A 46,662-nucleotide genomic window follows, 5' to 3' on the forward strand; every position below is an offset into this window, starting at 1 on the left:
AAGCTCAAGGTCGCAAATGCCTACGCTGCCGGGCTGGTCAAGGAGCGCGCTTCGGTCATCCAAAGCAAGACCGACAAGCCGGTTCGGTTCGAGATTTCGGAAGCAACTCGCAGTTCGATCTCGCAGTGGATCGCGGATCCCTTGATGAGCGGTTCGGAGTTCCTGTGGCCAGGCCGCTTCCATGAGCGGCTGCATATCTCAACCCGCCAGTATGCGCGCCTGGTCCGAGAATGGGTCCAGTCGATCGGCCTAGACCCCACTTCGTACGGAACGCATTCGATGTGTCGTACCAAGGTTGCGCAAATCTATCGCAAGACTGGTAACCTGAGAGCGGTGCAATTCCTACTGGGATACACGAAGATGGATGGCACTGTCCGTTATCTCGGTGTCGATCTGGAAGATGCGCTCTCAATCGCCGAGCCCTTCGAGCTCTGACGAGTTGGGCCGATCTACCCGATCGGCCGACCATTCCACGACGTTTTCAGAGTCCGCTTAGCCGACCGAGCCGACATCCGAGAGTATTTCTCGGATGTCGGCTCTGAACTTGATTGCCTGAGAGACTCGCACAGGACTCCAGAACGACCATCCTCTGATCGAGCCGTTTCAAGAATGTTGTGCGCATGTGTACGGGTTTACTCGGCTTCAAGCGGCGGACCTGTGAAGACTTGACCATACTCAGCTGAAATCGTGTTGAGCGTCTCGATCTCATCCGGAAGCTTCAGATGTTTCGTTGCGTCAAAGAAGCCCTCGAAACCGCCCGGCGCGACGATGACCATCAGTTTGCCGCCATCTTCCTCAAGTATGCGAAAGGTGTGATCGACCCCTTTCTGTACAAAGGCGATCTCCCCTTCGCCCAAGACGAAGGTGTTGCCGTCGGCAAGGAACTCGGCCGACCCTTCCATCACGTAGAGGGCCTCACCGGCATCTTCATGAACATGGCGCGGCGGCCCACCGGGTCCCGGGAACCGGGTGGTGAAGATGCCCATGTCCCCGCCAGTTTCTTCCCGGTTCAACAAGACCTGAATTTCCGAGCCATTCCAATCGATAGGGTCATGGGCGGCGGCGGCGCTCGCAACGAACATCAACGTCATTGTCAGGGTCTTCTTCATGGAATGTCTCCGTTTTTTCGGGCCTCAAAGTAGATAGAATCTTTCGATCAGATCGCCGTCTGGCCGTTGTCGCGCCGTGTTCATTTGGCGAAATCGACTGGACTGGCATATCCTGAGTGTGAAGTCAGGGAGGGCCAATCTGGCTAACGAAAACCTGTGAAAATTTACGAATTCGAAAGATCTGGCGTCGTTCTCGACGGGTTGGATGGGACGCTCAAGACGGCCTCGGGAGAGCCGGTCGAGCTACGTCCACAGTCCCGCGAAGTGTTGCGCGTGCTTGCGAGCGCGCCGAACCGAACTGTTACGAAGGACGAGTTTTCCCAAGCAATTTGGGAGGGGCGGCAGGTTGGCGACGACAGTCTGGTGCAATGCATCGCCGAAATCCGCGCAGCCATTGGCGACACTCAACGCAGCATCGTTCAGACCGTTCCCCGAAAGGGCTACCGGTTCAATCCGCCAACTGCATCAAAGACCGATCCACCCGTCATGCAGAAGGCGCTCATCGCGCTTCCAGTAATCGGATTGGTTATTGCCTTGTTGGCTTTCCTCTACTGGCAGAACGGAAATAGAGAGAAGAGGCTCCCGGTCGTGGCAGTACTTCCCCTTGATGATCTGAGTGCCGCGCCACATCAGGACTACCTCAACGATGCGTTGAGCGAGGGAATTATCACCGAGCTGGCCCGGTTCCCGCAGTTCCGGGTCGTCGCACGCAATTCGAGCTTTCAGTTCCGCTCGAAGCCCACTGATGTCCGCGATATTGGCGAGATGTTGAGCGCCGACTACGTCCTGGAAGGAAGTCAGCAATTCGATGGCGAGCGCCTGCGCGTGACCGCTCAGCTTGTTGAGACGGATACGGGCGCCCACGTATTCGCGGACAAGTATGAACGTAATATCAGTGACTTGTTCGTGGTTCAAAATGACATTGTTCACCATGTGGCGTCAGAGGTCGGCCAGGCGCTTCTGTCCGATATGCCGGGGCGGTCGGCTCCGAGGGACGTGGATTCCCGCCTTCGTGGTCTCCAGGCGCGAAACATCATGACCCAGTTGACTTACGAGAACTGGCAGAAGGCGATAGCGCTTGAGGAAACCTCGATACGTGAGGAGCCAGATTCGGCATGGGGTTATATTGGCAAATCCTTGATGCTCATCCCGGCGGCGGTACTGGGCTGGATGCAACCGCGCGATGAGGTTCTTGCCGACGCAGTCGAACTGGCGAGAACCGCTCTTCGAATCGATCCCGAAAACTACATGTCGCACTATGCTCTTGCTCGGGTACTGTCGCGTCAGGGGAAACACGCCGAGTCCATCCTGCACTTCGAACGTGCGGCAAAGCTGAACCCCTCTGACTCTATTGTCTATATCGGCATGTCGGTTCCGTTGCTCTACTCTGGAAGGACCGAAGAGGCGTTGGACGCGCTACACAAGGCGGAAAAAGTTGATCCGCTTCACGGCGACTGGCTCCGCTGGCAACTTGGCCTGGCCTATTGGCAGAAGAATGAGTGCGAGAAGGCGTTGCAGGCGATGCAGAGTATGGCGTCGCCACCAATTGCCTCAAACAAGGCCCTCGCCGCGATACTTGTTTGCCTGGAACGGATTGACCAAGCGAAAGCAGCTATGGCGAAGTTTCTGGGGACGCGACCAGGATACACGCTCCAGATTGAGGCCAAGGCTGTTCCCATGGATTGGCAACCGGATGGTATGTATGAACGCTGGCTAAGCAGCATGAAGCAGTCCGGAATGCCTTGAGACCCGAGCGCGATGTGAGCGCATGCGCAACCTTCGGGCTGGCTCCCTAATCAAGAGCGGGCATTCTGTGCTTCAGGAAAATTACCACAATGCGCAGCCATCGAACCTGTCGGCCCGAGCACACAGACACCGAGCGGCCATGTCGCCAGCATGTCGGCTTTGCCGACCTTGCTGCCGTTCATGGCGGCGCCACGGCCCAAGGCGGCTTCATGGGAAATCAGTCCAGACATGCGAGCACCTGACCGCCTAAGGCAACATCATGCCGCGGATCATGAAGAAGAACATCGCGGCCATCCCCCCGGCCACAGGGACCGTGATGACCCAAGCTGCCGCGATACGCAGCAGCAGCGAACGCTTGACCAATTCGATGCGGTGCACTCTGCCAAGGCCGCGACGTTCTCGCTTCGCGAGAAGCTTGGTGCCAGGCGCCTGTTGCTTCATCTCTCGCAGCATCTTGCCCTTGGTCTCGACGTCCGCTGCCTCGAACTTGGCAAGGTAGGCATCGACCGCCTCCTGGTCGTGGTCAGCGTGGTGGTCGCGGATATCCTGCAGCGTGCGGGCATAGCTCGATTTGATGTATTCCCGCAGGAAGCCCACGCCGAACACCCCGCCGACGGCGATATGCGTCGAACTGACGGGCAAACCGAGTTGCGAGGCCACGATGACGGTGATCGCGGCGGCCATCGCAATGCAAAATGCTCGCATCTTGTCGAGTTCGGTGATCTCGCTGCCGACGGTGCGGATCAGCTTTGGGCCATAAAGTGCCAGTCCCAACGAGATGCCGACGGCGCCAATGGCCATGACCCAGATTGGGATCGACGCCTTTTCGGCAACTTCGCCACCGGTGATCGCCTCGCTGATACCCGCAAGCGGACCCACGGCGTTGGCGACATCGTTGGCTCCATGCGCAAAGCTCAACAACGCGGCGGCGAATATCAGGGGAATTGTGAAGAGTTCATTGACACTTGATTTATGGTTCTCAAGGGCCTTGGTCATGTTCGCAATGTACGGGCGCATGATCAGGAATACGACGAGCGCTGCCCCGAAGCCGATCACGACCGCCACCGGAAAATCGACTTTGACGAGCTTCTTCACGCCCTTGAGCATCAGGTAGGTTCCAAAGGCCCATGCCATAAGCGACACCAGGATGGGCACCATCCGGTTGGCTGCACCAAGCACGTCGGTCTTGTAGGTGATTGTCCGCTTGATCAGGTAAAGGAAGCCCGCGGCAATGAAGCCGCCGAGAACTGGCGAGATCACCCAACTCGCAGCAATCATGCCCACTTGGTTCCAGTTGGCGATCCCCCATCCACTGGCGGCGATTCCGGCGCCAAGAACACCGCCGACAATGCTGTGCGTGGTAGATACCGGCGCCCCCACGGCAGTTGCGAAGTTGAGCCACACCGCCGCTGCAAGAAGTGCGGCGATCATCAGCCAGATAAACGTGTCCCGGTCGGCCACCAAATCCGGATCGATAATTCCGTTCTTGATTGTGCCGACCACATCTCCGCCGGCAATGAGCGCACCGCCGGCCTCGAAGCTCGCAGCGATGATGATCGCGCCGGTCAGAGTGATCGCATGGCTGCCGACAGCAGGGCCGACGTTGTTCGCAACATCGTTCGCGCCGATATTCATCGCCATGTAGCCGCCGATCATTGCAGCGATCACCAGCAGTATGCCGTCAACACCGCCGTCTGTTCGGACAATGGTGAACAGCATGATGCCGATGATGAAGATCAACGCTGTCCCAAAACGAAACAGCTCATCTCGGTTGATCTGAATTGCGGATTCAACGCGTTCTGTCCGTAGCAAAGCTCCCCCCCCCGCGAGCCCGCGGCCGATATATTTGAGCACGTTCAGCTTGGTTCGCGGCCCGGCGTCGTTCCATGACGTACATCAATTTCGAGGACTCGCTTCAAACGTCTGGCCTTGGTTCGACCCGAAGTGCTGCGGTCCTGATAGCCTCCCTGCTTTCCCATGAAAGCGGATGCGTGCCGGCGTCGGTCGATATTGCGGGCCTTCGCGGTCCGATCCGGGCTCTCTCGGATCCTTCGCCGCGCCAACCGCGAATTGCAACTTCCGGTTCAGGGGAACAAGCTGCACGAGCGGAACTCTCATACATCGTGACCGGCAGCAACGCGCAGGTTGCGGTCGCCTGGCCCGGTAATCCTTCCCATGGTTAACGGGATGGGATTGTAGGATTTTCTCCTGGTGAGAGCCGAGGAGATTCGAATGAGAAAGAGCCGTTTCATCGAGCCGCAGATCATGGCGGTGCTGCGCCAGGCCGAGCACTGGGTGGCAGTGCCGGAACTGTGCCGCGAGCACGGGATCAGCACCGCCAGTTTTTTTCAAGTGGCGCGCAAAGTATGGCGGCATGGACGCGTCGATGGTCAGCCAGAGTGAGCGGTGAACGCCACTGGTTCGAGAGAACCGCGAACGGCGCTGGAGGACGAGAACCGGAGCCTGAAGCGGATGTTCGCGGACCTCAGCATGCAGGCTGATCTGCTGAAGGAGGCTCTGGGAAAAAAAGTCCCAGCCAGCTCAACGCCACGAGTTGGCCGAGAAGGCGGTGGCGAGAAGAGGGGTCAGCATCGCGCTGGCCTGCCGCGCGTTCGGCGTCAGCGAGGCCTGTTTCCGCTACAGTCCGAGGCGCGATGAAGAGAACGAGCTGATCGCCAACCTGCTGGTCGGGCTGGCCAGGGCGCACAAGACCTGAGGGTTCGGCTTGTGTTTCCTGCACCTGCGGAACGTGAAGGGACATGTCTGGAACCACAAACGCGTGCGCCGGATCTATTGCGAGCTGGAACTGAACCTGCGGAGTGAGCCATTGCGGCGCCATTGGTTCGAGCCCAATGGCGAACGCCGCGACGTCGGCTGATACGCGAAAAGCCCGATGAACTCGCGGTGCCGGATGCGCCCAACATGGTCTGGTCGATGGACTTCATGGCCGACCGCCTGGCCGACGGGAGGCCGTTCCGGCTGTTGAACGTTCTGGACGACTTCAACCGCGAGTGCCTGGGTATCGAGATAGACTTTTCGCCTCCGTCCGAGCGTGTGGTTCGAGCCTTGAACCAGATCATCGCGTGGCGCGGCAAACCTCTGGCAATTCAGACCGATAACGGTCCCGAATACGTCAGTGCTACCCTCATGAATTGGTCTGAGAAGCAGGGCATCGCCCTGACCTACACCCAGCCCGGAAAGCCTCAACAGAACGCCTATGCCGAGCGCCACAACCGGACGGTCCGGCAAGAATGGCTGGGCCTTTACCTAAATGACACCATCGAGGAGGTGCAGCAGATCGCAACCGATTGGCTATGGACCTAAAATAATGAGCGCCCCAACATGGGCATCGGCGGGATCACTCCTGCCATGAAGCTGAAAAGGGCCGCGTGAAATCTACGAAACCATCCCGCTAAATCGGGGAGGATTACCCAGGGTTCTGGCCGAGCGCGAGTTGCCCCCTCGCCTCATCCCGCAAACGCCGGGCATCGGCCAGCGAAAGATCCGGGAACTAGCCCAACGCCAATAGCTTTTCCTTTCCCCCTAGCGGTACTTTTAGCGCCAGAGTTTCGACCCGCCCGGATTGACCAGCAGGAAGCGTCCATCGAAATCTGCCTGTTTGTATGGCTTCTCGCTTGGCTTTGGTGCACGGATTTTGGCGTCGCTCAGCTTTGACGTTGGGGGTATCGTGTCTCCTCTCTCGCGGGGGTACCCCAGATCGTAACCCCAAACGGGATGGATACTGGTAGACCAGCGGGGACGGCTCTGGATAACCATTTGCCCAAAGCCCATGAAAACATGGCTGTTATTGTGCAAAATCGGATGAAGCAGGAGGTGTTTATGGTGCCCGGGGGCGGAATCGAACCACCGACACGAGGATTTTCAATCCAACCGGGACCGGGGCGTTGTCGACGCTGCTCTCGGTGGCGGTGATCTTGATACGGAGCTTGTCGTTTATGTTGCTGCAACATTCTTGCACATGCCGAGTGCCGCTGAACAACGCGGAGCAGCCGTGGGCTTCCGCATCAGCCCTAGACCCAAGGGAAGATTGAACCCCAGCGTCAGTTATAGGAAACAGCATCCTGCCGGAGAACAACTTCGTACCCGGCGCAGATGGAACGGCTGACCGATGACTTCGTCGTCTCCTATAACAATAGGTGCTATCGCGAGTGCGTTGGCAATTCGACGCCCGCCGATGTGTACTAGGCTAGCAACGCAAACATCCTGTTCACGAGATAGGAGGTCAAGAAACAGACCATCCTTAAACGCCGCTAGCACTAGCCGAACGCGGCAGCGAAACTTTCGAACTGAAGTTGAACCGGAACTATTGCTTCGAAATCGCGCTTCCTTTCCCAATGAATCTGACGACAAACAGATTTACCGCTTGGTGGCAGTATTTGGACCCCGTGCGTTCGGCCTACGTACGGCCGCCTTGTCGGTCAGCAGCCATGGGGTAAGACGCGCGGCCAGCAAAGCGAACGCCGCCGCCCAGAAAGTGGCCGCCAAGGCTATGCCGTCAATGCGTCCCAAAAGGGGCTCATAGCCGGCAAGTCGGGCAAGAGATGCGAGCAGGACCAGGACGAAAGATGCGGTCAGCCAGGGGCCTGCGACGAGGTTCCGCCCGGTATGGCCTAGGCTCGCGCGCATCATCACTGCGACGGTCATGCCGCCGATCGCTCCTATTCCGAACAGATGCGACGGGACATCGAGACCAACCAGACCGGCGGCAGCAGCGGCCGCGCCGACAAACCCCAGGGGGATCATCAGGTAGGCGGCGTGCAGCATCAGGAGCAGCGGTGATCTCCAGGTCGCCATCCCTCGCCAGCGGGCAAGGCGCGCCAGGTGGAGACCCGCGGCCACCGCGGACGCGAGACCGGCCATCGGGGTGTCGGGCACGAGGCACCAGGCCACGAGCGCAATGGTGCCGGCGCCGATGCTGAGCGCGTCGAACCGGTTGAATGGCACGGGCATGCGCTGGGCACCCGCCCTGGCCAGCCAGTTCCGGGTGAAGCTTGGCACGATGCGGCCACCGATCAGCATGATGAGAAAGATCAGGAGGGCGGTCCCGGCGCGGCGCGATAGGTCGGAGGTTCCCTCGATCTGCACTTCGGCATGGAATGCCAGGTTGGCGGCCCAGAGAAGCGAAACAGGAACCAGCACCTTAAGATTGCGCCAGTTCTTTCCGGCAATGATCTCGCGGGTGATCATCGCGACCACCGCCAGAAGAAAAGCCTGGTCGATGGCGAGTACGCCGGTCGGCGGTAGCGGCAAGGCCCCTGCCAGCGCCATCCGGCCCGCGATCCACAGCGCCAGCAGCCCGGCGAGGGGCCAGCCGCGGGCCGGCAACCTGCCGGTCCAGTTGGGCACCGCGGTGAACAGGAAGCCGGCGACCACGGCGGCACCGTAGCCAAAGATCATCTCGTGGATGTGCCAGTCGACCGCGGGAAACGGCCCGCCGAGAGCGATCTCACCGCGCCAGGCGAGATACCAGGCAGGAACGACGCCGATTGCGAACAACGTCGCGGCAAGGAAGAACGGGCGGAAGCCTCCGGAAAACAAGGCGGGCCCGCGGTAGTCCGAACGAATGGTCAATCTGGCCTCCGATCTTGAGGGGAGTGTTTTGGTCCCGCGGGCCGGGTTGCGTTCATTCCACCCTTGCCAGAAGGTCCGCCATGCGTTCGCGGGACTTGCCACGCTGCTTCACCGCGGTCGCAGCCTCGAGATTCACGGCATCGCCGACCTGAACAAGGGCGACCATTCCCATGCCGTAATGCGGCGTGCACTTGATGCCGTAGAGACCCTCTGCGGCCACCGTCAGTTCGAAATCCTCGGAGGGTTTGGTCTTGAACGCCTCGACACCCTCGGGAAGCATGCCCTCGATGCTCTCTACGTTATGTCCGGCGTCCACCGAAACGAAGTGGACCACATCGCCCGGCGCAGCCTTCACATAGGCGGGCACGAATACCATGCTGCCGGCCTCGCCCTTGTTAAGCATCTGTACCTCGTGGGTCTCGGCGGCAGCGATCCCTGCGGTGACGGTGATAAGGGTGGCAAGCATCAGCGGTTTCATCATCGGGAGTCCTTTCCATCCAGTCATGGCTTTCCGTTGGTCCGGCTTTTGCGATAGAAGCGGCCGGCGAACTTTGCGTTTGCTCAAACTTCCGGACGGAATCCTTGAAACTCGACACCAGCCTGCTGACCGGGTTGCCGCCCTTTTCCCGGCTCGACCGGGAGCAGATCCGGCAGATCCTCGACGACGCCACGTCCCGGCGATACGAGGAAGGTGCGACCATCTTCCAGGAGGGGCACGATGCGGAGCGGTTCTACTTGCTGCTCGACGGCTACCTGCGCGTGATCCGCACGACGCCGGATGGGGAGCAGATCATCGTGCTGCACATTTCGCCCGGTCAGCTTTTCGGGATCGCGAAGGCGCTTCAACGTTCAACCTATCCGGCGACGGCGGTGGCCGCGGCGGAATCGATTGCGCTCTCCTGGCCCATGCGGCTGTGGGAGAGCTACGTCGCGCAATACGAGGGCTTCGCGACCGAGAGTTACAAGACGCTTGGCCAGCGGCTGGGCGAGATCCAGACGACGCTTACGGAGATGGCGACGCAGGCCGTGGAACAGCGGGTGGCGGCGGTGCTGCTGCGGATGACCAACCAGAGCGGGCAGAAGACGGAGGAGGGCATCGAGATCGGCTTTCCCGTGACCCGTCACAACATCTCGGACATGACCGGCACCACGCTTCACACGGTCTCGCGGCTTCTTTCGGCCTGGGAAAAGGACGGCATCGTGCGGTCCAGCCGCAAGCATATCGTCGTCACCGACCCGCATGCTCTGATGCTGTTGTCACGTCCGAAGGGCTAGTCGCGTGGCAAGGCCCGCATGACGACAGCCCGGACTTCGGCTTCGTCGATCCCGTAGACTTCGCAGGCATCGGTCAACGTGTGAAACGGGGCGATGGGGCATCCCGGGCAGAGCATGTTCCGATCCCAGAACAGCGGCGCCAGGTCCGGCCATTCCGCCAGAAGCACGGACAGCGGCAGGTCGGGGTCATGCGGATCCGGGCGGCTCATGGACGCCTCCTTGGGAAACGGGATGTCTGCCCTCGTCCGGAGGCACGAGGTCACCCCGAGGGCTGCAGGCGCACGCCGAGCGGGCCGAGCAGGGAGAGTTGCCGGTCGTCAAGGACGACTGCCGCGGTCGAGGCGGCATCCGCCACAGCCGCGCTCTCGTGGTACGCTGTGACGGGTCCGTGACGTAGTGTGCGCGTGCCCTGCGACGGGGCAAATATATGGCCTACAGCGCGAGCCGGATCGACGATTGTGCCGAACAGGTCCGACGTGGCCAACGCCCGGTTCTCGAGCCTGCACCGCTGTCCGCCGGGCAGGCGCACCGGCCATCCTCGCGCGCCCTGCTCGGAGCCGACCGCGCGGATCTCTCCGGCATTCACCAAGACATCCCGCAGCCCGGCTCGCTGGAGCAGGTCGGTGAGCCGGTCGGTGGCATAGCCCTGCGCGATCCCGTTCAGGGTCATCGCCATTCCGGGGCGTTCGAAATGGACCGATGTGCCATCGAACCGGACGCGCTCGAAGCTGACGCGGCTGCGAGCGTCGCTCAAGAGTTCCGGATCGACGCTCCGCCCGGCAGCGGCATGTTCGGCATGCAGCGCGAAGAGCGGTTGCACGGTCGGGTCGAAGGCGCCTTCGGTCGCGAAATGCACCGTGCGCGCGAGCGAGAGCAGGTGCAGGAAGTCCGGCTCGGGGCCGGGTAGGACGCCGTTACGGTTGAGGCGCACCAGGGCACTGTCCCCGCGGTAGAGCGAGAAAAGCCGGTCGATGCGGGCAAGCTCGGCTTCGACTTGGGCCAGGATCGGGGCGGCCTCCGCACCGTCCAACCCGGCAATCCGCACCTCTGCAAGCGCTCCGAGGGCCGGCCCGCGCCAGGTTGCGACCGGAGCCTTGGCGCGGACTTGTGTGGCCGTACAGGCTGCCGCGGCCACGGCGAGGAACCGTCGTCTGGAAAAGCGGGGCGCCATCATTGCACCCCCGCGTGCATGCCGCTGGCAGTCATCGTGTCCATGTCCGGGTGAGCATAGGCGGCCGGGATCTCGGAAAAGGCGACGATCCGTCCGCCATTCTCGGCGGCGAAGGCCCGTGCGGCGTCTTCCTCTCCGAAGGGGATCGCCTCGGGCAGTCCCATGCCGCCAAGGCGGCTGCTCTCGATCACAAGGTGCGCCGTGCCGGCCTCCAGCCAGTTTCCGGTGCCGGGGATGGCCCAGCTCTCGGTGCGGCCCATGTCCGAGAGGTAGATCGCCGCGATCTCGCCGTCCCGTTCCGCATCGCTGACATAAGCGACCGCATCGGTGATCTGGCTGAACCAGAGCGGGGCGTCGTAGCCCTTGAGGTGAATCTGCGCCTTGGGGCCCGGGTGGTCGGCAACGAACATCTGGCAATAGTGGCCGAGCGCCTCGTCGGTCATCTCGACGGGAGAGGGAAGCCCGGCGGTCTCCTCCTTGCAGCCGGCAAGTGCAATGGCGAGCGCAAGGGACAGTGCGAGCCGTGTCATGGGACGATCCTTTTCGTGCGGAAGATGCCGAGACCGACCATGGCCCCGAGCCAGAGCGCCAACGCGCCGAGCGCGGCGACCGGCGGGAAGGGCAGGGTGCGGGCCAGCCCGTCGATCCCGGCCACCGGCGCGGTGTCGAGCGAGGCGAGGTTGTAGAGGCGGAAGGCGTCGGCGGGGTTGGCGATCACCAGCCAGGGGAAAACATGCGAGGCGAAGGGGCCTTCGCCGGCAGCCATGATGCCGCCGAGCAGGGCGAGATCGTAGAGCACGACCAGCACGAGCCATGTGCCGATGGCCAGCGCGGCGGCACGGGCGGTGCGCCCGGAGAAGGCCGACAACATGAGCCCGACGGCCACGAAGACGGCCCCGAGCGCCACGGAGGAGCCGATCAGGCGGAGCCAGGCGGCGATCCCTTCCGGCCCCGCGCCGAAAAGCGGCAGGACTGCCAGCCCGGCGATGGAATAGGCCAGAACGATTGAAAGCCCCACCGCCGCACATTGGGCGAGGAACTTCGCGACAAAGACCTCCCACCGGCGGACCGGCGTGGCGAAGGTCAGTGCGAGCGCGCCGCGCTCGATCTCGCCCGCAAAGGAATCGTAGGACATCAGCAACGCGATCAAGGGGATCAGGTAGACCGAAAGCGTCGCGAGGCTGGCAGAGGTGAGGCTGAGCACGTCGGCATCCAGCGCCGCACCCTGGCCCGCTGCGAAAAAGGCGAGCGCGAGGGCGAAGAGCGCCAGGACAACGGTCGCCAGCGCGACCCAGAGGTTGCGGCGGGCGAGGCGCAATTCCTGCGTGAACACGGTGCCGATACGGGTACTCATGCGCTGGCCTCCTCGTCGGGCTGGTTGGAGTGGTGGCGATAGATGTCGTCGAGCCCGGGGACGGCCACGTCGATATCCTGAAGGACGTTGCTGCGGGTGCCGATGCGGGCCAGCAGGGCCAGCTTTGCGTCGGCGGCGCAGTCGATCTCCAGCCGGCAGCCGTTGATCCGCCTGCCGCCGAACTCGGTCTGCAGTTGGTCCGCCTCGCCGGGGCGGGCGGTCACGCGGATCGTCGTCGGCAATGCAGCCTGGCGGGCTAGGTCCTCCAGCGTGCCGACGGCCCTGAGCGCGCCACGCGCGAGGATGGCCACGCGGTCGGTGCGGGTCTGGATCTCTTCCAGCCCGTGTGACGACAGCAGGACCGCCGAGCCCCGCGCAGCCGCCTCGGCGATCACCGCGTAAAACTCGTGCCGGGACACCGGGTCGAGCCCGCTCGTCGGTTCGTCCAGCAATAGCAGGCGCGGCGCGCCGATCAGGGCCTGGGCAAGCCCCAGCCGTTGCCGCATCCCCTTGGAATAGGTGCCCACGGCGCGGTCGGCGGCGTCGCTCAGACCGACGCGCTCCAGCAGATCGGCGATGCCGGTCTTCGGTGCGCTTCGGAGGCCGGAGAAATAGGTAAGCACCTCGCGGCCCGTCAGGCTGCGCGGGAAGGCCACCACTTCGGGCAGGTAGTTGATCGCGATCCGAGCAGCGTCGGTCCCCGGCGCGTGGCCCGCGATCGCGATAGAGCCGGCCTCGGGTGCGAGGAACCCGAGCACCGCCTTGAAGAGCGTGGATTTCCCGGCCCCGTTATGGCCGAGCAGGGCGAGGGTTTCGCCGGCCTGCACCTGCAGGGAGACCCCGTCGAGCGCCCGCAACCGGCCAAAGGACAGAGAGAGATCCCGGATGTCGAGTATGGTGTCGGTCACGGTCTTGCCTCCTGTGCCGGAACGCCCGCGCCGACCGGTGAGACGAGCGGATGACTGTCGATCACGCCGCCGGGCAGAAGCCCGGGAAAGCGGGACTGTGACCAGCGGATGAGTTGCATGGCGGGTGCGCCCATCAGCAGCTTGGCGGCCGGTTGCGACCAGACCAGACGATCGATGCTGTCATTGGGCCGGTAGGGGCTGTCGGCCAGCCCGTCGCCGTTCACGTCGAATGCGACATGGTCGGACCAGTAATTGCCGCGTGCCCCGTCCGACCATTCAAGCCAGCGGGTGCCGACGTATTTCACCTGTGTCCGGCTGCCGACAAAGGCGTTCCGGGTCAGTACGTTGCCCTGGCTCCCAGCTGTGAAGTGTACGCCGATGCCGCAGCCCTCGAAGCGATTGGCCTCGAAAAGGTTGTGGTTGGAATTGTAGATAAACAGGCACTTCTCGCCGCCGTCCCGCACCTCATTGTGGCGCAGGTCGGCCTTGTTGGCGAAGTTCATGAAGAAGCCATGGTTGGCGTCGCCCTCGGAGAGGTTCCGTTCGACCGTCAGCCGGGTGGAGTACATGAAGGCGAAGCCCATGTCGTTGCCGCGGCTGATGTTGTCGGTCACCTCGATCCGGTTGGCGTACATCGAGTGGAAAGCGAAGCGCAGCTCGCTGAACCGGTTGCGGCGATAGACAGCCTCGTTGGAGGTGGTGATGAACACCCCGTCACGGCCCTTGGAGATGACGTTGTCTTCGACCGTCAGGCCCGGCGCGTTCCAGACGTAGATGCCGGGGCCACGCTCGGCGACGCGCAGGTCGTTGCGGCCATCAATGCGGTTGCCGCGGATGGTGACGCCCTTTGCGCCGTGCACGTCGATGCCGATGAGGTTTCCCTCGAGCGAGACATCCTCGATCATCGCGCGGTCCGCGCCCTTGAGCAGGCGGATGCCGCTGTCGAGGTCGCTCAGTTTCGCCCCGGCGCCCGTGATGGTGAGGCCGGAGATCGTGACGTCAGGAGCAGTGACGGTCACGACCGAACCCTCGCCCGGACCTTCGATCCGGGCAAGGAGCCCCGTGAGTGTGACCGGGGTGTCGATGGTGACCGGCCCGGCGTAGCGACCCTCGGAGAGGGCCAGCACGTCGCCGGGCCGGGCGTTGGAGATGGCCCGTGTCAGCGCCTCCGGCCCGGGATGCACGTCGATCCTCTCCGCCGGGCAGGCCAGCGGGATCGTCGACAGGAGCAAGGCAAGAACCGGAAGGCGCATCGTCGGGTCCTCCCTTATGCGACCGGCTTGACCAGCATCCGGCCGCGCATCTCCATGTGGAGCGCGTGGCAGAACCACTGGCAGTAGTACCAATGCACGCCCGGACGGTCGGCGGTGAAGGTGATCGAGGCGGTGGCCTGCGGGCCGACCTCCATCGCGACGCCGTGGTTGCCGAGGGTGAAGCCGTGGGTGAGGTCGTCGACGTCGTCCATGTTGGTGACGTAGATCGTGACCTCGTCGCCCTGGGTGACCTCGAACTGCTCGAGGCTGAAGGCGGGCGCCACGGAGTGCATGTAGACCCGGACCTTGTTACCGTCACGGATCACGTCGGCGCCCCAGTCGAGGTCCACGCCGTCCTTCTCGGCCTGGATGCGGGCCTCCTCCCAGAGCGGGTCGCCCCGATCATAGACCGATGCCGGGTTCACCTTGTCGGCGCGCACGAGGATGCAGTCGTGCGGCTCGGCGAAGGTCGGGCCATCGTGCACGAGCGCCATGCGCTCGCCGGAGATGTCGATCACCTGGTCGTTCTCGGGCTTCAGCGGGCCCACGTTCAGGAACCGGTCCTTCGAGAACTTGTTGAGCGAGATGAGAAACTTGCCGTCGGCTTCCAGCGTCTCGCCCATGGTGGTGTGGTTGTGACCGGGCTGGTAGTGCACGTCGATCTTTTCGACGATCGGGTCCACGTCCTCGCCATTGAAGGCTCGCACGGCGTCTTCGAGGCTCCACTTCACCATCTGGCTGTCGAGGAAGAGCGTGGTAAAGGCGTTGCCCTTGCCGTCAAAAGCGGTGTGGAGCGGGCCGAGGCCCAGTTGCGGTTCGGCTACGACGGCGGAGCGGGGCTCGGCGCCGGCAAAAACCTCCGGCAGCTTCGTCACGTCGACGACGGTGACCGTGGGTGAGAGCTTGCCGTTGATGCACAGGTGCCGCTTGTCGGGCGCCATGTTGCAGCCGTGCGGCGAGTTGGAGACGGGGATGTATTGCGTGTACTTGCCCGCCTTCCGGCCATCGAGCACCTTGACGCCGTTGTATTCCTTGTAGTCGCCTGCAGCGACGCCGGCCTCGATTGCCTTGATGTCGAAGACGACGACCCAGTCCTGCTCGTTGGCGGTCATGTCGGCGAGGGTGACGCCGTTTTCCGAGTTGTAGCAGGTCGAGAAGGCGTAGAGCCCGTCGTAGTCGGCGTCGCAATTGTCGAGGTTGCCGTCCACGATCACCTGCCAGGCAATCTCCATCGTGTTGCCGTCGATAGCGGTGAAGATCGAGACGTACTTGCTCGGATCGTCCAGCACCACGCCGTCGTTGGGCAGCGGCACCCGGTGCTCGCCGTTGGCGAAGACGTAGCCGGTGCGCGGATATTTCTGCGGTCGCAGGCCGTGGATGTCCGACGTGTTGGGGATCTCGATGATCTTGTCGGTCTTCATGATGTCGCAGCGAATGCGTGCGACACGGGTGTTGGCCTTGTCGTTGGCGAACAGGTAGCGCCCGTCATATGTGCCATCGGTGAAGGACATGTGCGGGTGGTGCAAGTCGCCATTGTCGTAGGTGAGCTTGCCGCTCTTGGCGAGGAAGTCCTTCGTTTCGGGCATCAGGCCCTCGGTGAGGATCTTGAGGCTTTCCCGCGTCGAGCCCCATCCGGTGGCGGAGCAGCGGTTGAAAACGGGGATGCGCATCAGCTCCCGCATTGAGGGGACGCCGATGATGCGCACCTCGCCCGATTGGCCGGACGACCAGAAGCCGTAGTAGCTGTCGAGTTCGCCCGGTGCGACCTCGACGGAGCCTGCGGCGGCTGCCGCGCGCGGAGCGCCGACAAGGCCGAGGCTGCCGCCGGTGATCGAGGCCAGCGCCGCGACGCCCGCCGATCCCTTGAAAAGTCCCCGGCGCGTCATGCCGTTCTGCGTGTCACTCATTGGATTTCCCTCCGTCATTTGACTCTTGCAAGCTGGTTGGGGTGGCCGAGGTTCGGCCGTTCGCCATGGGCCGCCAGAGAGGCCGCCGATTCCGCGATCTTTGCGCGCCGCCTGTCGGACTTGATGACGACCGGGCAGCGGGTGTGGTCCTGGTAGAGCACCTGGCAGTTCAGGCAGGAGATGCATTCGTTGGGGTTGATCTCGCCGGTCGGATGGATGGCCTTCACGGGGCAATCGGTGGCGCAGATCTGGCAAGGGCTGCCGCATTCCTTGTAGCGCTTGAGCCATTGGAACATGTGCAGCCGGGCCGGGATGGCGAGGCCGCCGCCCAGCGGGCAGACATAGCGGCAGTAGAAGCGCTCGATGAACAGCCCCGGCGCAAGGCAGGCCAAGGCGATCAGCACGTAGGGCAGGGGGCGCGCGAACTTCAGGATGATGGCCGTCTTGAACGGCTCCACCTCCGCAAGGCGCTCCGCCAGCTCGAGCGAGTAGAGCGAGGCTCCGAACAGCCCGAGGAACAGCATGTATTTCAGCGCCCAGAGCCGCTCATGCAGACCCCACGGCAGAGTGACCTGCGGCACGCCAAGGCGGCGGGCGATCTTGTTTGACAGCTCCTGCAGCGCCCCGAACGGGCAGAGCCAGCCGCAATAGGCGCCGCGCGCCCAAAACAGCAGCGCCGCGGCCACGGCGAACCACAGGATGAAGATCAGTGGATCCATCAGGAAGGTCTGCCACTGGAAGTCGCTGAAGAGCGCATTGGCCACGGCCATCACGTTGACCACCGAGAGCTGCGCATTGGCGATCCAGCCGACGAAGACCAGCGTGAAGGCGAGATAGGCGTTGCGCAGTGCCGTGAAGACACGGGCGTTCCGAGTAGCGTAGGACTGGAAGAAGAAGATGCCGGTCAGCAGGGCGAGGGCGGCCGCCAGAACCACGACCTGCGTGCGCTTGGTCTGCCAGATCCGCTGCCAGAGGGCGTCGCGGGCCTGTGCGTCGGTTGTATCTGCAACCGGGGCGGACGCGGGCGTCGGCGCGATGGTGCGCGTGTAGGGTTCCGGAAGCTCGTATCCGAGGTCGTAGGTCAGGAAGACTTTCTCGATGGGACCGACGGCGCGGCTTACGAGGAACTGCAGCCGGTAGGGCGCGGCGGGGTCGAAACCGGTATCGGCCGGGATGATGAACAGATCCATCTCCGGGAACTCGGGCGCCCCGGCGGCGGCGAGATGCACGACGCGGCTCTGCTCGCGGTCGCGGAACCGGTGCGAGATCTCGCCCTGGATCATCTGGAAACGGTCGAAAATGCCGCCGCGCACGTAGCCCGACCCCTTGAAGGACCATCGGCCGGCGCCGAACACCGCAATCGCCTCGTCCCCCGGCTGCAACCGCTCTGCGAGGTTTGCGTAGGCGGCGTCGCCGAGCAGAGAGCGGCCGATCGCGGGCTGGCTGACCAGCGCCGTCCAGACGTCCACCTGGGCGTCGTCGTCGGGGCCCGGCTCAGCGTGTTTACCGGTGCGCGGATCGCCGAGCGCCGCGAAATCAGCATTGATCGTCGCGACATCCAGGCTCAGGCGCCGCAAGGCCCCATTGCCGGCCAGCGTCTCCCAGTCCGCGACCTCACCGGCGTCGTGGTCGATGGTGCGTGTGGGCCCGGCCGGGACCTCGGCCGCAAACCCCTTGAGGCCGAGCGCCCGCGCGACCTTGATCCCGGCCCGCAGGATGGAATCGTCGATGACCATGATGGTGACGGTCGCGCCAGAAACGATCTCCAGATCTCCGGCATCCCGCGCGCCCGACGCGCCCCGCAGGTCGAAACCGGCATAATGGTCGATCACCGCGCGGATCTCGCTCTCCGGGATGCCGACCAGTACGATCGGTTCGGAATGCTTGACCAGTTTCGCGCCGGTCAGCCGTGCATCAGGAGATAGGCCGGCGACGATGTGGATCGGCTTGCCGGAGTAGCCGGTCGTGGGCACGAAGTCCGATGTCAGAAATACCCAGCCGACGGTCTCCGCACCGGCAAGCGCTGGCACGATGCCGTTCTCGTCCGGTGTGCCTAAGGCTGTTGCCCCTGGCACCAGCTCTGCCGGTGTCACGTCGTCGAGAAAGCTGGAGATCAGGACGTCCGCATTCACCGGTGCGGCAAGGCACAGAAGAACAAGTAGTGTCCTCGCCACAATGGTGATTGCATGGGCCATCTCCACGCTCCCTTTCCCGCGCCCGCTTGGGGCTCTGGAACGTGTGACTAGCGATCTTGGAGCGGCGGAAGTTTGCGCTTGCGCAAACTTATGGACGATCATTCCCTCAAGATGGCCCGGTCGCCGCAAAAAAAACCATGAATGACGGGGGATGAGCCCGATCAAGATGGAGCAAATCAGACTCCTCCTTGCCTTCTGCCCGGTTCTCCAATCGGAGAAAGAAGCTCAGGCTTGGTCGCCACCGGCTCCAGACGTTCGCCATCTAATTGACGACAAGAAGTGATCTCGCGATGCGCTTCGCCTGGGCATCTATCCCAGCTTCTGGGTCGGCTCGCGGAACTCCCATTTGATGAGCCTCAAGGTGACGCTTACTTATTAGGGCAATCTTGCGGCCATCAGGAAATGGGCCGCTTCGATATTCGACGAGGTGAACCGTTCCTTGGAGAGCGATTTCAACCGGCGCTGACCGATCGCGCTCCATCGTAGCCGAAACTCCTTCGGTGACTCAGACCGATTGTCTCGGAGGAGAAGCGCCCATTCGGAAGCTAAGTCATCTCGACCGTCGACGAGTGGATCAGGCCCACGTTTGTAGGAGGCGAAGTGACTGAAGGCGAGGCCGCTACGCAGCTGTGATTGGGCTTGCACCCTTGGTGGTCGTTCAACGTACTCCACGCGCCGTACCAACCTATCATCCGAGTCATCATCTGATATGGCCTGCACCAGTCAGATATGGTGGCGTCAGTGCGGCCGGTCTGGAGGAGCTGTCTGCGTCAGAAGTTGGTCGCTGACGAGGTCAGCTGCATGCGCTCCAGTCGACCATAGTCTTCAGATAATTCACTAATCGCCTTCTAAGCCGGTTCTTAAATGGATCGAGCCCTTTGCGAGGAATAGTTCCCTCGCGGCGTTGATGATCAATGCGCGGGACAATTCGAGGTAGCCACACGCCGTACGCGGCGTGGAGGGTGCAAGGAGCGAACTGGTCATCGAGCGAAGTCGTTCTCTCGAAACTCAATCGGGGAGGCCTCCCTTGTCCTCCGACGGATCGCTAAAAGCCTTCTATCTCAGTCGTGAACGCAACACAGCTGAAGAGCGATACATGACGAACAGCCCTACCGCCGCATTCCTTTCTACCGCCATAGAGAGCTCAGGTTTAACACAGCGAGAGATCGCGGGCCGTGCAGGCCTTCCCAAGCCGAATGTCCTGTCGATGATGAAGCGGGGAGAGACCAAGGTGCCCATCGAGCGTATCCCCGCACTCGCCGAGGCCTGCGACTGTGACCCGCAGGAATTTCTTCGGATCGCGATGACGGAATATCACCCGGAAGCCTGGGGCGTTTTGAATGTTGTCTTTGACCCGAAGTTGTCTGACCGGGATCTGGGAATTCTTCGGATGCTGAACATGGCAGACCCCCGGGGAGAGATCACATGGAAGAAGCAAGACAGCGAGATCATGATTGCCTTGTTCAGCTACATCCTTGGTTGGATGCGCTACGTGGGTGAAGTGCCCAAGGAATAGGGAAAGGCTACGGGTCCACCTAGACAAGAAGTCCTAGGTGGACCTAGGGCCCTATGACGGTCGTCCCTGAGCGCGAAAACGCGTCCCGCGTCGATCCTTGGAGTTTCTTGATTCCCAATACCTTGCCGGAGGCCCTAGATACTGCATAGCCATGACCTGCGAGATTTCGTTGGTATGATCGGGGATGACATCACGCCACCATCAGGTCGCTCTCAAGCTTGGCGAACATCGTCAGATCTTCCTCCGGATTTTCGAATAGATGGCCGTACGTATCCATCGTCATGTTGATCGTCGCGTGACCGAGGAGCGTCTGGATCTTCTTCGGGTTCCAGCCCTGCTCGATGAAGAGCGAGGCCGCTGCGTGTCGTAGCGAATGCACGGCAAACTTTGGCTCGCCCTCAGCGTCGACGATCCCGTTCTCGATCAACATGGGCTTGAAGATGCGGTTGTAGAAGTTCGAGTAGCTCTGCACCTTGCCCACCGAGTTGGGGAACACAAGGTCGATGTCGCTCTTCGGTCCTCCTTCTTTCCACGTCGCCAGCGCGTTCTTCACCAGGGGAGCCATCGGGATGTCTCGAACGCCGGCACGGCTCTTCGGCGCACCCAGCTTTCCATGATCGTCTGCCCGCTGACGAACCAGGATCAAGCCGCGACCGAAGTCGACATTCTTCCAGGTCAATCCACGCAACTCCGAGATGCGCATGCCGGTAAAGAGGGCGGTGATGAGAAGCGCGCGGTGGCTCTCGGGTGCCTTGTCGATGATGGTCAGGATCTCCTCCTTGGTCGGGATGATGCGCTCTTCCCGTCCGCGGCTCGAGCGTTTCATTTTCACTTCGAGCCCCACGTTTGCCTGCATCCACTCTCGCTCCACAGCCTCCGAAAGGATCGAGCGCAGGCTGACCATGATCTTGCGCGTGAGCGCTTTCGAGACCCCGTCGTCGAGGAGTTCGTCCATGAAGTCCCGGACGTCAGAGCGCGCGAGTTCGGTGAGCAGAAGATCACCGATCCTCGGTTCGATGTGGATGTTTACGTGGCTGCGGTAGGCCTTCAGGGTGGAGGCTTCGAGCCCGTTGCGAACGGCGGTCTTCAACCAGGCCTCGCAGGCGTCTCGAACGGTCTTGTCGGTGTTTTTCATTTCGGGACCCGTTGCTGTTCACTGTTGAGCACATTATAGCAGGCGTGGGTCGCAGCGTCGGGCTAAAACCCTGAGGAGTATGGAAATTTCCGGAGTCCGCGCGTGATCGTCTGTCCGGTCCTGCCCGCGCCCTTCCGCCAGAAGAGATCTGTTTATGTTGTATCAACACAAAGAGGCGAACTGTGACTGACGTGCCGTCACGGGTGATAACGGGTCACATTGTCCTGAGCTATGGGCCCCGGCCGATCGGGAACATCGGACGACATCGGCCGGCGCGCGTCCAGGTCGAGGTCTTTCGGCGCGTTGCCGAGGTGTCGGGCGATGTAGGTCTTCGTCTTGGGTTCGATTATGCGCGCGCGATCGACAGCCTGGAGGCGCTGCCGCGTCTGAAGGAGCGCCTTGAGGAACTCAGAGCCGTGGGGCATGGGGCGATCTTTGTCGACGACTTGAGCAGGATCTTCCGTTTGTGTCCGAACGCGCGCCGGCCCGGGCTCCTGGATGAGCTGGAGCCTTATCGGCCCCATCTCTTTTGCGTGCGACAGGGAGGTCTGTTGAAAGACCTCTCACCCGATCTGATGAAAGTAATCCTCGTAAGTCCCGGCGGGCCCTGGAGGCTCAAACGAACGAGTCGTCTCCTAGCCGAAGAGAGAAGAGAGCAGACCCGGAAGGCGGTTGCAGCGTCCCGCAAGGCACGATCTGCCATGGCCGATGGCAAGGCCAAGGAGTTGGCGCAGATCGCGGACAAGCTTGCGGCCGACGGGGAGGGCAGGGCGACGTTCGCAGCCATTGCCAAGGAGGCGAACCGGTGTGGAATGACCACGACTCGCGGCAATCCTTGGACAAGCGCGAGTGTGGCGAGAGCGATCAGACGGATCCCCTCTCGCGCCAACGCGAGCTATGCAAAGATCGAGCCCGAGTGATTGCCCGGACCGCGCACGAGGGCTCGTGGGGTGCGCGTAGGGCGACGAGAGTGACTGGTCGCAGCTCCGGAGTGCTCAGTCGCGCGACTTGCGCACCAGGCGCGCTCCCACAGGTCCTCAGGCCCGTCTTCGCGACGATTTTACGCCGATCGAAGGAGGCGCTGGGAGGGCCACTCGGGTCTTTACTTCGCTAGAGGCGTTCGCGTTGCGCCATGCATTGCGTAAGAGCCTAGCGAACCCCTGCTCCATCGGCTGCCGCTCGGACCGGACTGAAAACAGGATCTGGATCAGGTTCGCCCGGATCAGCCGCTCCAGCGCAATCGAGGGGCGACCAAAATCGGCGTATAGCGCCTCGAACTCGGCGTCGAGACCGGCAAGCGCCTCGTTGACCACCTGCCGGATCTTGCGCAGCGGGTGCCGCGCCGGAATACGCGCCTCCAGATCGACATAGCCGAACAGCGACCCACTGGTCTCGTCCGTCCCGCGCATCCTCACACCCCGCCGTATCCGTGCGAAGGGTGAATCATGTTCCGCAGACCGGGTCGCGGGGCGACTTCTTCAGCAGCCTGTTTGGACTGCGCGCCTGCCTCGGCATTGCATACTTGGTTGGATCTCGCGGGATGGGAAGGCGCCTTCAGCGGGCCATCGCGCACAACGCCGTCACCGATCCGCCCCTCAACCTCAAGCCTGTCGCCTGCCTCCGGATATCCGTGCTTGAACCGGGGCAGTTCACGCCCATGTGCATCAACAAAGCCGCTATCCCGAGCGCAAAATCCCCCGGAGAAAACTCACTGCCCATGGCATTCGACCTCACAGCCTCGATCAAGGAAACCGCCCGCAAGAACCGCCCCAATGGAAAGGGCAAGCACACCGTCTTGCGCGACAGCGGAGTCACGCTCAACTACTACACGCTGCCGTACACCGGGAAGCGCTCGATCAACAAGGGGCGGCTCGAGTTGTGGCCCGACATCCACCTTGAAGACTACACTTTCAGCGCCGTGGTCGACTGGGTCAGAATTAGCTTTGACACAACCGGCTTCCATCAGGCCGTCAACATCAAACGGTGGGCGTCGACAATCGTGGATCGGGGGCAGACGCTCTATGTCTACGGTCCAAATGGCGAGAGGGGCTTCAAGGGCCATGAGTTCACTCTGACCCTACAGGACCCCACGCCGGATAGCCTGGACCGGCTTTGTCGCGCGATCGAGGGCAAGTACGAGATCGACACAGCAGAACGGCAAGCAATCCGGATAGACGGGATCGAAGTGTCGCTCGACATCTACCCGAACAACGAGACAGATGAAGACCGGCGCAAGATGACCGAGGCGCTTCGTCGCCATGTCGTCGTCCCGGAGATGTTCTGGGAAGATCGGCTTGCACACCCCAGAAGCACTTATGGGATTGGCTTCGAACGCAACAGACGAAACCCGACAGTCGAGGATCCCAAGCTGCAGCATAAGGTATTGAGCCGGGCGGCTACCCATCCGGCTCAGACACCGGCGCATTTCCGGGACCTTGACCCCGACGCCTATCGGCAGGCTCCGGTCGACGGCACGTTCTATTTCGGAAAGAGGAAGGGCGTAGCCATGGTCCGGATCCAGGACAAGGTCACTAATCAGCGCACGGGAACATGGGCAAGGAAGCTGAAGCAACATGAGAAACGCTCCCGGATCGAGGTCACTCTCGACCGCTTTGCTCTGAGAGGGCTCAAAGTCGAGTTCGAAGCCGATATCCGGGACCTGGGCTTTGATCACCTCGTGGCGGGCGTCTTTGCGACAAGCATGCTGACACTCGCCCCGGATGGAGAGGGAGCGGATTCAGACGAGTTGCGCGTGTTTGAGAAAGCTGGCGTGCTGGGGCTCGATCGCTATCAGAGGGCGAAGCGTATCCAGCGAAAGATCGAGGCGCGTGCCGGGAGCAGGAGCGAGAAACCGTCGCCTCTCCATATCACGGGACATAGAATTTCATGGGCGGCATTCCGACGGCGCAGCCGGAAGGCCCTCAAGAGGCTCGAGAAGCAGTGGGGCGGATAGAGGTCGGGTGGGGGAGAAGACACGGCGCGCGGATATTCCCCTGAAGCTCTCAAAGACAGAGAGTGAAAACTCTCTGTCTCATACAGTGATAAGGCACACTTTTGCCGCTCGCGATATCGCTCGCCGCCCTCCCTTGCGAACAAAGGGGCAGCGCTGTCGAGAACTATCGGTTTGATTTCGACCCAACAAGAATCTGGGGGTAAAAAAGTCAGCACTGACTTCGTCTAGCGTTGGCCCGACTTTTCCAGCGCGAACGGCAACCCGGAGACGGATCCAAGCAGTGTCCCAAGGGCTGGTGTATTTCCCGCCGGTAGCGCGGGCCGCTTGGCGGCCACGGTTGTTCTTTGGCTAAGGTTCGGATTGCCAAACTGACACATCACCGAGGAGATCAGCCATGACCAAGGACAGCCTATAAGAGACCGCAGCCTTGCGCGCGCTTTTGTCGGTGACCTCCGACACCCACCTGCTGGCGGAGATGCTCGGGTTCGTCGCCGATCGTCTCATGGTGCTGGATGTCGACCTACTCTGCGGCGCTTGGGCACACGAATGCAGCGCCGACCGGGTGAACCGGCGCAACGGATATCGGTCTCGAGCCTGGGAGACGCGCGCCGGGACGGTCGACAGTCCGGCCGCAAGCGCATTCAGCAACCCGCGCGTCGTCTGGAGCGTCTCGCCATCCCAGTTGGATACCTCGTACGTTCCGGCATCTTCCCGCGTGAGCCATCCTGACCTTGCGCCGCTCGCCCGCTGCCTGCTTTGATCCACGCCCCCGAGAAGGGGGCGACTCCAAGACGCGGAAGACGACGCCCGCGTGATGGATGTTTCGATCCACGCCCCCGTGAAGGGGGGCGACTGTTGCCGACGAAATCGAGGGCAACGTTCATCTGGTTTCGATCCACGCCCCCGTGAAGGGGGCGACCAGGACCGGAAAAACGACCAACTCCTTGAGCGTGTTTCGATCCACGCCCCCGTGAAGGGGCGACATGCCGTAGGTGTCCTCGTCGATGGTGATCGCCGTGTTTCGATCCACGCCCACGTGAAGGGGGCGACGCGGAAGATGCGGCCGAAGGCGCTGGTCACGCTGTTTCGATCCACGCCCCCGTGAAGGGGGCGACACGTGGCCGACCGGCTGGAGCGGCAGGCGGCGCAGTTTCGATCCACGCCCCCGTGAAGGGGGCGACAATTGACCCACGCCATCCAGCCCGGCTCTGGGTCGTTTCGATCCACGCCCCCGTGAAGGGGGCTATGAGACCTTCTGGTCCTCGTCGCCTTTCCACAGCGTGTTTCGATCCACGCCACCGTGAAGGGGGCGATCGGCGCGGGCAACGTCTCCATGTCCATCCACGAAGTTTCGATCCACGCCCCCGTGAAGGGGGCGATATCGAGCTGCTAGGCCGCAAGCCGGAGCTGCGGGTGTTTCGATCCACGCCCCCGTGAAGGGGGCGATTTTCGTTCGCCAGAAGGCCGTCGCGGGTAGCGTAGTTTCGATCCACGCCCCCGTGAAGGGGGCGATCGCCTATCTGTATACCATTGTCAAAGAACGAGAAGCTCAAACCGTGTCGCGAACCGCATTGCAGCAAGGCGAATCCAGGCAGTCCATCAGACCTGGCGAATTCAATCGTTGTTTGACTTCAGTGTCACAACCGATATGCGAGCCCCTCGGCCGTGTTCGGCACGCTTGCGGTTCGCAGCAAGACCAGTCGCTTCGGAATCGCATTGAGACGGGAAACGATACCGCTCGCCCGTGGCTTGAACGCATTGCCCGGCGCACCTTGCTCAACAGAAAGCCGGAACACTTCAGATGACAAGGACGCCTCCCAGATCCGTCGCCGGCTTGGCACCGAAGTGTTCAATCCGACGTTTCCAGTTCGAGCCAAGGTAGTAGTATCGCAGACTGTCGAACTCCGGGCGGATAACCCGTTCCAGCCGCGCCTTCAGCATCGTCCATTGTGCGGGCTCGACCTCTACCTCGAACACCGAAAACTGCACCCGCTGGCCATAGTCCGTGCAGGCCCGGGCAACCTGCCGTAGCCGCTTCTTCCCGCCCTCCTCCAGCGTGTTCACGTCGTAGGTTACCAACACCAGCATCATTCAGCTCCAAAACCAGGGTGGATAGCCGTCCACATCCCCGCGCAGGTACCGAGACAGCAGCTGTGCCTGCACAAAAGGCACAAGACCAAACGGGATCCGCTCACGCAGGAAGGGATGCAGGCGTTCCTCTTTCTTGCGGCTCTGCCAGGCATCGAGAACGGTGCGCCGCCCGTCATCGCTTAGCAACACCGCGCCGCCATCCATCCAGCGGAAATCCCCTGCCCGAAGCTGGCGCCGGTTGACCAGGGACAGCGCGAGGCGATCGACAAGCGGGGCGCGCAATTCCTCCATCAGGTCCAGTGCCAGGCTGGGCCGCCCGGGACGGAGGCTGTGCAGGAAACCGACGGCCGGATCGAGGCCGACACTCTCGCAGGCGCTCCTGCAGTCATGTGTGAGAAGCGTATAAAGAAAGGACAGGAGCGCATTCATTGGATCGCGCGGCGGGCGGCGGTGGCGCCCGGTCCAACGGAACTCTTTATCCGGAGAGCGGATCAGGTGATCGAACACGGCGAAATACTGCATGGCCGCCTCGCCTTCAGACCCCATCAGGGCGTCGATCGTGCCATCGCCCAACTGCGCCCGCCGAAGGATCGCGGCCATACGCGCGGCCGCTCTCTCCAGGTCCTTGGTAGGGCCGTCGCCCATCTCCGCTCCGTAATCCCGCAGAGCGCGTCTGAGGATCGCGCGCTGGTTGGCGATCTTGCCGAGAACGAACGAGCGCGCGACCTCCAGTCCGTCGGCTCGGGCAAGCCGATACTGCGCCGTTCGCAGCAGGACATTGCCGGAGACCGGCCCTTCGATGCGCGCCTGAAAGCGTCCGACACGATCCAGCATGACGATGCTGATCCCGGCCCCGCTGCAGGCACCGATCAGCGCCGGGCTGACCAGTATAGGGCCAAACGCGACAAACGACGCCAGTATATGCAGCGGGATCCGGGCGCGTTCCTTCCCCTCGACATCGGCCACGAGGTTTTCGCCATCCTTTTTCAGCGCCGCATTCACCGTTGTGACGTAGACAGTGTTGAGCAGCTTCTTCATGGCGCGGACTCGTCCAGAATGCGGGTGATCATGCGATCCCGCCAGGCGCCGACCTGACGACCGAAGGTATCGGCGCGACACAGATCGGTTAGGGAACAGGCCCGGCAACGGGACGTCTTCTCTGTCGGCGGGGGCGTTGCGCCGGAGGCGACGATGGCGGCCAGTTCCGCCGCCGTCGCTTCGGTCAGGTCTCGCAGGTCGGCGTCGATGGGCACGACGACCCGGCGGCGGGCCGTTGCGTAGAACAAGGCCCCTTGTTCCACCCGGCAACCGGTCATCTCCTCAAGGCAGAGGGCCTGTGCGCAAAGTTGAACTTCGTCGGCCCGGTGGAGCTTCGGCTTGCCGCGCTTGAACTCGACCGGTGTCGCCACCTCGGCGCCGTCCGCGGACGTCGTGAACTCGACCAGATCGGCGATGCCGGACAGGTTCATCCGCACTGAGGCCAGCGGCAGGGAATGAACGCGCCGCACCCCGCGAATGTGCCGTCGCCCGCCCTTGTCCACGACGGCATGCTGCACGTTGCCCTCGGCCGTGAACCGGTTCTCCTGCCACAGGCGCTCGACGTGGATGAGCGCCGCCTGCCGCATGCAGTAGACTGCGTGCTGAAGCCCGGAAATCGGGATCGGCGGGGCGTCGCCCGCTGCCTGCGGGCCGGACATCACATCAGCTCGACGATCTCCACGCCGTTGGGAAGATCATCGCGGTCGAGCGTGACGACATAGTCCGAAAACTTCCGCGCCGGCGCATAGTTCCCGATCCGGTCGTCGATCTCATGCGGCTCGCCACCGATGGAGCGGTCGATCCGAACCCGTTCGAACAGCTTGTGCGCGGGCGCATTGCCGAGTGCACTTTCGTGACGGAAGACGATCAGCTTGCGGGTGGTCATCTCACCACGCGCCGCCGATCGGTCGTGCTCGAACATGTTCGTGAGTGCCTCGAAGAGCAACTCAAGGTCGCCCTCGCCGAACCCCGTCCTCTCGGCGAATTTCGCCGAGATGAACCCGTGCGCCACGTAGAGCCCGTAGGGAACGATATGCTTGCGCCCCATGGTGCGGTTGTCGGCGCGGGCGTCTTCGTCCGACCCTTCCTCTCCCTTTTTCTTCTCGGCCTCGTTGGTCGCCGCCATCCGTGTAACGGTGATCTCGACCGGCAGGATCGGTTCCACCGAGCTGGCGAATGTCATCTGCACCGGACCTTTCACCTGACCGCAGTTGATACCGGTGGACATGACCGCGCCAAAGGTGCGGACATCGAAGAAATTGGCGCACATGAAGTCGCGCAGCGCGACGGCCTCGCGGTCATCCTTCGGGTTGAGCTTCTTCACTGCGCCCGCCTTCTCGTCGTCCGGTCGCAAGGCGGTATAAGCTTGCCGGTGCTTCTCGTTCAGGATCGCCCCTTCCTCCACATAGATGTGGAAGCCGGCTTCGCCGCCCTTGGCCAATTCCACGTAGTTGCGGATCTTTCGCTTGAGGCTCACGTCCGACACGAGCCCGTGGTTGGTCTGCGGATCGAGCCGGGGCAGGTTCCCTGCATCCGGGTCTCCGTTGGGGTTGCCGTTGCTCACATCGAAGATCAGAACGAAATCGTGTCGGCGGGTCAGGGCGCTCATGCATCGGCCTCCTTGTGGGCGGATCCAGTCTCGGATTTTCGGAAGAATTCGCTGTGCTGGTGATAGTACCCCAGCCCGAACAGGGCCTGTTCGGCGGGCGAAAGAGAGGCCGGGAAGGGCTCGCCGCCCGGCGACATCCGATCGGTGATCGTGCCCACGAGCTTTTCGAGATTCACCCCCCGGCCCGGATTCTGCTTCCGCAGCTTCTGCAGGTGGTTGACCGAGCCGTTGAACAGCAACCCGAAGACCTTCTGCGGCGTGGAAGATGCCGCGCCATAGAACTTGTCGCGGATCGTGGCGTTGACGTTTCCGCCCAGTGCGGAACGCTGGATTTCCTCATGCGCGGCAAAAAGCCGGCCCAGCAGATATCCGCGGTTCGTTTCCTCGGGGTCGAGTGCCACGGGAACCTCCATTCTGAAATTTCGGACAAGTACCGCGCGCAGGATACCGGCCCGCAGCCTGTTGATCTGGCCGTCCGCGCGGATGCGCATGGACGTCGTCGACAGCAGCGTCAGCGGATAGGTTCCGCCGGTCAGGATCGCCCGGAACCACTCCCCTGCCAGCTTGGGCGGCACGTTCTCGCGTTTGCCCAGCACGGCCAGCTCCAGCATGTAGCGCCAGAGCGGCGGGAATCCGTCCCGCGGGGCGGGCTCGACTGCAATATCGGACAGGAACCTCTGGTAGTTCCGGGTCAGTGTCCCGAAACTGTCCTCCCAATGGAACCGCACCGAGAGCCGCGCCGCATTGGGGGCCAGCCCGAGCACGTGAAACCGGATGCCTTCGAGATCCGGCTCGACCTGTTCCAGCCTCTGCCCCTGCCGGATGCTCTCCAGCCGGGATCTGAGCCGAAGCGTCGCCGCGGCCTCATCGTCTGCAACGCTGTCGGAATCGACCAGTGCGGCAAAGACATTCTCCGCAGCCTCGGCCAGGGGCGCCTCGGCATCGGCCCAGAAGACGGTCGAGGCATCGGCAATCTGCACCCTGTGCGCGCTGCCCGGCTTAAGAAACTCGTTCAGCGCGGTGGTATAGGCAAAGGCCGCCCGCTCGGAGACCGGCGCATTGTCGCCCTGGCTGTGGCCATAGGAGGTGAAGGCATCGAGGTTGAAAGAGATCAGGCTCGCCCCCGACGACTGCGCTCCCCAGACCCCCTTGATCGACGGATGCAGCCGTGACACCGGCCCCGCCGAGCCGCTGACCAGGCACACCTGCGCTTCCTCGCTGCGCGAGGCGGACATCTCATTCCAGAGCGCCCGCGCGGCAGGGCGTTCGTGCAGGAACCGCTCCCGATATTCGCTTTCCACTGCAAAAACCGCATTCAGGTCCAGAAGCTCGTCAGAACATCCGCGTGCAGCGAAATCCTCCGGGTTCCAACCCTCCAGAAATCGCAGGAAAGCCAGCAGGCCCGGATCGGTCGTCCCGGCGAGCGCAAGGGTGTGGCGCTCGCGAAAGGCATCTTGCTCCTGCGCCAACCGCTTCCCGGGTCCAGCCGTCAGTCCCAGCACATAGGAAGTCTTGTCCCACAGGAAATTCGGTGCGATCCCGACCGTCCGTTTTACCGCTTGCGGCACAAGTAGCATACGCGGGCTGCGCTTGCGATCCATGTCCCGCAGATCCACCACATCGGCCACCGACCCGTCATGCCGCAACACGATCGCAAAGCCGATCTTCTCGCGCGAATAGCCAAAGGCGGGGGCATCCGGCAGCCGATCATAGGCGCGGGCGAGCGAGGCCAGGACGCTCATCGCAACACCTCGTCAGAACCGGGCGGCGGCACCTCCAGAATCCCGCTTTCCAGCCTTGCCCGGAAGAACAGCGACGGGCGGCCGGGGGCCGCATGGTCGATATCCCAGAGCATCAGCCCAAGGTCGCGCGGCGCGCCGAAGCCCAGCTCCGCGGTTTCCACCTCCGGGCTGCGGGCGGGCAACGGTTCTCCGGGTTTGACAAGCTCGAACCCGGCCGAGAATTCGCGCGTGCCAAGACAAGGCTGATTGAAGCATTGCCCCCTGGCAGCGCGACGATTGAACATGTCCAGATGCTTGCCGACCGAATCCGTCGGCCCCGCCCGCGATGTCATCTCGAACCGCGCCTCGATCACATAGGCCGGGTTGGTCAGAACACTCGCCGCACGTTGCTGCCGATCCTCATCGACCAGCAGTTGCAGCCCGGCCAGATCGCCCCGCTTCATCGCCCGGCTGATGTTGGACGCGCTGGCCTTGTGTCCCACCTCGTTGCGCCGGATGGACTGGAACCGGATCGGCTGCAGCACGTGGATCCGCTGGATGACCCACCGGATCGCCGGCTTCCAGTGGATCGCCTCCAGGATGCCGCGCGCGGCCGAGGGGGTCATGACGTCGTAGCTGACACGCTCGACCTTCAGTTCGGGTCTGGTGAAAAGGGCGTATCTGCCCCAGACATGTAATCGAATGCTCAAAAGACTCACTCACCTTTGGCCGGAATGCTATATCTCGGGCGCGGGCTAACAATGGACAGGAAGTCGCGCCTGTCGGCCTAGATCACGACATTCTCCGCCGACAAGTACTCCGCATCCTCCCAAAGCAACCCGAAATCGTCGTGATAGAGCGTCTCGTCCGTCAGCACGAAGAACTGCTCTCCCCGCAACTCGGGCGCAGCAAAATCACCATGACCACAGGCCCGAAGGCGCTCCCGGCAGGGTTCGGGCACCTGAACAATGTACCGCTGCAGTTTCCGGGCTATGGCCCCGGACGACACATCTGGCACATGCAAGCGGTTGACCTCATCACCCGCGGCCTTCGCCCTGCGAATGATCACCGGCACCAGCGGGCTATCGATCATCCGGTAAAGATCCGATATCTCCCGAAAGGCGAAGCTGGCCCCCAGTTTGGGATTGGTTGGCGAGAAACTCAGCTTCTCCGACTTCAGCAGCCCCTTGGCGTCCAGCCTGTCCGCGCCCAGCCGCCAGTACACATCCTCGAACCAGTCCGAAATCGCTTCCGTCGACAGCAGGTCACCGTGTTCTTCCGCAATCATCCGTGTTGCGGCAGCCAGCGGAACGACGGATCGCGGCATCGGATAGTCCGGGGCGAAAAACATGGTGACGACGCTGTCCTCCAGCGCCCAGCGGTCCTCTCGATTGCAGCGCCCGGCAGCCTGAACAACCGAGTCGAGCCCCGCTTCGGCCCGCCACACCCGCGGAAAACTCAGGTCTACTCCGGCCTCCACGAGGCTTGTCGCGATCACCCGGCAGGGCTCAGGCGGCTCCGAAGCCAAGCGACGGCGGATCTCGGCGAGTACGTCCTGTCGATGCGCCGGGTATTGCCGCGTTGTCAGGTGGATCACCCCCTCCAGCCCCTCGTCCTTTGCGCGACGGTACAGCGCCAGCGCATGCGCGCGGCTATTAACGATGACCAATCCCTGCCCGACCTGGGCCAAGTCCGAAAGCAGCGCCAGGTCGTCCATCTCACCGCCAAGGACGATCCTTGCCCGACGAAAACGGCGCGCCAGCGCAGGCGGGTCCGGCGCCAGTTCCCGATCCTTGAGATCCAGCCCATCCTTCATTTGTCGACTGTCGAAGGCAGGCTGTGTCGCCGTGCACAGAACGACCGTGCAGCCGTAGTGGAATGTCAGCGTCTCCAGCATCCGCAGGGTCGGGCGCAGAAGGCCGCGCGGCAGGCATTGCGCCTCGTCCAAGACAATGATGCTACCCGCGATGTTGTGCAGTTTGCGCGCGCGCGAAGGGCGGGCGGAAAACAGGCTTTCGAATAGCTGGATGTTGGTCGTCACCACGATTGGGGCGGCCCAGTCTTCCATGGCCAGTTGCAGCTTGCTCTTGCCGGTCAGTGCTCTCGGCTCGGTCTCTTCGATCGCAGAGTGGTGCTCAAGAATTGCATCGGCCCCGAATATCTCGCGAAACACCTGTGCCGTTTGGTCGATGATCGACGTATAGGGGATGGCGTAGATGATGCGGCTCGCCCCATGGGCACCGGCATGATCAAGTGCAAAGCCCATTGAGGCCAGTGTCTTGCCGCCACCGGTCGGCACGGTCAAGGTAAACAGTCCGGGTGCCCGGCTTGCCTGCGCCCGGACATGCCTCAGAATCTGCGCCCGGCGAAGGTTCAGGTCGCGGCTGTTGTCCAAAGCCGAAACCTTCCGGTCGAATGCCTTCAGCAGGTTCGGCAAAAGATCGCGAAGGCGAGGCCAATCCCTGTCGACCAGCCGGCCCTCCCCTTTTGTGTAGAAGCGTTCCGTGTCTCGGAAGTCTGCATCAACGAGACAGGAAAAGACCATCCGAGTAGCTACCGACAAGTCGAACGCCTTGTGCGGGCCAGAGCGCATCTTGCCAGCAAGCTCAGCGGGAATATGGTCGAAATCGACGTCGATCTCTGTTTCCCAAACGGGATCGAGCGTGGTGTCGAAACGTCCGATGCGTCGATCCATGCAGGAACTGGATGCATTGGTTCTGTCCGGAAGTCCCGCATGATGGCCGAGAATGCAGTAGCCAATCACCTGCGCAGCCACCGTTTCAGCTCCGCTTGCTCGCGCGTGAAGTATGGCTCCCCCTGCCGTCGAATGGTCCACTCGAACGTTGAGCCCCCGCAGCACTTGGTCGAACGCGGGATCATACTTTCCCAGATCGTGGAGAAGACCTGCGAGCCGGGCCGTCTGGACCAACCCGACCGGCGCCGCCTTCGCCGCCGCCAGTCTGGATACTTCTTCGAGATGATCTTTGAGCAACTGCCAGTCGCTACGATCACCTGCCACTCCAGAATGGGCGTACCTGCAGACCATGGCGGCTTCTCAACTACTCACTCCGCGCCACCGACAGCTAGACGAACGATGTTTCGACATCACACGGCTCAATAGTAGAACACGACGAATCGACGCGAATGTCCACCCAACGTAGCGTCGAAAATCACTTGCTTGAGCTTAACCATGAAGTGGTGCCCGGGGGCGGAATCGAACCACCGACACGAGGATTTTCAATCCACTGCTCTACCCCTGAGCTACCCGGGCACGGGAACGCTTTTCGCGTTGGGTTTGCGCCTTCTAGACGTGCGGCGTGGCATAGTCCAGAGGCTCGTGGCAAAAAATCAGTGGATATTTCGCGGGGGCGCGTCGGGGTCTGCTGGGGGCTCTTCGGGGGCTTCATCGGTGGGGATCGCGTAGCGTCCGTTCAGCCAGCGAGCGAGGTCGATGTCGGCGCAGCGCTTGGAGCAGAAGGGGCGGAACTTGGCGGCCGTCGGGGCGGCGCAGATCGGGCAAGTCATTGCAGAGCCTCCAGAATGGCCTCGTCCAGCGGAAGGCGTTCGCGTTTGCGTTGGGCCTCGAAATGGCCGAGCGGGGTCCAGCCGACCAGGGCGGTCTCGATCGGATCGGTGCGGAAGGCGCTGCGCAGGGCCTGCTCGACCTGCCGGCGGTCCTTCTTGGAGAGCGGGGCGAAGTCGATGACGATCTGTCCGCCAAGACCGCGCAGGCGCAGCAGACGGGGCAGGGCGCGGGCGGCTTCCAGGTTGGCCTTGAGCCCGGCAGCGGGAGACGTGTCCGCGCCGGTGTTCACGTCGATGGCCACCAGTGCGCGGGTCGGCTCGATGACGACGGAGCCCCCACCGGCGAGCGGAATGGAGAAGCGCAGCGCGTCGGCCAGGTCGTCGAGCACGCCGCGCGTCTCAAAACATCCCGGATCGGTGACGATCTCGTCCGGCGTGCCCCACTCGCGCCAGGCCAGCGCATGGGCATCGGGCGCGTCGAGCAGGAGTTCGGCCCCGGAGCCTTCGGCGCCGGTGATCGCCTCCGCGAGGCTGCGCATCTCGGCGATGTCCTCGACGATCTCGGTCTCGGGAGCCGACTCGGCCTCGGACCGCAGGATCAGGCCGTAGGCGCAGCCTTCCATCAGCTCTTCTGCGAGCGTGCGCAACTCGGCGCGCCGCTCTTCGTCCCGGATCTGACGTGACAGGTTCAGTCCCGGAGCGTCCGGCGTGACGATGGCGTATTTGGACTTGAAGAGCAGCTTGGGCGTGAGCGGGATGGCCTTGCCCGGTTCGGGATGGCCGGTGACCTGCACCAGCACCGGCTGGCCCGGCACCAGGCCTTTGGGCGCGCGCAGGTAGCCCTTGCCTTCGGGCAGGCGGACGAAGACGCCGCCCTGGCCCTTCATCGGCCGTTCGACGATGCCGCGGAGGATGGCGCCGGCCGGGAAGGGGGCGTCGTCGGGCGGATCGACGATCAGGTCCTGCAGCTGACCGTCGCGCACCAACGCAGCGGCGCGGCGGCCTGCGACGTGATCGAGAAAGACGCTCGTGCCCTTCATGCCGCGTGCTCGTAGAGCGGGTAGCCAGCCGCCATGAGGAGCCCGGCGGTTTCGGCCAGTGGCAGGCCGACGATGGCGGTGTAGGAGCCGCTGATCCAGGGGATGAAAGCCCCTGCCGGTCCCTGGATGGAATAGCCGCCTGCCTTGCCCTGCCAGTCGCCGGACTCCAGGTAGGCGTTTACTTCCGGGTTGCTCAGCATCTTCATGCGGACCGTGCTGACCACGTCGCGCTCCCATATCCTGTCGCCGAGCCGAACCGCCACCGCGGTCACCACCCGGTGCCGCCGCCCGGAGAGGGCGTGCAGGAAGGACGCGGCCTCCCCGGCATCTGCGGGCTTGCCATAGATCCGGCGACCGAGCGCGACGGTGGTGTCTGCGGACAGCACGATCTCGTCGGGGGCGGCCTCCACGGCGCGCGCCTTCTCGATCGCCATCCGGCGGCAATAGGGGCGAGGCTGCTCGCCCTTCGCCGGCGTCTCGTCGATCTCGGGCGGACGGATGTCGTCCGCCACGACGCCGATCTGCGCCAATAGCTCACGGCGGCGCGGGCTGCCCGAGCCGAGGATCAGCCGCATGCGCCGGCCTTACTTGAAGCGGTAGTTGATCCGACCCTTGGTCAGATCGTAGGGGGTCATCTCGACCTGGACACGGTCGCCGGCCAGAACCCGGATGCGGTTCTTCCGCATCTTGCCTGCCGTGTGCGCGATGATCTCATGGCCGTTTTCAAGCTCGACCCTGAATGTCGCGTTCGGCAGGAGTTCCTTCACGACACCGGGAAATTCGAGCATTTCTTCCTTGGCCATGGTTACTCCAGTTGTTGTTTCCGAAACCTCCCCTAGCGGGAAGTTGACGGTTAAATGCGCTCATCGTAGCGGTAAATCAAGGCCGATTCGGGGCAAGGGCCCTTTGTGCTGCTGCTTCTGCCCTCTGCCGGGCATGCGGCCAGTGCCGCAGGAGCGCCACGCCGCCACTCTCGCGCGTCAGCGCGATCGCTGCGGGATCCACATCACCGATCACCCAGCCCGGCCGGTTGAGCAGACCGGCGGCGATGATGCCGCTCGGCGGGAACGGCCGGTCGGGCGGGCCGAAGAGACCGGCGGCGCCGGTGTTCTCGTCCATGATCTCGCAGCCGGGGACCGGGCCCACGGTCTGGGAAAGCACGGTAACGCGCTGCCCTTCGAGGGCGCGGGCACGGGCGGCGATGTGCACGCGGCTGTGCCCGGTCAGCGCTTCGGTGCAGGAGGGGATCAGCAGCAGGTCGGCGGCAAGTGCCTCGGCCTGGGCGGGGAATTCGCTGTCATAGCAGATCAGCACGCCGATCCTGCCGAACTCGGTGTCGAAGGTGGTCAGCGGATCGCCCGGTTCAAGGTCGGTATTCTGCTCTTCCCAGGGGGTGAGGACCTGCTTGTCCTGCCAGCCCATGCGGCCGTCGGGCGTATGGAACGTCGTCCGGTTTACCAGCCGACCTCCGGCCCGCGTCGGCAGCGAGCCTCCGAGGATGTGCACGCGGTAGCGCCGCGCGAGGTCTGCATGCAGCGCCGCAAGGGCCGGCGCGGCGTCGGCGGCTGCCTCGCAGGCCTCTGCCGTGCCGATGACATCCGGGGCGCCGATCAGCGCCGCGTCCATGCCGCCGTATTCCGGGAAGACGAGCAGCTCGGCCCCGGCGCCTGCGGCCTCGGCCACCCAGCGTTCGAGTTTTGCGGCGAGCGCGTCCATGTCGGGCAGGCGCTCGACGGGATAGGCCGCCGTGGCGACGCGGATCTTTCGGGCAAGGGTCATAGCTTTCGGGTCCAGACCTGCAGATGTTTCGAGGTTTCGGTGTCCTGGTCCACGTCCTTCCAGCGAAAGCGGGCCATCGCGCCTGGCACTGGCGCATATCCGCGGGAGCGCCAGAACGGATCGAGCGGGCGGTAGCCGGTCGGGCGGAGCGGATGGTCGGTGGGGCGGATCACGGCGCAGAAGGCCGAGACCTTGCGGCCGAGTGTCCGGGCGTGGGCTTCGCGCAGGTCGAAGAAGCGATGGCCTATGCCACGGCCGCGATAGTCCGGCAGAAGCACGCTCTCCGCGCAGTAGAAGACGTCGCTCAGCGCCAGGCCCGCCTCGGCCATCGATGCCGCGAAGTCGTCGGCGTGGTCTTCCATCGGCGCGCCGGTCGCGGCGCCGACGAGGCGGTCGCCGTCGAAGGCCCCGACCAGAATCGCGCCGGGGCTGTCCGCATAGGTCTCGAGGTAGCGCCGCTCGTAGATGCGGTCGCCGTCGTAGAGATAGGGGAAGTCCCGGAAAACCCGGATGCGCAGGTCGGCCAGATCGTCGAGCGCGGCGAGCAAGGCCGGGCCGGTCAGCGGGCGCAGCTCCACGCTCATGCCGTGCCCTGAGAGGTCGGCGGGCCGAAGCGGTCGACCATGCGGTCGATGATCTGGTCGCGGGACTGCCGGTAGCGGGCAAGCTTGGCCTCGCGGGTCTCGCCAAGGCCGGTCGGGTCCATGATCGGCCAGTATTCCACGTCGAGGTGATAGTACCGGGTGAGTTCCAGCGCCTTGCGCTGGCTGGCCGGAGAGAGCGCGACGATCAGTTCGAACCCGCCGAGGTCGTCGCCCCAATCCTGCATCTCGTCGAAGCTGCGGGAGCGATGGCGCGACAGCTCCACGTCCATCTCCTGGCAGACCGCAATGCAGAAGCCGTCGATCTCGAGATCGTTCTTCACGCCGGCGGACTGGATGTAGAAGGAGTGGCCGTAATAGAGCTTGGCGATTCCCTCGGCCATCGGCGACCGGACGGCGTTGTGATCGCAGGTAAACAGGACGGAGGCCGGCAAGTCGCCCATCCATCAGCCCCCGAAATGCAGCAGGCAGATCAGGGTGAAAAGGCGGCGCGCGGTGTCTATGTCGACCTCGGCCTTGCCCTCCAGCCGCTCCTGCAGCACCCGGGCGCCTTCGTTGTGAATGCCGCGCCGGGCCATGTCGATCGCCTCGATCTGGCTGGGCGGCATGGTCTTCACGGCGGAGAAATAGCTCTCGCAGATCTGGAAGTAATCCTTCACGACCTGCCGGAAGGGCCCGAGCGAAAGGTGGAACTCGCCGACCTTTTGCTTGTCCTCGGTGGCGATGTCGAACACCAGCCGCCGGTCGCGGATCGCCAGCGCCAGCCGGAACGGCCCGGTGGGCGGAGGGCCGTCATCGCGCGGCGGCAGGGCGAAGCTGTTGTCCTCGAGCAGGTCGAACACGGCGACCTGACGCTCCTGCGCGATCTCCGGAGTCGGCGGGGCGAGGTGGCTGTCGTCGATCTCGATATGGCAGATGCGGGACGGGCTCATGAGGTTTCCTCGTTCAGCCGGTCGAGCCGGGCACGGACGGAGAGGCCATGCGCCTCCAGGCTCTCGGATTTCGCAAGGGTCTCGGCCGCAGGGCCGATGGCCGCGAGCGCGCCAGGGCTCATGCGCGCCAGCGTGGTGCGCTTCAGGAAATCGAGCACCGAGAGACCACTGGAGAACCGGGCGGATCGCGCCGTGGGCAGAACGTGGTTCGGTCCGCCGACATAGTCGCCGATGGCTTCGGGCGTCCACTTGCCGAGGAAGATCGCGCCGGCATGACGGATCTTCGCGGAGAGGGCGTCGGTATCGGCGACGCAGAGCTCGAGGTGTTCGGGCGCAATCCGGTCGGACAGGGCGGCGGCCTCGTCGAGATCGCGCACCGTGATGACGGCGCCGAAATCGCGCCAGCTCGGCCCCGCGATGGCGCGCCGCTCCAGCGTTTCGAGGCGTTTCTCGACCGCCTCGGCCACCGCCTGCCCGAAGGCCGCATCCGGCGTGATCAGGATCGACTGGGCGCTCTCGTCATGTTCGGCCTGGCTCAACAGGTCGACGGCGATCCAGTCGGGATCGTTGTCGGCATCGGCGATCACCAGGATCTCCGACGGGCCGGCGATCATGTCGATCCCGACCTTGCCGAAGACGCGGCGCTTGGCGGCGGCGACATAGGCATTGCCGGGGCCGGTGATCTTGTCGACCGGTGCGATGGTCTGCGTGCCGTAGGCCAGCGCCGCGATCGCCTGCGCACCGCCGATCCGGTAGACCGTATCGACCCCGGCGATGCGCGCGGCCAGCAGAACCAGCGGATTCACGACCCCATCGGGCGTGGGCACGGTGACCACGAGCCGCTCCACCCCTGCCACGCGGGCGGGGATCGCGTTCATCAGAACGGAGGAGGGGTAGGAGGCGAGCCCGCCCGGCACATAGAGCCCGGCCGCGGCGACCGGAGTCCAGCGCCAGCCGAGAACGGCGCCCTCCGGGTCGGTCCACTGCGCATCCTCGGGCATCTGGCGGACGTGATAGGCCCGGATGCGCTCGGCGGCCTGTTCGAGCGCGCGGCGCTCGGCCTCCGGAACGCGGGCGCATTCTGCGTCGATCTCCGCCTCCGAGAAGGCGAGCGTGTCCGGCGTCAGCGCGAGGCGGTCGAAGCGCTCGGTCAGTTCGGTGACGGATGCGTCGCCGCGCTTGCGTACATCGGCGATGATTGCCGCAACGGCTGCGTCCACATCCGGCGCGTCCTCGCGCTTGGTGGTCAGGAAGGCGGCGAAACGGCTTTCGAAATCGGTGTCGGCGGTATTCAGGAACTGGGGCATGGGTACTCCTCGTCGTCGACCTGATAGCCTCCACCGGCCCGGGTCTCAAGCGAGGGATGCGCGGCGCTCAGTCGCCGTGGGATGGAGCCTGGCCGGACGGCGCCACATAGGGCCGGGTGACGTCGCGAAGCGTGACATTGAGGCACTCGACGTCGAGCGCGACCGCGCCGTCGCCCGCCAGCACCAGAACGACCCGGCCGGTGCCGTCCTCGCCCGGCTCGAAAGTGAGCGCCAGGATCGACAGGACGGTGTCCTTGTCGTCGCGGTCGATGCCCTGCGTGGCCACCTTGAGCACGTCGTCGACCAGAAGCAGGCTCTGCACCCGCTCGTAGGCCCGACCCCGGCGTTCCGCTGCGTCGCGGTCTTCCCAGCGGAACCGGTTGATCAGCATGGCAAAGCGCCGGCGGCCGCTCTCCCAGGTCATTTCCGTGATCGGCAGAACCGCGTCCTGCACCATGGCGGACAGGACCTGCAGATCCTCGGCATCCGCCGCCGTCAGCGTCACCGCGCGTTCCGCGCCATCCTGGAATGTTGCGTCACTCATCTTCGCTCACCCGCTCGATATGCGCGCCCACGGCGCTCAGTTTATCCTCGACCCGCTCGTAGCCGCGGTCCAGGTGATAGACCCGGTTGACCACGGTCTCGCCCTCGGCGCCGAGCGCCGCGAGGATCAGCGAGACGCTGGCGCGCAGATCGGTCGCCATGACCTGGGCGCCCTTGAGCTTGTCGACGCCCGTCACCGTGGCGGTGCCGCCATGCACGTCGATATGCGCACCCATGCGGATCAGTTCCGGGGCGTGCATGAACCGGTTTTCGAAGATCCGCTCCTCGAGAACGCTCACGCCCTCGGCGGTGCACATCACGGCCATCATCTGCGCCTGCAGGTCGGTCGGGAAGCCCGGGAAGATCTCGGTCACGACGTTGACGGCATTCACCCGCCCGTTGCGGCGCCGCACGATCAGGCCCGTGGGGGTCTCGGTCACGTCGATGCCGCAGGCGTCCAGCTTCTCGCAGAAGGCGCCCAGCAGGTCGATGCGGCCGCCGATCAGTTCAACCTCGCCGCCCGCAATGGCCGGCGCGAGCATGTAGGTGCCGGTCTCGATCCGGTCGGCCACCACGGGGTGGGTCGCGCCGTGCAGCCGGTCGACGCCCTGAATCGTAATCGTGTCGGTGCCCTCTCCCTCGATCTCGGCGCCCATCTTGCGCAGGCACTCCACGAGATCGACGATCTCCGGCTCGCGCGCGGCGTTGCGCAAGACGGTGGTGCCCTTGGCGAGGGTGGCTGCCATCACGGTGTTCTCGGTCGCGCCCACGGAGGCGAAGCGCAACGTGATGTCCGCGCCCTTCAGTCCGCCCGACGTCTTCGCGTGCAGGTAGCCATCCTTCAGCTCGATCTCGGCGCCCATCGCCTCCAGCGCCGAGACATGAATGTCCATCGGGCGCGCGCCGATCGAGCAGCCGCCGGGAAGGGACACGACAGCATGGCCATGGCGGGCGAGCAGGGGGCCCAGCACGAGGTTGGAGGCGCGCATCTTGCGGACGATGTCGTAGTCGGCGACGTGGTTGTCGGCGTCGTGGCTCGACATCGCGATCACCTTGCCTTCCTGCATCGTCTGCACTTCGGCGCCAAGCGAGCGCAGCAGCGTGGTCATGGTGCGGATATCGGACAGCCGCGGCGCATTGGTAAGCGTCAGCGGCTCCTCGCTCAGCAGGGTTGCCGGCATCAGCGTCAGGCAGGCGTTCTTCGCCCCCGAAATGCTGATCTTTCCGTTCAGCGGGCCGTTCCCGCGTACAACGATCTTATCCATCCTGCCCTGTCTCCCGCCCCGAGTTCGGCCTGTTGTTCTGTTTCGTGACAGCGCCGGAATCCGCCTCCGCTTCGGGTTGCGACGAGGTGTCCTGAGCCGCCGTCTCCTGTCCGGATCCGGTGGCGCGCACACGCGCCTGCGCCTTGCGACGTTGCAGATTGGCCTTCAATGCCTGTTTCAAACGCTGGTCCCGATCCGTGCGGGGCCCCGACGTTCCGCTCTTGCTGCCCATGGGGCGCAAATACGCGAGCACACCAGTCAGGTCCAGCCTCCTGTCGGCCCTCGGCGGTCTTATCCCGCGCATTTCGCGAGAATCTGCTTGCGCTCCCCGTCTCGCCCTGTATATCCCCGCCCACGCTTCGGCGCCGCAGTAGCTCAGTGGTAGAGCGCACCCTTGGTAAGGGTGAGGTCGGGAGTTCAATCCTCCCCTGCGGCACCATAAAATTCATATAGTTAAGACTTGAGCGCCGCGCCGCCGGGGTTGGCTATATCCCACCGGTATCCCACGAGCTCGATCTGATTTGGGCAATATCTCGTCTTCGGAAATGGTCAATTGCCCCCCACCCCGGGGCCAAGGAGACCCCGGGCGGCGGCAGAGGCCGAGCCATACACAGCCGACCCCTCCAAAATTTTTTCGAATTTTTTTCGACGGCGCGGCAACCCCTAGCCCGATGCGCGGCAACGGAACTCAGTCGTCGCCCGCTCCCAGAACGCCAAACATCCTTCCTCCGGATCAAGCGACCCAACAGCGTCTCTGCCTCCGTCTTGTCGGGCAGCCGTAGGACCGGAAAGAGCGGATTGCAGAGACTTTCAGCGTTGCGGTTAGGTAAGGGGTGCCGTCGCGCCAACTCCTAGCCACAAACCGCTCCTGTGTCCTCCAAGGGAGCGCCGACACACCGCAGTGCTGATCCCGCCAGGCAGTCAAGGTTCCGGTCCTTAGGCGGAAGGAAATTGCAGCTTCAGTACCGCCCGAACCGGCGACGACGACAAGTAGGCCTCCTAGGCGGGTACTTTGCCGACTTTGGAGACATCTGACCGTTTTGATCAGATGTCGGCTTCCTCAGAACGGCACACGAATCCGACCATCGCACCCAAGGTCCGAAGTGGGTAAGGAAATCCGGCGTCACCGTTGACCAAAGGTCATGCTATGCTGTCATCCATTCATTCGACGCATTCGCAGGAGTTATTATGTTCGGCATCGAGGTCGTCAGCAGCAAGACAGCACTCGCGATAGTGGCGGCCATTGGCTACGCGCTGGCGACGCTGTTGATGAAGCTGACAGCGGAAAGCGCCACCCTCCTGCTCATCGCCGCCATTGGCGTCGTTCTGGCCGTCACTGTAACCTCCGAGATTTTCCTTCTACGGCAGGTGGACCTGGGCATGGCCTACATCGCGATCATCGCAACCGAGACGCTTTTGGTTCTGGGCATAACGTTCATCATCGGCGAACCATTGACACCGAAAGAAATGATCGGAGGCGCTCTGGTGATCACTGGCGCAGCGATGGTCAGCTTTTAGTATTGTGCCATGAAGTCGGCAGCTTTGCCGACATGGCGGTCATCTGATGGTTTTCGCCGGATGTCAGTAACCTGACATCTAGCTGTCGGTCGGCACTCTCACTACGCGTCGCCTCTTGCGATAACGGATGTCCCGGCTGGACTACCTCAATCCAAACCGAATTCTGTGATATGCTTGCGAAGTGAAGAAAGAAGGGAGGCATCGATGACGAAGGTTCTGAGGTGCGGAAATCTAATGCCGGGTTGCGACTACGAAGCGCGCGGTGAGACGGAGGAAGACATCCTGAAAGCCGCGGCGGCACATGCGAAGGAAGTCCACGGCCTGGACGTCACGCCTGAACTGGTCGAGCAGGTAAAGGGTCAAATCGAGGAAGAGTAGCGCGACGCGAAGCGTGCCGATCCCGACCGCTCGTTGGCTCGTCGACTGCTTCGCCGACGTTGCGGATGAATGACTGAATGGCTCGGATGTCCGCTCTTTCGTTCTCGCTCATCGATCCGGCGAAAAGATCGTCGGCTCTAGTTCTGCGACGCACGGAGTATGATTGCATCCCATCCGAACCGCCCGTTGCCTTCCCCGTCGTCAGAGACGCTCAGATCCAGAACATGCTGCCCAGCTTCCAGTTTCCCGAGCTTGAGATCGTAAGCACCAAACTCGGAGTGTTCGTATGTCCGTGGCTCCATCATGGATTTGGTCACCAGTACCACTTCGCCGTCGTCCAGTTGCACAGCGATGGTTTCTGCCCCCGCCCGAACCAACCTTAGTGTCACGTCATCTTGCGCTTTTCCGAGGCTGAATGAAATCTGGGCGTGTTCGACAGCGGTGTCATGCCATTCCCCCCTCCCGGATGCCGCATGAAGGTGGGAGGGAAACGGCTTCGAGTGACAATCCAAACCAATAGAACAGGCGTGAATGTCCACTTCGCCCCAGCCTGTCCCACGATAGCCGGATCTGCTGTTGTCTTCCTTGCCCAATGTGAAAATGACACCATTGGTGTCTGGACCTACAACTGGAAGATCTGCGGCCAAAGTCCCGTTCGAGCACACGACAACTGAAAAGATCGTGGCGGTAATCTGGAAGAAGATCGACATGTGCATATCCGCCCCCTTTCGATGGATGTACCAGCTGACCACCGATGGAATTCTACCTTCGCCAGTTCAGTCCCGAAATGATCGGCGTCAAAGGGAGACAAGGCGAACACAGCCCAGAGCCCACCGAATGACGGCTTGCGCATTCAACTGACCATCGCGTCAGTTTGGGCGCTCGTCGTGACAAACCCGGCAGCTAGGCCGACCATGGAGACATCTGAGTAAAATGACCAGATGACCGCTCTGAATTCTGACCTTTCTCCGTGTTGCCAAGCTAGTTGTGGTTCGCTTCGACCCGCTGCAACGCTTCTAGAGTCGCATCGGACGCGATATCGGCAGAAAGACCGGCGCTCACGAGCCATGCGGCGTGTGCCCCCACGACGCGTAGCGGGAATTTCGAAATGCCAAGCGCCTTGCAGATATAGAAACGGTGGTTGCCGGACCCAGACTTGTGGAGCGTGCCATCGGGGCCGACCAGTGCAGTGGATTCATAGCCAGTGAAATCTGGTTTGAAGCCATAGTCTAAGATGCTCGAGACGAGGTCACGCGCGTATCCCTGTAGGAATGCCACGATATCGTCCTCACACAGCATCTCGATTTCTTTGTGCCGAGCGATGCCATCCTTTTTGAGTTCGTCCATGAGCATCTCGTACCACAGCGTTTCTCGCACATTGCCAGAATGGTGAACAAACTCAGCAATCCGCTGGTAACGCTTCGTCGAAATGATTGCAGTCGGTGATCCAAAGGAGTTGGCTGGGATGCAAAACGGTTCGCGATGCTTGAACCATGGACGGGCGAGATCTGAAACGGAGGGATGCAAATACTTTCTCAACTGCCGGATCTTGCGCTTTCCCACAGGCCACTTGGTCCCGATGGTGGTGTCGATCCGGGAAGGATCGATCCAGAGAACGGCCTTTTCTCCTGCATATCGGGCGAAGGCTTTCTGAGTCGTCATTCAAGCCGAGACCTCGCGGTCCAAATCGAGGTGAAATTCGAAGAGCGAGAGTAGTACGCCAAAACGGACATTGTCTAGAACAGCCCAGCGTCCGCTCAGCGCAGGAAGCTGTCGCAGCCAGCACGCATGCTTCGACTGTGCTGCTTCCAAGCTGACCTACTTCCAAACGTGAAGTCGGCTCGCAGAAGGGTCAGTTGATCTGCTTGCGTCGCGTCGATACCGGTCGGTTGTTGCAGCCGAAGCAATCAGCTGGGGCACTGCAACGTTCGCATTCGTTTTGTCGTGGGCAGGCCGGCAGCTCTGCCCAGCATTGCCTGGTCGGCGTATGATCGTTCTTGGCCAACAAGGGGCCGACCCGCCTCAAAGCGGTGGGGCCACATTTGGGCGAATTACGGCGTCTTCCCGCACGCTGGGGTAGTCAAGGGGCTGATCGGTAGACATCGCGTCACAATCCGATATTTGGGCGGGTAGGCAGCGAACGGATTGCAGTGAGAGGGTCATTTGACCCCTTCGGCCCTTCAGTTCAGGTCGTTCGCCTTCTTCGCGTTCAGAAGTTCGGGCAGCACGCCCTCTGCCCGCATCGTTTCGTACACAGACCTCATCACCAGACCCAAGTGCACGCCCGTTGGCGCTTGGTTATCGTTCGCAAGTGCGTGGCTGCCGTAGGCCCGGACGATGGCCGTTTCCGCTAGCTGGACCTGAACCTTCGGCTCCAGCCATCCACCGGGCCCCCACGCGGTGTCGTCGTCTAGCAGCTCACGCATCCGCTCCACGCCTGCGACGCCGTTCTGGCGGATCGCCTCGCGTACCTGCGGGTCAATGCGAGGGCGTCCGCTCGGGTTGCCGCTCTGCCCCTTCACCCATGTCATCCGAAGCGCCTCCAATTTGGTTGCAATTTGATAGCACAGCTAGGTGGGCGTGGTCTAACGCAACGGCGCTGGAAGACTGGCTCGTCCCAGAACCTGACAATGACGCGCCGACGGCACCGCCTGCTCGACCAGCAGCACTGTCAATCGAGATCGATTTCGCCATCCGTGGCGTTGAACAGGTTCGTCAGGAAGAACAGCGCGCCGAGCACCAGGGCGACAGCGATGTCGATAAGGGCAGGGCGGTGCCTGCGGGCTTCCTTGGGCATGTTGGTGTCGGGAGCGGACATTGCGTTCCTCCTGGCTGTGATCTCGTGGTTCGGCGGGACAACGTGAGAGACGGGACAGGGCTTCCGCGCGGAAGCCGGAGAGGCTTCGCGGCTTGTCGGGCTGCGCGCAGACATTAAAGTGTCATAATGTGATGGTCTGTAAGACGACCGGTGGGGATGTGTACGTGAGAGAGGACGTAACAATGGCGATTATCGTAGGAGGCGTGGACACAGGGGTGCTGGCCGAGGAACTGAAGGATTTCCTTGCGTCTTCCCTGCCAACCTCGCTCGACGGTGTGACCGAAAACCTCGACGACTGGATCGACAGGAACGAAGAACGCCTGGAGACCTGGCTCGACAACCTGATGGAACACCTCGGCGATTGGGTCGACCGGACGTCGGA

General features: G+C 63.0%; 49 protein-coding genes, 2 tRNA genes and 3 pseudogenes. 15 read left to right on the forward strand and 39 right to left on the reverse strand.

Annotation, left to right across the window (positions count from 1 at the left end; all coding sequences use genetic code 11):
- The coding region (locus CHB86_RS22985; RefSeq protein WP_217898365.1) for a tyrosine-type recombinase/integrase at positions 1-435 on the forward strand (435 nt) is incomplete at its 5' end.
- Positions 436-632: 197 nt separating this feature from the next.
- Here the strand turns inward: CHB86_RS22985 and CHB86_RS22990 are convergent.
- Positions 633-1,109 (reverse strand): cupin domain-containing protein, encoded by a 477-nt coding sequence (locus tag CHB86_RS22990; RefSeq protein ID WP_089235464.1) that lies wholly within the window; start codon positions 1,107-1,109, stop codon positions 633-635.
- Positions 1,110-1,265: 156 nt separating this feature from the next.
- Here CHB86_RS22990 and CHB86_RS22995 point away from each other — a divergent pair, with 156 nt between their 5' ends.
- Entirely contained in the window at positions 1,266-2,855 is a 1,590-nt protein-coding gene (locus CHB86_RS22995; protein WP_089235465.1) for a winged helix-turn-helix domain-containing tetratricopeptide repeat protein, read from the forward strand.
- A 50-nt stretch (positions 2,856-2,905) separates the two neighbouring features.
- Here CHB86_RS22995 and CHB86_RS24365 read toward each other — a convergent pair whose 3' ends face one another.
- Positions 2,906-3,085 carry a hypothetical protein gene (locus CHB86_RS24365; RefSeq protein WP_141134976.1) on the reverse strand — a complete coding sequence of 60 codons (180 nt, stop codon included), beginning with the start codon at positions 3,083-3,085 and terminating at the stop codon, positions 2,906-2,908.
- A gap of 16 nt (positions 3,086-3,101) precedes the next feature.
- Positions 3,102-4,574 carry an inorganic phosphate transporter gene (locus CHB86_RS23000; protein WP_089235503.1) on the reverse strand — a complete coding sequence of 491 codons (1,473 nt, stop codon included), beginning with the start codon at positions 4,572-4,574 and terminating at the stop codon, positions 3,102-3,104.
- 513 nt (positions 4,575-5,087) lie between these two features.
- On the opposite strand from CHB86_RS23000, the gene CHB86_RS25265 reads away from it, so the two are divergent.
- The 4 genes from CHB86_RS25265 (at position 5,088) to CHB86_RS25280 (ending at position 6,179) form a co-directional block, all read left to right on the forward strand.
- Positions 5,088-5,258, forward strand: a complete 171-nt coding sequence (locus tag CHB86_RS25265; RefSeq protein WP_281251232.1) for a transposase — start codon at positions 5,088-5,090, stop codon at positions 5,256-5,258.
- 166 nt (positions 5,259-5,424) lie between these two features.
- A complete protein-coding gene (locus tag CHB86_RS25270) occupies positions 5,425-5,571 on the forward strand; it encodes a hypothetical protein (RefSeq protein WP_281251233.1) in 147 nt (48 codons plus the stop codon).
- Between the two features lie 9 nt (positions 5,572-5,580).
- A complete protein-coding gene (locus CHB86_RS25275; protein ID WP_281251234.1) occupies positions 5,581-5,733 on the forward strand; it encodes a hypothetical protein in 153 nt (50 codons plus the stop codon).
- Positions 5,734-5,777: 44 nt separating this feature from the next.
- On the forward strand, positions 5,778-6,179 hold the full coding sequence (locus tag CHB86_RS25280) for a DDE-type integrase/transposase/recombinase (protein WP_281251235.1): 402 nt from the start codon (positions 5,778-5,780) through the stop codon (positions 6,177-6,179).
- Positions 6,180-6,282: 103 nt separating this feature from the next.
- Here the strand turns inward: CHB86_RS25280 and CHB86_RS25360 are convergent.
- The 3 genes and pseudogenes from CHB86_RS25360 to CHB86_RS23020 all read right to left on the reverse strand — a co-directional run.
- Positions 6,283-6,354 (reverse strand): annotated as a pseudogene (locus CHB86_RS25360) (hypothetical protein); the annotation flags it as partial.
- Between the two features lie 878 nt (positions 6,355-7,232).
- Complete coding sequence (locus CHB86_RS23015) at positions 7,233-8,447, reverse strand: NnrS family protein (RefSeq protein WP_089235467.1); 1,215 nt, start codon at positions 8,445-8,447, stop codon at positions 7,233-7,235.
- A 52-nt stretch (positions 8,448-8,499) separates the two neighbouring features.
- Positions 8,500-8,925: a pseudoazurin gene (locus tag CHB86_RS23020; protein ID WP_089235504.1), complete on the reverse strand. Its 426-nt coding sequence runs from the start codon at positions 8,923-8,925 to the stop codon at positions 8,500-8,502.
- Between the two features lie 104 nt (positions 8,926-9,029).
- On the opposite strand from CHB86_RS23020, the gene CHB86_RS23025 reads away from it, so the two are divergent.
- Positions 9,030-9,722, forward strand: a complete 693-nt coding sequence (locus CHB86_RS23025; RefSeq protein WP_089235468.1) for a Crp/Fnr family transcriptional regulator — start codon at positions 9,030-9,032, stop codon at positions 9,720-9,722.
- Here CHB86_RS23025 and CHB86_RS23030 read toward each other — a convergent pair.
- From CHB86_RS23030 to CHB86_RS23065, 8 genes are read right to left on the reverse strand one after another with little or no spacing between them, the layout of a single operon-like run.
- Positions 9,719-9,931: a DUF1858 domain-containing protein gene (locus CHB86_RS23030; protein ID WP_089235469.1), complete on the reverse strand. Its 213-nt coding sequence runs from the start codon at positions 9,929-9,931 to the stop codon at positions 9,719-9,721. The two genes, CHB86_RS23025 and CHB86_RS23030, sit on opposite strands and share 4 nt — an antisense overlap.
- 50 nt (positions 9,932-9,981) lie before the next feature.
- The gene (locus CHB86_RS23035) at positions 9,982-10,896 is read right to left on the reverse strand and encodes an FAD:protein FMN transferase (RefSeq protein ID WP_245838322.1); all 915 of its coding nucleotides are present in this window, start codon (positions 10,894-10,896) and stop codon (positions 9,982-9,984) included.
- Positions 10,893-11,423: a nitrous oxide reductase accessory protein NosL gene (locus CHB86_RS23040; protein WP_089235470.1), complete on the reverse strand. Its 531-nt coding sequence runs from the start codon at positions 11,421-11,423 to the stop codon at positions 10,893-10,895. The genes CHB86_RS23035 and CHB86_RS23040 overlap by 4 nt, the downstream gene beginning before the upstream one ends.
- Positions 11,420-12,247, reverse strand: coding sequence for an ABC transporter permease (locus CHB86_RS23045; protein WP_089235471.1), 828 nt, complete (start codon positions 12,245-12,247; stop codon positions 11,420-11,422). Before CHB86_RS23045 ends, CHB86_RS23040 begins: the two co-directional genes overlap by 4 nt.
- On the reverse strand, positions 12,244-13,155 hold the full coding sequence (locus tag CHB86_RS23050) for an ABC transporter ATP-binding protein (protein ID WP_089235472.1): 912 nt from the start codon (positions 13,153-13,155) through the stop codon (positions 12,244-12,246). The genes CHB86_RS23045 and CHB86_RS23050 overlap by 4 nt, the downstream gene beginning before the upstream one ends.
- Positions 13,152-14,408, reverse strand: coding sequence for a nitrous oxide reductase family maturation protein NosD (locus tag CHB86_RS23055; RefSeq protein WP_089235473.1), 1,257 nt, complete (start codon positions 14,406-14,408; stop codon positions 13,152-13,154). Before CHB86_RS23055 ends, CHB86_RS23050 begins: the two co-directional genes overlap by 4 nt.
- A gap of 14 nt (positions 14,409-14,422) precedes the next feature.
- Complete coding sequence (gene nosZ / locus CHB86_RS23060) at positions 14,423-16,315, reverse strand: TAT-dependent nitrous-oxide reductase (RefSeq protein ID WP_089235474.1); 1,893 nt, start codon at positions 16,313-16,315, stop codon at positions 14,423-14,425.
- A gap of 14 nt (positions 16,316-16,329) precedes the next feature.
- Positions 16,330-18,510: a NosR/NirI family protein gene (locus tag CHB86_RS23065; protein ID WP_089235506.1), complete on the reverse strand. Its 2,181-nt coding sequence runs from the start codon at positions 18,508-18,510 to the stop codon at positions 16,330-16,332.
- A gap of 1,027 nt (positions 18,511-19,537) precedes the next feature.
- On the opposite strand from CHB86_RS23065, the gene CHB86_RS23070 reads away from it, so the two are divergent.
- Positions 19,538-20,026 (forward strand): helix-turn-helix domain-containing protein, encoded by a 489-nt coding sequence (locus CHB86_RS23070; RefSeq protein ID WP_141134977.1) that lies wholly within the window; start codon positions 19,538-19,540, stop codon positions 20,024-20,026.
- Positions 20,027-20,216: 190 nt separating this feature from the next.
- Here the strand turns inward: CHB86_RS23070 and CHB86_RS23075 are convergent, their stop codons facing one another.
- On the reverse strand, positions 20,217-21,161 hold the full coding sequence (locus CHB86_RS23075) for a tyrosine-type recombinase/integrase (protein WP_089235476.1): 945 nt from the start codon (positions 21,159-21,161) through the stop codon (positions 20,217-20,219).
- 182 nt (positions 21,162-21,343) lie between these two features.
- Between CHB86_RS23075 and CHB86_RS24375 the strand changes: the two genes are divergently transcribed.
- Positions 21,344-22,081 carry a hypothetical protein gene (locus CHB86_RS24375; RefSeq protein WP_141134978.1) on the forward strand — a complete coding sequence of 246 codons (738 nt, stop codon included), beginning with the start codon at positions 21,344-21,346 and terminating at the stop codon, positions 22,079-22,081.
- A gap of 240 nt (positions 22,082-22,321) precedes the next feature.
- On the opposite strand, the pseudogene CHB86_RS23090 reads toward CHB86_RS24375, so the two are convergent.
- Positions 22,322-22,570, reverse strand: a pseudogene (locus CHB86_RS23090) (transposase); the annotation flags it as partial.
- Between the two features lie 308 nt (positions 22,571-22,878).
- On the opposite strand from CHB86_RS23090, the gene CHB86_RS23095 reads away from it, so the two are divergent.
- Both CHB86_RS23095 and CHB86_RS25365 read left to right on the forward strand, forming a co-directional pair.
- Complete coding sequence (locus CHB86_RS23095; protein ID WP_141134979.1) at positions 22,879-24,114, forward strand: hypothetical protein; 1,236 nt, start codon at positions 22,879-22,881, stop codon at positions 24,112-24,114.
- Positions 24,115-24,541: 427 nt separating this feature from the next.
- Positions 24,542-24,736: pseudogene (locus CHB86_RS25365) on the forward strand (transposase); the annotation flags it as partial.
- A 1,175-nt stretch (positions 24,737-25,911) separates the two neighbouring features.
- Here CHB86_RS25365 and cas2 read toward each other — a convergent pair.
- The 19 genes from cas2 to murA form a co-directional block, all read right to left on the reverse strand.
- Complete coding sequence (gene cas2, locus CHB86_RS23100) at positions 25,912-26,202, reverse strand: CRISPR-associated endonuclease Cas2 (protein WP_089235507.1); 291 nt, start codon at positions 26,200-26,202, stop codon at positions 25,912-25,914.
- 3 nt (positions 26,203-26,205) lie between these two features.
- Complete coding sequence (cas1c, locus tag CHB86_RS23105; protein ID WP_089235480.1) at positions 26,206-27,243, reverse strand: type I-C CRISPR-associated endonuclease Cas1c; 1,038 nt, start codon at positions 27,241-27,243, stop codon at positions 26,206-26,208.
- Entirely contained in the window at positions 27,240-27,902 is a 663-nt protein-coding gene (gene cas4, locus CHB86_RS23110; RefSeq protein WP_089235481.1) for a CRISPR-associated protein Cas4, read from the reverse strand. Before cas4 ends, cas1c begins: the two co-directional genes overlap by 4 nt.
- The gene (gene cas7c / locus CHB86_RS23115; RefSeq protein ID WP_089235482.1) at positions 27,902-28,852 is read right to left on the reverse strand and encodes a type I-C CRISPR-associated protein Cas7/Csd2; all 951 of its coding nucleotides are present in this window, start codon (positions 28,850-28,852) and stop codon (positions 27,902-27,904) included. Before cas7c ends, cas4 begins: the two co-directional genes overlap by 1 nt.
- Positions 28,849-30,594, reverse strand: coding sequence for a type I-C CRISPR-associated protein Cas8c/Csd1 (gene cas8c / locus CHB86_RS23120; protein ID WP_089235483.1), 1,746 nt, complete (start codon positions 30,592-30,594; stop codon positions 28,849-28,851). Before cas8c ends, cas7c begins: the two co-directional genes overlap by 4 nt.
- A complete protein-coding gene (cas5c, locus tag CHB86_RS23125; protein WP_217898366.1) occupies positions 30,591-31,292 on the reverse strand; it encodes a type I-C CRISPR-associated protein Cas5c in 702 nt (233 codons plus the stop codon). The genes cas8c and cas5c overlap by 4 nt, the downstream gene beginning before the upstream one ends.
- Positions 31,293-31,360: 68 nt before the next feature.
- Positions 31,361-33,565, reverse strand: a complete 2,205-nt coding sequence (gene cas3 / locus CHB86_RS23130; RefSeq protein ID WP_245838325.1) for a CRISPR-associated helicase Cas3' — start codon at positions 33,563-33,565, stop codon at positions 31,361-31,363.
- Between the two features lie 204 nt (positions 33,566-33,769).
- Positions 33,770-33,844: transfer RNA gene (locus tag CHB86_RS23135), tRNA-Phe, on the reverse strand.
- A gap of 77 nt (positions 33,845-33,921) precedes the next feature.
- Complete coding sequence (locus tag CHB86_RS23140) at positions 33,922-34,098, reverse strand: DNA gyrase inhibitor YacG (protein WP_089235486.1); 177 nt, start codon at positions 34,096-34,098, stop codon at positions 33,922-33,924.
- Complete coding sequence (locus CHB86_RS23145; RefSeq protein WP_089235487.1) at positions 34,095-35,138, reverse strand: ribonuclease E/G; 1,044 nt, start codon at positions 35,136-35,138, stop codon at positions 34,095-34,097. The genes CHB86_RS23140 and CHB86_RS23145 overlap by 4 nt, the downstream gene beginning before the upstream one ends.
- Positions 35,135-35,713, reverse strand: a complete 579-nt coding sequence (locus tag CHB86_RS23150) for a Maf family protein (RefSeq protein ID WP_089235488.1) — start codon at positions 35,711-35,713, stop codon at positions 35,135-35,137. Before CHB86_RS23150 ends, CHB86_RS23145 begins: the two co-directional genes overlap by 4 nt.
- A 9-nt stretch (positions 35,714-35,722) precedes the next feature.
- Entirely contained in the window at positions 35,723-35,941 is a 219-nt protein-coding gene (gene infA / locus CHB86_RS23155; protein ID WP_037209844.1) for a translation initiation factor IF-1, read from the reverse strand.
- Between the two features lie 76 nt (positions 35,942-36,017).
- Positions 36,018-36,917, reverse strand: coding sequence for a nitrilase-related carbon-nitrogen hydrolase (locus CHB86_RS23160; protein WP_089235489.1), 900 nt, complete (start codon positions 36,915-36,917; stop codon positions 36,018-36,020).
- Positions 36,914-37,501: a GNAT family N-acetyltransferase gene (locus tag CHB86_RS23165; RefSeq protein ID WP_089235490.1), complete on the reverse strand. Its 588-nt coding sequence runs from the start codon at positions 37,499-37,501 to the stop codon at positions 36,914-36,916. Before CHB86_RS23165 ends, CHB86_RS23160 begins: the two co-directional genes overlap by 4 nt.
- A complete protein-coding gene (locus CHB86_RS23170; RefSeq protein WP_089235491.1) occupies positions 37,498-37,962 on the reverse strand; it encodes an arsenate-mycothiol transferase ArsC in 465 nt (154 codons plus the stop codon). Before CHB86_RS23170 ends, CHB86_RS23165 begins: the two co-directional genes overlap by 4 nt.
- A gap of 3 nt (positions 37,963-37,965) precedes the next feature.
- On the reverse strand, positions 37,966-38,451 hold the full coding sequence (locus CHB86_RS23175; protein WP_089235492.1) for a UPF0262 family protein: 486 nt from the start codon (positions 38,449-38,451) through the stop codon (positions 37,966-37,968).
- Positions 38,448-39,758, reverse strand: coding sequence for a histidinol dehydrogenase (gene hisD / locus CHB86_RS23180; protein ID WP_089235493.1), 1,311 nt, complete (start codon positions 39,756-39,758; stop codon positions 38,448-38,450). Before hisD ends, CHB86_RS23175 begins: the two co-directional genes overlap by 4 nt.
- Positions 39,759-39,825: 67 nt before the next feature.
- Complete coding sequence (locus CHB86_RS23185) at positions 39,826-40,302, reverse strand: DUF2948 family protein (RefSeq protein ID WP_089235494.1); 477 nt, start codon at positions 40,300-40,302, stop codon at positions 39,826-39,828.
- Positions 40,295-41,566: a UDP-N-acetylglucosamine 1-carboxyvinyltransferase gene (gene murA / locus CHB86_RS23190; RefSeq protein WP_089235495.1), complete on the reverse strand. Its 1,272-nt coding sequence runs from the start codon at positions 41,564-41,566 to the stop codon at positions 40,295-40,297. Before murA ends, CHB86_RS23185 begins: the two co-directional genes overlap by 8 nt.
- A 364-nt stretch (positions 41,567-41,930) precedes the next feature.
- Between murA and CHB86_RS23200 the strand changes: the two genes are divergently transcribed.
- The 3 genes from CHB86_RS23200 (at position 41,931) to CHB86_RS23210 (ending at position 43,462) form a co-directional block, all read left to right on the forward strand.
- Positions 41,931-42,005: transfer RNA gene (locus tag CHB86_RS23200), tRNA-Thr, on the forward strand.
- 749 nt (positions 42,006-42,754) lie between these two features.
- Entirely contained in the window at positions 42,755-43,084 is a 330-nt protein-coding gene (locus CHB86_RS23205) for a hypothetical protein (protein WP_089235497.1), read from the forward strand.
- A 204-nt stretch (positions 43,085-43,288) separates the two neighbouring features.
- A complete protein-coding gene (locus CHB86_RS23210; RefSeq protein WP_089235498.1) occupies positions 43,289-43,462 on the forward strand; it encodes a DUF1059 domain-containing protein in 174 nt (57 codons plus the stop codon).
- A 137-nt stretch (positions 43,463-43,599) separates the two neighbouring features.
- Here the strand turns inward: CHB86_RS23210 and CHB86_RS23215 are convergent, their stop codons facing one another.
- The 4 genes from CHB86_RS23215 to CHB86_RS24795 form a co-directional block, all read right to left on the reverse strand.
- Entirely contained in the window at positions 43,600-44,172 is a 573-nt protein-coding gene (locus tag CHB86_RS23215) for a hypothetical protein (protein ID WP_141134981.1), read from the reverse strand.
- Positions 44,173-44,443: 271 nt separating this feature from the next.
- Positions 44,444-45,124, reverse strand: coding sequence for a hypothetical protein (locus CHB86_RS24385; RefSeq protein WP_141134982.1), 681 nt, complete (start codon positions 45,122-45,124; stop codon positions 44,444-44,446).
- A gap of 518 nt (positions 45,125-45,642) precedes the next feature.
- Positions 45,643-45,993, reverse strand: a complete 351-nt coding sequence (locus CHB86_RS23225; protein WP_089235501.1) for a hypothetical protein — start codon at positions 45,991-45,993, stop codon at positions 45,643-45,645.
- A gap of 140 nt (positions 45,994-46,133) precedes the next feature.
- Positions 46,134-46,280 carry a hypothetical protein gene (locus CHB86_RS24795; RefSeq protein WP_176442996.1) on the reverse strand — a complete coding sequence of 49 codons (147 nt, stop codon included), beginning with the start codon at positions 46,278-46,280 and terminating at the stop codon, positions 46,134-46,136.
- A 182-nt stretch (positions 46,281-46,462) separates the two neighbouring features.
- Between CHB86_RS24795 and CHB86_RS24390 the strand changes: the two genes are divergently transcribed.
- Positions 46,463-46,662: hypothetical protein (locus tag CHB86_RS24390; RefSeq protein WP_141134983.1), on the forward strand; the 200-nt coding region annotated here is incomplete at its 3' end.

The organism is Tropicimonas sediminicola (assembly GCF_900188335.1).
Classification (GTDB): domain Bacteria; phylum Pseudomonadota; class Alphaproteobacteria; order Rhodobacterales; family Rhodobacteraceae; genus Tropicimonas; species Tropicimonas sediminicola.

Bases quoted from the DNA above. Each gene is read 5' to 3' on its own strand.
- CHB86_RS23065 (WP_089235506.1), bottom strand. From the start codon at position 18,510: ATGGCCCATGCAATCACCATTGTGGCGAGGACACTACTTGTTCTTCTG.
- CHB86_RS23165 (WP_089235490.1), bottom strand. From the start codon at position 37,501: ATGAGCGTGGAGCTGCGCCCGCTGACCGGCCCGGCCTTGCTCGCCGCG.
- CHB86_RS23210 (WP_089235498.1), top strand. From the start codon at position 43,289: ATGACGAAGGTTCTGAGGTGCGGAAATCTAATGCCGGGTTGCGACTAC.
- CHB86_RS23055 (WP_089235473.1), bottom strand. From the start codon at position 14,408: ATGCGCCTTCCGGTTCTTGCCTTGCTCCTGTCGACGATCCCGCTGGCC.
- CHB86_RS23000 (WP_089235503.1), bottom strand. From the start codon at position 4,574: ATGCTGTTCACCATTGTCCGAACAGACGGCGGTGTTGACGGCATACTG.
- cas4 (WP_089235481.1), bottom strand. From the start codon at position 27,902: ATGTCCGGCCCGCAGGCAGCGGGCGACGCCCCGCCGATCCCGATTTCC.
- hisD (WP_089235493.1), bottom strand. From the start codon at position 39,758: ATGCCCCAGTTCCTGAATACCGCCGACACCGATTTCGAAAGCCGTTTC.
- CHB86_RS23095 (WP_141134979.1), top strand. From the start codon at position 22,879: ATGGCATTCGACCTCACAGCCTCGATCAAGGAAACCGCCCGCAAGAAC.
- CHB86_RS23045 (WP_089235471.1), bottom strand. From the start codon at position 12,247: ATGAGTACCCGTATCGGCACCGTGTTCACGCAGGAATTGCGCCTCGCC.
- CHB86_RS23040 (WP_089235470.1), bottom strand. From the start codon at position 11,423: ATGACACGGCTCGCACTGTCCCTTGCGCTCGCCATTGCACTTGCCGGC.
- nosZ (WP_089235474.1), bottom strand. From the start codon at position 16,315: ATGAGTGACACGCAGAACGGCATGACGCGCCGGGGACTTTTCAAGGGA.
- infA (WP_037209844.1), bottom strand. From the start codon at position 35,941: ATGGCCAAGGAAGAAATGCTCGAATTTCCCGGTGTCGTGAAGGAACTC.
- CHB86_RS23150 (WP_089235488.1), bottom strand. From the start codon at position 35,713: ATGCGGCTGATCCTCGGCTCGGGCAGCCCGCGCCGCCGTGAGCTATTG.
- murA (WP_089235495.1), bottom strand. From the start codon at position 41,566: ATGGATAAGATCGTTGTACGCGGGAACGGCCCGCTGAACGGAAAGATC.
- CHB86_RS23035 (WP_245838322.1), bottom strand. From the start codon at position 10,896: ATGATGGCGCCCCGCTTTTCCAGACGACGGTTCCTCGCCGTGGCCGCG.
- cas7c (WP_089235482.1), bottom strand. From the start codon at position 28,852: ATGAGCGCCCTGACCCGCCGACACGATTTCGTTCTGATCTTCGATGTG.
- CHB86_RS23175 (WP_089235492.1), bottom strand. From the start codon at position 38,451: ATGAGCCCGTCCCGCATCTGCCATATCGAGATCGACGACAGCCACCTC.
- CHB86_RS25280 (WP_281251235.1), top strand. From the start codon at position 5,778: ATGGTCTGGTCGATGGACTTCATGGCCGACCGCCTGGCCGACGGGAGG.
- CHB86_RS23020 (WP_089235504.1), bottom strand. From the start codon at position 8,925: ATGAAACCGCTGATGCTTGCCACCCTTATCACCGTCACCGCAGGGATC.
- CHB86_RS24385 (WP_141134982.1), bottom strand. From the start codon at position 45,124: ATGACGACTCAGAAAGCCTTCGCCCGATATGCAGGAGAAAAGGCCGTT.
- CHB86_RS23170 (WP_089235491.1), bottom strand. From the start codon at position 37,962: ATGGGCGACTTGCCGGCCTCCGTCCTGTTTACCTGCGATCACAACGCC.
- CHB86_RS23225 (WP_089235501.1), bottom strand. From the start codon at position 45,993: ATGACATGGGTGAAGGGGCAGAGCGGCAACCCGAGCGGACGCCCTCGC.
- cas8c (WP_089235483.1), bottom strand. From the start codon at position 30,594: ATGAGCGTCCTGGCCTCGCTCGCCCGCGCCTATGATCGGCTGCCGGAT.
- CHB86_RS23215 (WP_141134981.1), bottom strand. From the start codon at position 44,172: ATGTCGATCTTCTTCCAGATTACCGCCACGATCTTTTCAGTTGTCGTG.
- CHB86_RS25265 (WP_281251232.1), top strand. From the start codon at position 5,088: ATGAGAAAGAGCCGTTTCATCGAGCCGCAGATCATGGCGGTGCTGCGC.
- CHB86_RS23030 (WP_089235469.1), bottom strand. From the start codon at position 9,931: ATGAGCCGCCCGGATCCGCATGACCCCGACCTGCCGCTGTCCGTGCTT.
- CHB86_RS23145 (WP_089235487.1), bottom strand. From the start codon at position 35,138: ATGAAGGGCACGAGCGTCTTTCTCGATCACGTCGCAGGCCGCCGCGCC.
- CHB86_RS24795 (WP_176442996.1), bottom strand. From the start codon at position 46,280: ATGTCCGCTCCCGACACCAACATGCCCAAGGAAGCCCGCAGGCACCGC.
- CHB86_RS23160 (WP_089235489.1), bottom strand. From the start codon at position 36,917: ATGACCCTTGCCCGAAAGATCCGCGTCGCCACGGCGGCCTATCCCGTC.
- CHB86_RS22990 (WP_089235464.1), bottom strand. From the start codon at position 1,109: ATGAAGAAGACCCTGACAATGACGTTGATGTTCGTTGCGAGCGCCGCC.
- CHB86_RS24365 (WP_141134976.1), bottom strand. From the start codon at position 3,085: ATGTCTGGACTGATTTCCCATGAAGCCGCCTTGGGCCGTGGCGCCGCC.
- CHB86_RS23075 (WP_089235476.1), bottom strand. From the start codon at position 21,161: ATGAAAAACACCGACAAGACCGTTCGAGACGCCTGCGAGGCCTGGTTG.
- cas1c (WP_089235480.1), bottom strand. From the start codon at position 27,243: ATGAAGAAGCTGCTCAACACTGTCTACGTCACAACGGTGAATGCGGCG.
- CHB86_RS23205 (WP_089235497.1), top strand. From the start codon at position 42,755: ATGTTCGGCATCGAGGTCGTCAGCAGCAAGACAGCACTCGCGATAGTG.
- CHB86_RS23140 (WP_089235486.1), bottom strand. From the start codon at position 34,098: ATGACTTGCCCGATCTGCGCCGCCCCGACGGCCGCCAAGTTCCGCCCC.
- CHB86_RS23185 (WP_089235494.1), bottom strand. From the start codon at position 40,302: ATGAGTGACGCAACATTCCAGGATGGCGCGGAACGCGCGGTGACGCTG.
- cas2 (WP_089235507.1), bottom strand. From the start codon at position 26,202: ATGCTGGTGTTGGTAACCTACGACGTGAACACGCTGGAGGAGGGCGGG.